Origin of the sequence: Streptomyces sp. NPDC059994, from assembly GCF_042737755.1 — a bacterium.
Taxonomy (GTDB): domain Bacteria; phylum Actinomycetota; class Actinomycetes; order Streptomycetales; family Streptomycetaceae; genus Streptomyces.
The window spans coordinates 1-56890 of the sequence record NZ_JBHWUR010000030.1; the positions used below are offsets into that span (position 1 = coordinate 1).

Sequence of the window (56890 nt, forward strand, 5' to 3'; positions counted from 1 at the left end):
GGGGGACCCTGTGGGAGAGTAGGACACCGCCGAACAAATTTTGAGAAAAGCCCCGTACCGGGATCCGGTACGGGGCTTTTCTGCGTTTACCGGCGCCCCATCAGGCGCCAAATGCCGACGTTCACGCGGGCTGGAGCAGGTCCCAGCGGTTGCCGTAAAGGTCCTGGAAGACCGCGACTGATCCGTACACCTCGTGGCGCGGCTCCTCCAGGAACCGGACGCCGGCCGCGGTCATCCGGGCGTGGTCGGCCGCGAAGTCCTCGGTGTACAGGAAGAAGCCGACGCGGCCGCCGGTCTGGGCGCCGATGCTGGCGCGCTCGGCCTCGTTCTTGGCGCGGGCCAGTAGCAGCGACGCGGTGCCGGTGCCGCGCGGGCGGACCACCACCCAGCGGGAGCCGTCCCCGCGGTCGGTGTCCTCGGCCAGTTCGAAGCCGAGGGCGTCCGTGTAGAAGGCGATGGCCTCGTCGTAGTCGCGGACGACGAGCGTGATCAGGGCGATATGGGACATGGCACGAGGTTATACGTATGACTGTCAGGGCGCCAAGCCGCCACGGGACAATGTCCGGCATGGAGATCGCTGCGGAGAGCGCTGTGCTGAATCGTCTCGTCGAGCGCGCCCGGCTGCTCGCCGCCCCCGGCCGTCGGCGCGTGCTCGGTATCGCCGGGGCGCCCGGCGCCGGGAAGTCCACGCTGGCCGGGAGGCTGGTGGAGCGGCTCGGCGGGCAGGCCGTGCTCGTCCCGATGGACGGCTTCCACCTCGCCCAGGCCGAACTCGTCCGCCTCGGGCGCGCCGACCGCAAGGGCGCCCCCGACACCTTCGACGCCGCCGGATACGCCGCGTTGCTCACCCGGCTGCGGACACCCGAGCCCGGCGCCGTGGTGTACGCGCCGGCCTTCGACCGCTCGATCGAGGAGCCGGTCGCCGGGAGCATCCCGGTCGGTCCCGCCGTCCCGCTCGTCGTCACCGAGGGGAACTACCTCCTGCACGATCAGGACGGCTGGGCACCGGTCAGGTCGCTGCTCGACGAGGCCTGGTTTCTGGAGATCGACGGCGCGGAACGGGTGCGCAGGCTCGTCGCGCGGCACGTGCGGTACGGGAAGGCCCGCCCGTACGCCGAACGGTGGGTCAGGGAGTCCGACGAGGCCAACGCGCGCGTGGTGGCAGGTGGCCGGGACCGTGCGGATCTTGTCGTCAGTCAGATGGGGGCTGGGTAGGCTCGGCCTTCACCGGGCGTGGGAACGGCGTAGGGATCTACCGCGGGGCTACCGTGTGACCCGTGTGACGGAAGGCAGCTGACGTGGGGATATTCCGACGGGGGCCGAAGCGTGACCGGAGCGATGCGCCCCGGGACGCGGAGTTCGGCTATTTCTCCGCCGACGAGGGCTCGCGGTTCCGTGCCCAGGTGCGCGAGGCGTTCGCCGAGCAGGGCCTGGAGGTGACCCTCTACGCGGACTCCGTGAAGGACAGCGGCGACCGCCGGTTCGGCCTCGCGAACCTCGCGGCGGTCTGTCACAACGACCGCCGGGGCCCCCGTGTGTGGCCGGAACTGATTCGTCGCCACGTCGGAATGGTGCTGCGCACCATGGATGGCCCCTCCGCACTCGACACCCTGCCGCCCGAGCAGATCCGCGCCCAGCTCTACCCCCGGGTGATCAGTGAGGCGGGGCTCGACCCGCAGACCTTCAGCTACGCGCGCGGTGTCGCACCGGGCTTGTACGAGATCCTGGCCCTGGATCTGCCGGAGAGCGTCATGATGCTCACCGACGAGGCGCTGGAACCCCTCGGCCGCCTTCCCGAACTGCGCGCCCAGGCCCTGCGCAACCTCAAGCAGCTGCCCGTCGAGTCGCACGAGAGCGTCAAGGGCGAGGACGGCATGCGGTTCGAAGTGGTCGTCGGGGACTCGTTCTACACGGCCAGCCGGGTGCTCGCCCTGGACGCCCTGGTGCCGCAGCTCACCGGGCGCGAACTGACGCCGGACGGCGCCCTGGTCGCCATGCCGTTCCGGCACCAGCTCGCGTTCCATGTGATCCGCGACTCCGGCATGATCCCGGCGCTCAACGCCATGGCGTCCTTCGCCGCGGCCGGCTTCGAGGACACACCGGGCGCCATCAGCCCGTTCGTCTACTGGTGGCGTGACGGCACGCTCACCCAGCTCAGCGACCGCGAGGACGAGGGCGACGGCCTGCGGATCGTCGTCGGCGACGACTTCCAGGAGCTCCTCGAAAGACTGGTGGGCGACAGCCAGGAGGGCGGCTGACGGCGTCCGGGCCGCAGCCCCGTTCGCCGTCCCGATCGCGTGCCAGGCGGCGTACGGGCAGGATGGCGCCCATGCCTATGACATCTGTTCCCGCGCCCTTCACCGCCGACGACTACCGGGCCAGGATGGTCCGCGCCGCCGAGTCCGCCGCCGACGCGGGTCTCGCCGGTGTCCTGGTCGCGCCCGGACCCGACCTGGTCTATCTGACCGGGTATCAGCCGACCGCGACCACCGAGCGGTTGACGTTGCTGGTGCTGGCGGCCGGGCAGGAGCCGGTCCTCGTCGTACCGAAGCTGGAGGCGCCGGACGCCGAGCGCGCCGCCGGGGCCGCGGCTCTCACCCTGCGGGACTGGACCGACGGCACCGACCCGTACGGAGTGACCGCGCCCCTGCTGGACGTGGACGGCCGGTTCGGCGTGAGCGACAACGCCTGGGCGATGCATCTGCTCGGACTGCAGCAGAAGCTCCCCGGAACCACCTACGCGGCCCTCACAGAGGCGCTCCCGATGCTGCGGGCGGTCAAGGACGCGCACGAGCTGGCGCGCCTGGAGGCGGCCGGAGCGGCGGCGGACGAGGCGTACGGAGAGATCCTCAAGGTCCGGTTCGCCGGGCGCAAGGAGACGGACGTGGCGGCCGATCTGGCCGCGCTGCTCATGGAGTTCGGCCATTCGCAGGTGGACTTCACGGTCGTCGGGTCCGGCCCCAACGGCGCCAACCCGCACCATGAGGCGGGCGAGCGGACCATCGGACGCGGCGACATGGTCGTCCTCGACTTCGGCGGCCTCAAGCACGGCTACGGCTCGGACACCACCCGTACCGTCCACGTAGGCGCGCCCGGCGCCGAGGAGCAGCGCGTCCACGACGTCGTACGGGAGGCCCAGCGGGCCGGGTGCGAGGCCGTGAAGCCAGGGGTGGCCTGCCAGGACGTCGACCGGGCCGCGCGCGCGGTGATCGAAGAGGCCGGATACGGCGAGTACTTCATCCACCGCACCGGCCACGGCATCGGCGTCACCACCCATGAGCCGCCCTACATGATCGAGGGTGAGGAGCAGCCGCTGGTGCCCGGCATGTGCTTCTCCGTGGAGCCGGGGATCTATCTGCCGGGCCGGTTCGGCGTGCGGATCGAGGACATCGTGACGGTCACCGAGGACGGCGGGCGCAGCTTCAACAACACCGCGCGCGAGATGGCGCTCGTCGACTAGCCGACGAATCGGTGAGCCGGCCGGTCAGACGCTCGGCGGGCCGAGGACCGCGCACGACTCGGGCGGCAACCTGAACTGGCCGTCCGGGAGCGGTGGTTGCACCGGCTCCCAGGCGGCCAGCACCTGGCAGTTGTTGCGGCCCAGGGGGATCAGCGCGGGCTCCTTCCCGAGGTTGACCACGGTCCTGAGGTCGCCGCGCCGGAAGGTGAGCCAGCGCGCCTCCTCGTCGTGGACGACCTTGACCGCGGCGATGTCCGGGTCGGTGAGGTCGGGGCGGGTGCGGCGGAGCGCGATCAGCAGGCGGTACCAGGCGAGCACGCGCGCGTGGTGCTCCTTTCCCGGCTCGTCCCAGTCCAGACAGGAGCGCGCCCGGGTGGCGGGGTCCTGCGGGTCGGGGATGTCCTCCTCGGCCCATCCGTGCGCCGCGAACTCCCGCCGCCTGCCGACCCGTACGGCCTCGGCGAGCTCGGGATCGGGGTGGTCGGTGAAGTACTGCCAGGGCGTGCGGGCGCCCCACTCCTCGCCCATGAAGAGCATCGGCGTGTACGGGCCGGTCAGTACCAGCGCGGCGGCGCAGGCGGTCAGGCCGGGGGAGAGGGTCGCGGAGAGGCGATCGCCCAGCGCCCTGTTGCCGATCTGGTCATGGGTCTGGGCGTAGCCCAGGAAGCGGTGTGCGGGAGTCTTCGTGCGGTCGACGCGCCGTCCGTGGGTGCGGCCGCGGAAGGTCGAATAGGTGCCGTCGTGGAAGAAGGCCCGGGTGAGGGTCTTGGCCAGGGCGGCGAGCGGGGCGCGCGCGAAGTCGGCGTAGTAGCCCTGGGACTCGCCGGTCAGCGCGGTGTGCAGGGCGTGGTGGAAGTCGTCGTTCCACTGGGCGTGCAGCCCGAGGCCGTTCTGCGCGCGTGGGGCGGTGGTGCGCGGGTCGCACCGGTCGGACTCGGCGACCAGGAAGAGCGGGCGCCCCAGCTGGACGGAGAGCACGTCGACGGCGGTGGAGAGCTCTTCGAGGAACGGCAACGCGCGCGTGTCGAACAGCGTGTGCACGGCGTCCAGGCGCAGCCCGTCGAGCCGGTAGTCGCGCAGCCAGGCGAGTGCGCTCTCCAGGAGGTACGCGCGCACCTCGTCCGACCCCGGGGCGTCCAGGTTGACGGCGGCGCCCCACGGTGTGTGGTGGGTGTCGGTGAAGTACGGGCCGAAGGCGGGGAGGATGTTGCCGGAGGGGCCGAGGTGGTTGTGGACGACGTCGAGGACGACTCCGAGGCCGTGGTCGTGCGCCGCGTCGACAAATCGTTTCAGCCCTTCGGGACCGCCGTACGGCTCGTGCACGGCCCACGGTGCCACGCCGTCGTACCCCCAGCCGTGCCGCCCCGGGAACGGGCACACCGGCATCAGCTCGACATGCGTCACCCCCAGTTCGGCCAAATGGGCGAGGCGGGCGGCCGCGGCGTCGAAGGTGCCCTCTTCGGTGTAGGTGCCGATGTGCAGCTCGTAGAGGACCGCGCCGGACAGCGGGCGGCCCTCCCAGGGGTGCTGCCAGGGGAAGTCGTCGTGGTCGACGACGGCGCTGAGGCCGTCTGGCCCGTCCGGCTGGCGGCGCGAGCGCGGGTCCGGCAGCGGACGGCCCCCGTCCACGACGTACCCGTAGCGGTCGCCGTCCCGGGCCCCGGCCTCGGTCAGCCACCATCCGGTCCGCACAGGGTGCGGTTCCATGTCGTGGGTCGTGCCCTCCAGCTGGAGGGCGACCCGGTCCGCCCGCGGCGCCCACACCTCGAACAACATTCTTGATACCTCCCGTTGCCCGCGTACCGTCAAACCGTGGAAGAGGGCATCCATCGTCCGCGGAAGGCGGGATCAAGGTCTGGAGGTTGTGGTTACTCGCCATTAAGGTCCGGATCCATGACCCTGCCGCCGTTCCCGCACGGCTTCCTCTGGGGAGCCTCCGCCTCAGCCTTCCAGACCGAGGGGGCCGCCGCAGCCGAGGGCAAGGGCCCCTCCGGCTGGGACGCCTTCGCCGCCGAGCCCGGCCGCATCAAGGACGGCGCCGACGCCGCCCGTGGCACCGGCTTCCACGAGCGCTACCGCGAGGACGTCGCCCTGCTCGCCGGGCTCGGCGCCGGAGCCTTCCGCTTCTCCGTCAGCTGGCCGCGTGTCGTCCCGGGCGGCAGTGGCCCGGTCAACATGGCGGGTCTCGACTTCTACGACCGGCTCGTCGACGAGCTGTGCGCTCACGGCATCACCCCGGCGCCGACCCTCTACCACTGGGACACGCCGCTGGAGCTGGAGGAGGCGGGCGGCTGGCTCCAGCGTGACACCGCCTACCGGTTCGCCGACTACGCGCGCGTAGTGGCCGAAAGGCTCGCCGACCGCGTCCCCATGTGGATCACCGTCAACGAGCCGGCCGAGGTGACACTGCTCGGCTACGCGCTCGGTGAGCACGCCCCCGGAAAGAAGCTCCTCTTCGACGCCCTCCCTGCCGCCCACCACCAGCTGCTTGCCCACGGCCTGGCGGTCGGGGCGCTGCGCGCGGCGGGCGCCCGGAACATAGGCCTCGCGGTCTCGCACACCCCCGTATGGTCCGCGGGCGAGAGCGAGGAGGACCGTTTCGGCGCGGACCTCTACGACACCATCAGCAACTGGCTGTTCGCGGACCCCGTCCTCACCGGCCGCTACCCCGACGAGAACTTCGCCGCGCTGATGCCGGGCCCGGTCGCGGACGACCTCGCCGTCATCTCGGCCCCGCTCGACTGGTACGGGGTGAACTACTACAACCCCACGCGCGTGGGCGCGCCCGCGCCCGAGGCCGTAGAGTCCTTCGCCGGGTTCGAGATGCCCGCCGAACTGCCCTTCGGGATCAGGGAGATCGAGGGGTACGAGACCACCGCCTTCGGCTGGCCCGTCGTCCCGGACGGCCTGCGCGAGATGCTCGTCCAGCTGAAGGCACGCTACGGCGACCGGCTGCCGCCCGTGTACATCACCGAGAACGGCTGCTCCTACGACGGCATCGAGGACGCCGGCCGCATCCGCTACCTGGACGGGCATCTGCGCGCCCTGCACCGCGCCATGGCCGAAGGCGTGGACGTACGCGGCTACTTCGTGTGGTCCCTCACCGACAACATCGAGTGGATCGAGGGCGCCGCACAGCGCTTCGGCCTGGTTCACGTCGACTACCCGACGCTGCGGCGCACCCCGAAGGACTCCTACCGGTGGTACCGGGACGTGATCCGGGCCCAGCGCGCCGTCGGCTGAGCCCGGAGAGACGTTTCAGCTGTCGCTCGGCCAGACCATGTTGATCGCGCGCTCGAAGGTCACGTACCCCGCGCGCGCGAAGGCGTTCGCCATCGGCACGTTGGCGAGGTCCGTCGCGGCGCGGATGCGCGGGACGTCCTGCGCGGCCAGGATGCGTGTGCCCTCGGCCAGGATGTCGTCGATGTAACCGTGGCCGCGGTGGGCGGGCAACACGCCGATGTACGCGATGATCGGGTGGTAGTTGTTGCGGGCGGGTATGACGAAGCCCACCGGGCCGCCGCCGTCCGGGAGTTCGGCGATCTGCCACCACTCGCGGGGCGATTTGAAGGTGTCGAACTCCTCCTCGTACATCAGCTCCGCCGACGCGCGCGGCGTCATCGTCAGCATCTCCGTACGGCTGTGCTCGTCGAGCGTGCCCTCCAGGACCAGCGTCATCAGCGAGAGCAGTTCCTCGCGGTCGGTCGCCGGGCGGAACACGAGCCGCGTGGACGCGGCGGGGACCGGAGTCCCCGGACGCCACTCCAGGCGCAGCCGCTCGACCAGGAGCTGCGCACCGGTCTCGGCCAGGATGTTCATCCGGGTGTCGACGACCTCGCGCGCGTGGGGGTCCTCGCGCCAGTCGCCGGGCGTGTAGCGGCCGTACTCCGGGCGGGGGGCGCCGGCCGGGATCACCGCGGCCGTCGCGGTCTCCAGGAGCTTCAGCCCGACGGCATGGCGTTCGGCGGGCGGCAGCGAGTCGTCGACGTCGAAGAAGTCGAGGCTCAGCGGAACTTCGTGGTCCGGCGGCGTCCACCAGGAGAGGCGGGCCAGCACCCGGTCCCCGCGCAGTGCCACCCACATCCATGAGGGCAGACGGCGGCCGGTGGTCAGATCGCCCTCGACCTCGTGGTCGAGTACGTAGGAGAGCTGCTGGAAGAGCCCGAGTTCCTCGGGCCCGGCGAGCGGACGGAAGGTGATGTCCGACGCGGATGTCGTCAAGGAGTTCCCCTCATGGGATGTACACGGTCGCCAGACCCTAACAATCGTGCGCGGCGGCTCGGCAAGGGGCTTTCTGCGCAGGTCAGAGGGGACGGAACGGGGAACTGAGGCAAAGTCCGGCCCTGCTGGACACACCGAGGCCGTCGGCCCGACAATCTCTGTTGTGACGTCGTCCTTCCAGTTCTCCACGTATCCCGCTCCCGCCCGGCTGTCGGACGACGAGCGCGACCGTGTGCTCGACGTGCTCAGAGAGGGCGCCGCGCAGGGAAAGCTGTCACACGACACGTTCATGCGCCGGATGGAACTTGCCCTGTCCGCGCGCCGTTCCGACGAACTGGCCGCGCTCACCGCCGACCTGGACGCGCAGGGCCGCTGGTCGCGGGCGCTGTACGGGGCGGTGAGCCGGGTGTCCGGGTTCAGCGTGGCGATGCGCCGGGCATGGCAGTCCGAGCGGCTGCCGAAGCTGCTGTTCCCCGTGCCCGGCCCCTACCCGCTGCGGATCGGCCGCGATCCGCACAACGGGCTGCGGCTCAGCCACGAGACGGTCTCCCGGGTGCACGCCGAGCTGAGCCACCAGTCCGGCGTGTGGGTACTGCGCGACCTCGGCTCCACGAACGGCACGAGCGTCAACAGGCGCCGGGTGACCGGGGCGGTGGTCGTCAACGACGGCGACCAGGTGAGCTTCGGGCGGATGAGCTTCCGGCTCGCGACGCACTGATGTGCAGGGCACTGACTCACCGGGCAACGCACTGGCTCACACCGCGCTGAGCTGGGCGAACGCCGTCGCCGGGGCCGTTGTCAGTGGTGCCCCTCATCATGGCGGTATGAACGACGACCAGCAGCCCCGTGTGAGGCCCGCCCGCCCCTCCGACCTGCCGCGCCTGGCCGAACTCGCCGCGGAGCACGCGGTGTACGAGAAGGCCGCGCCGCCCGCGCCCGATCTCGCGGAGCGGCTCGGAGCCCTGCTCTTCGGCCAGGACAGGCCCCGGTTGCGCTGCTTCGTCGCCGAGATACCGGGCGGTGAGGTCGTGGGATACGCGAGCTGCGCACCCGAGCTCTCCACCTGGCAGGCCCGCGAGTACCTGCACATGGACTGCCTCTACCTCCGCGACGGCCACCGGGGCCTCGGCCTCGGCGCCCTGCTGGTCGACGCGGTGGCCGCCGAGGCCCGGGAGCTCGGGATGGACCGGGTGCAGTGGCAGACGCCGGTCTGGAACGAAGGGGCGCGGCGGTTCTACGAGCGAATGGGCGCGACCGGCCGCGAGAAGCTGCGCTACTCGCTTCCCGTCGACCGGGACCGGGTCTCCGAGTAGCTCCGCGTACGGCCGTCACTGCTGGTGGAGGCCGCGTCCCGCGAGGGTCAGGAACGTCTCGCCGACCGCTTCCGACAGGGTCGGGTGGGCGTGGATGTGGCGGGCCACATCGGACGGTTCGGCGGCCCAGCCGACGATCAGCTGGGACTCGGCGATCATCTCGGAGACATGGGGGCCCACGAGATGGACGCCGAGGACCTGCCCGTCGCGCTCGGCCACGACCTTCACCACACCGCTCTGGCCGTGCACCATCCCCTTGGCGACGGCCGTCAGGGGCATCGAGTTGACGACGACGTCGTGTCCGCGGTTGCGGGCGTCCGCCTCGGTCAGACCCACCGACGCGGTCTGCGGAGAGGAGTACGTGACACGGGGCACCGCCGCGTAGTCGACCGGCGGTGATGCCAGACCGGCGAGGGTCTCGGCCACCAGCAGGCCCTCGGCGAACGAGGCGTGGGCCAGGCCGAGGGAAGGAGGGGGCAGCAGATCACCGACGACATGGATGCCGGGAACGGCGGTTTCGAGCCGGGTCCAGTCGGCGGGGGCCACGAATCCGCGCTCGTCCGTGGCCAGTCCGGCCGCGGCCAGGCCGAGCCCGTCGGTCACCGGGGCCCGGCCCACGGCGACCAGCAGCCGCTCGGCCTCGACGGTACGGGTCTCGCCGCGCGCGGTGCGCACGGTCGCTCGTACGCCGCTCTCCAGGATCTCCGCGCTCAGGAAGCGGGCGCCGGTCTGGACGTCGATGCCGCGCTTCTTCAGGCCACGGGTCAAGTGGCGGCTCACATCGGCGTCTTCGAGCGGCACGAGCCGGTCGGCGGCCTCGACCAGGGTGACATCGGCGCCCATCGAGCGGTGGAAGGAGGCGTACTCGACACCGATCGCGCCGCCGCCGAGGACCAGGACGGACTGTGGAAGGCCAGGGGCGAAGAGCGCGTCGTCGCTGGTGACCACACGCCGTCCGTCGGCCTCCAGACCGGGCAGCATCCGGGGGCGGCAGCCCGTGGCGAGGACGATGCCGCGCCGGGCGGTGAACTCGCCGTGCCCCTCCATGTGTACGGTCCGGGATCCGGTCAGCCGCGCGCTGCCCCGGACCACCATGACCCGGGCGTGCGAGAGGTGGCCCTCCACGCCCTTGTGGTTGCGGGAGACGATGTCGTCGCGGGTGGCGACCAGGGCGGGCCAGTCCACCGAGTCGAGCGTGGCCTTCACTCCCCATCGCTCGCGGGCCTCGGCGATGCCGTCGACGAGCTCGGCTGCGTGCAGCATCGCCTTGCTCGGGATGCAGCCGCGGTGCAGGCAGGTGCCGCCGACCTTGTCGCGCTCGGCCAGGACGACCGTCAGGCCGAGGGCGGCGGCGCGCAGCGCGGTGGAGTAGCCGCCGGTGCCGCCGCCGATCACGATCACATCGGGCACGCGGTTCACATCTGATGTGTGGTGCACGGGGGTTGCGGAGTTCTGGGTCATGGGTCCAGCCTCCGTCCGGACCTTGCCATGAGTCCAAGGCAATGTTCTTGTGGGGTCGATGCACAATGCTTATGGGAAAACGCTTATGGGAAACGCTTAATGGGAGAAGTGGGGTCGGAGTGAGTCTTCGGCAGATGGAGTACTTCGTCGCGGTCGTCGAGGAGTCCTCCTTCACACGCGCGGCCGAGCTGCTGCACGTCACCCAGCCCGCGCTCTCCCACCAGATCAAGGCGCTGGAGAGGTCCGTCGGCGGCGAACTGCTCGAACGGCTGCCGCGCGGGGTGCGGCTCACCCCCATGGGCCGCGCCTTCCTGCCCCACGCCCAGCTCGCCGTGCGCAGCGCCGCACGCGCCCAGCGGGCGGCTCGCGCCTCGGCCGGGGCACAGGGCGGCGAACTGCACATCGCGGCCGTGCACTCGGTGGCCGTGGGCGTCCTCCCCGACGTCTTCGCCCGCTGGCGCCGTGACCACCCGGGCGTCGGCCTCGTCCTGCACGAGTACGCCTCCACCGAGGCGCTGGAGGAAGAGCTCGAACGCGGCACGGCCGACCTCGCCGTGGGACCCCGGCCGCGCCGCTGGGACGGGCCGGTGGTCGAGGTCGGGGACGAGGAGATCGCCCTCATCGTCCCCTTCGACGACCCGCTTGCCGGGCGGTCGAGCGTGCGGCTGGAAGAGCTGGCGGACCACGACTGGGTGCGGTGTGCGATGGAGCCGTCGGTCGACGGGGTGCCGTTCCTCGACCTGGTCTGCGGCAGAGCGGGCTTCGCGCCCCGCACCGCCCTGCGCACCGAGCACACCTCCACGGCGGTACGGATGGCCGCGGCCGGGGTCGGTGTCGTCGCCGCCCCGTCGCACGTGGTCCGCGGCGGGATCGGTGAGGACTGCGTGGTGCTGCCCGTCGACCCGCCGTGGAAGCGGGCCCTCGCGGTCTTCTCCCGCGTGGAGCTGACCGGTGCGGCGGCCGCCTTCGCCGAGCTGCTGCGCAGGTCCGCGCCGTACGGGGGCAAGGGCGTGTCACCCGTACGGCCGAACGCCGATCGCGACTGCGAGGCGCCGGTGGTCCGCTGAGAACAACCGCGCCCACCCGGGCGCCGACCGGGGAGGACACCTCATGCCGGTCGACCCGGGCGCACCGATACCGCCGATGCCGCGTCCGGCCGCGCCGACGGGCCGTGGCGCCGCGAGTGGGGCTGCGGCGGTTGTGCCGGCGGACCCTGCGTCTGAGGTTCTGGGGGCGGTGGACCTCGTGCGCGACGCGGTCGTGCCGGTGGGCCTCGGGTCTGACGCGGTGCCGGCGGGCTCCGGGCCTGACGCGGTTCGCCCGGTGGACCTCGCGCCGGACGCGGTCGGCCTGCCGGATCCCGTGGCCCGTGCGGCTGCCCTTGGCGGCCCCGGGCCCCACGCGGTTGCCCCAGCGGGCCCTGCGTCCCACGCAGGTGCCCCCGCGCCCGGCGCGCCCGCTGCCCCCTCCCTCCTCGGCCCCGAAGCGGTGAGCGACCGGTACGGCTTCTATCGCACCCTGCGCGAGTCGTACCCCCTCCTGTGGGACGACCGGCTCGGGGCGTGGCTGGTCAGCCGGTACGGGGATGTCGCGGCCGCGCTGGGCGACCCCGGGCTGGTCCGGCCGCGGCGTGGGCCGTGCTGTTGGCCCGGTGAGGTGTGGTGCGAGGGGCCCCGCCGCGAGGTGGACGACGAGGCGTTCGGGGTTCTGCGCGAGGTGTCCGAGCGGACTGCTTTCGTGCTGGCGCGGCGGCTGGCGCAGCGCGAAGTGGCGGACTTGGCCGCGGAGTTCTGCCACTGGCTGCCCGTGGGGACCGCCGCCACCGCACTGGGGCTGTCGTGCGCGGAGCTGGCAGGCGGCAGCCGGGCCGGGGGCCGGCGTGCGGGCCCGGCCGCGTCGCCGGCCGTGCTCTGCGCCGATCGGTCCGCCCTGATCGGCAAGGCGCTTTCCTCCTTTCTCGCCAACCTCCTTGATCGTCCGGATGAGTGGGCAGCCGTGCGGGACGCGCCGGGCGCCCTTACGGCCGCGTGGGGCGAGTCCCTGCGGCGGAACCCGCCCGTCCATGTCGTGCTGAGGCGGGCGGGCGGGGACACCCGCATAGCGGACGGCACCATCCCTGCGTGCGCCGCGGTCGCCCTGCTGGTCGGGGCCGCGGGGCGGGACCCCGATCGGTTCGCCGCCCCGGACCGGTTCGACCCCCGCCGCACCGCTCCGGCCCAGCTCGCTTTCGGTCCCCCGGACTGCCCGTCCGCGCGCGTGGCCGAACTTCAGGCGGAGTGCGCGGTGCGGGCGCTGTGCGAGGCCATGCCGAAGCTCCGGTGGGCCGAGGGCTTCCGGCCCACCGAGACCGGGCTGCTCACCCGGGCCCCGCGGACCCTTCTCGTACGACCCGCCTGAGCAGCGCGACCGGACGGTCGGCGAACAGATCGCGCAGCTTCACCACCCCCCTGAACTCCCGGCCGGATTGGCCGGAGCGGCTGGAGTGGTGGGACTGTCCGGAGCGGTCGGTCCTCAGGACGTCGGCCCACACTCCCTCCGGCAGCGCCAGCTCCGTCGGGCCCCAGCCGCCCGACTCGGCCAGCCGCAGGGAGAGCCGGGTCACCGCTGTCACCGCCTCGCCGGAACGGGAGAACGCGAGGCAGTGGTCGGCGGCCGGCCCGGTGGCGATCAGCGGCTCGTACGTACTCAACTCCCCGAACACCTCCGGAAGTTCCCGCCTCAGCCGAAGAGCCGCCACGGATACCTCGCCCTTCTCGTCCAGGGGCGAGTCCAGGCCGGTCTCCGGGAAGTACACCGGGCGTCGGTTGTCCGGGTCTACCAGCGTCAGGCACTCCGACTCCGAGCCCTGGTACACATCCGGCACGCCCGGCATCGTCAGATGCACCAGCGCGGCCCCCAGCACGTTCGCGCGCGTGGCCGACGCCAGGCCGCGGGAGAACTCCGCGATCCGCGCCGCGAGCACCCCGGCGGGGCCGGACGCGGCGAAGTCGGTCAGCGCCCGCTCGTACACCGGATCCTGTTCGGTCCAGCTCGTACGCAGCCCCGCCTCGCGCGCGGCCTTGAGCAGGGCGCCGCCCAGCCGCTCCTCGGTGAGACCGGTGCCGCCCAGGCCGACCGCCGTCTGCCAGGCCGTCCAGGCCAGCTGCGGATCGGGCGAGGGCGGCCCGGAGAGCTGATCGAGCAGGGCCCTCCACTGCCCCGGGCACTCGGACAGTACGGCGATCCGCGCCCGTACGTCCGCACTGCGCTTGGTGTCGTGCGTGGACAGCACGGTCCCGGTCGTCGGCCAGTCGCGGGCAATGCGGGTGCAGTAGGTGTGGAACTCGTCGGGGGACACGGATGGTTGCCCGGGGTCGCCGCCCACCTCGTTGGCGGACAGGAGGGCCACGTATCGATAAAACGCCGTGTCTTCCAGGGACTTTGCACGCAAAGCCGACGACGTCTGCGCGAAACGTGCCTGGAAGGAGCGCAGTTCGGGGTCGTTGGTGCCGGCCCCGGTCCCGTACTGACCGAGCACCAGATCCCGTACGGTGTCGACCGCCGCGGCCTCCTCCGGTACCGCGAAAGCCTCCCGCGCCTGGCGCGCCATCTCCTGGGTCAGCACCTCCTGCGCGCCGGTCCGGTACGGGCGGTAGACCGGCATCCGGACCAGCAGCTCGCACAGGGCGAGGCGCAGTGCCCACGGCGCGTGGTCGCGCAGCCCCGGGTCGCGGGCGCACAGCCGGGCCGCCGCGCGCGTCAGGCGGTCCACTTCGGCGGCCAGGTCATGCGTGACCACCTCGTACGCGGCACGGCGTGCGGTCGGCTCCCAGTGCCCGCCCCGGTTGTCTTCCTGACCCGTGAACTCCTGGTAGTGGCCCAGAAGTTCCCGATGCCCGGCCGGATCGGTGAAGAGGCCGTCGATCCGGCGGAGCGCGTCGTAGCCGGTCGTCCCGGCGACCGTCCACCCGGACGGCAGCGGCTCGGGGCGGGCGAGGATCTTCTCCACCACCGTCCAGGCACCACCGGTCGCCGTGTTCAGGCGCCGCAGATACGTTTCGGGATCGGCCAGCCCGTCCGGGTGGTCCACCCGCAGCCCGTCCACCACCCCGTCCCGGACCAGCTCCAGCACCTTGGCGTGGGTGGCGGCGAAGACGTCCTCGTCCTCCACCCGGACGCCGATGAGCTCCGAAATGGTGAAGAAGCGACGGTAGTTGAGCTCGGTGCGGGCCAGGCGCCACCAGCCGAGCCGGTACCACTGGGCGTCCAGCAGCTCGGGCAGGGGCAGCTCCTCCGTACCGGCGCGCAAGGGGAACTCGTGCGCCTCCCCGTACGCCAGTACCCCCTTTTCCCGGTCCACCGTCAGCCGGTCCAACTCGCCCCCGACCGGCCCGGCGAGGACCGGCAGCAGCACTTTGCCGCCGCCTGCCGCCCAGTCGATGTCGAACCATGGGGCGTACGGCGAGTCGGGGCCCTCGCGCAGTACCTCCCACAGCTGCCGGTTGTGGCGCGGTGCCGCCGCCATGTGGTTCGGGACGATGTCGAGCACCAGGCCGAGCCCGGCCGCCCGGGCGGTGCGGGCGAGCCGCCGCAGCCCCTCCTCGCCGCCGAGCTCTTCGCGTACGCGCGCGTGGTCGACGACGTCATAGCCGTGCGTCGACCCCGGCACCGACTCCAGGACCGGCGACAGATGCAGATGCGACACCCCGAGCGAGGCCAGATACGGCACGGCACGCTCGGCGGCACGGAAGGGGAAGTCCGGCTGGAGCTGCAGCCGGTAGGTCGCAGTGGGTGTCATGCGAACGTACGTACCCCGATACGCGGCTTCTGTGCCTCCGGCCCATGCGCCCGCACCCGTCTGCCGCGTCAGCTTCGCCTGATGTCCGGAGCCCTGCACACGTATCGCAAGGTCATCGCCCTCACCGGGCCGCTGCTCCCCGTCGTCTCGTTCCTCGGACGGCTGCCGACGGCCATGGGCCGGCTGGGCAGCGTGCTGCTGGTCGCCGAGAGCAGTGGCGGCCTGGCCACGGCCGGGCTCGCGGGCGGCGCGCTCGCCCTCGGCCAGACCGCCGGCGGCCCGCTCGCGGGCCGCGCCGTCGACCGCACGGGCAGCGGGGCGTGGTGCTCGCCGCGGCGCTCGTCAACGCGGCCGCCGTCACCGCCTCGTCCTGGCCGCGCTCGCCCACGCCGGGACCGGCCGGCTGGCGCTGCTGGGGGCGCTCGCCGGGGCCGGCGTGCCGCAGGTCGGCCCGCTGGCCGGAGCCGGACCGTGCCCCTGGCGCGGCGCGCGGGCACCGATGAGCGGACCGTGGTGGCGGCGCTCTCCTTCGAAGGCACCCTCGACGAGGTGTCGTTCGTGTTCGGACCCGCCTTCGTCGGGCTCGCCGCCGCCCTCGCCCACCCGGCGGTCGCGCTACTGGTCGCGGCCGGGTTGCCCGCCGTCTGCGGCACCGCCTTCGCCCTGCAGCCGACCGCCGGGCAGGTGGTGGCCGAGGAGCACGTCAGGGCGCCGCGCACCCGGCTGCCGCGAGCGGTGTAGGCGCTGCGCGTCACCATGGTGCTCCAGGACGCCGTGGTCGGCTCCTCCCAGGCGGCTGTCACCACCCTCACCGAGCGGCTGGACCGAGCGTCGCGGACCGGGCTCGTGTACGCCGCGATGGGTGTGATGAGCGCGGTGGCGGGCCTCGCCATGGTCGCCGTACCGGAAAGGCTCGCGCTACGCGCGCGTTGGCGGATCGCCACCGCCGCCCTAATGGTGCTCTCCGTGCCGCTGCTCTTCGTGGGGTCGCTGGGAACTCTTTACGCGGCGGTGGTCGTTCTCGGCGTGGCGTAAGCCCCGCATCTGACCGCCCTCTTCGCGCTGACCGAACGGCTTGTCCCCGCCGCCCGGTTGGTCCGAGTCCATGGCCTTCCTCACCAGCGGGATCGCCGGCGGGCAGGCGCTCGCCCTCGCGGTGTCGGGGCGGCCGGCCCAGGACCACGGGCCGGTGGCGGCCTTCGCGGTCACGGTGGCCGCGGCGGCCCTGCGCGGTCCTCTCGCGGTCCGTACGGGGCCTGGCGGTCCCCGGCCCGAGGGATCCCCGGGCCCGCAGACGGCCGCTGAGGCCGGCCGGGCCGCTGAAGCCGGCCAGCGGGCCCCGCAGGCGCGAGCCCCGCTCACACCCGCACCGGCCGCCTCCGGCGCCCCCGCCCCGCGCCCGCTCAGGCCGGACGCCGCAGCACCGACAGACTCCGCCCCACGAGGGTGACCCGCTCGCCCGCCGTCACCTTGGCTCCCTCGCCCGGCGGCACCCCCTCGCGGCGGCCCGTGTCGACCACCACCTGCCACTGCCTGCCGTGGTTGACCGGCACCAGGAAGTCGATGGTCTCGGCGCTCGCGTTGAACATCAGCAGGAACGAGTCGTCAGTAATGCGCTCGCCGCGCGGGCCGGGCTCCGAGATCGCGTTGCCGTTGAGGAAGACCGTCAGTGCCTTGGCGCTCGCCGCCTGCCAGTCCTGCTGGGTCATCTCTTCACCCTCAGGGGTGAACCAGGCGATGTCCGACAGTTCGTCGTGGGTGCCCTCCACCGGCCGGCCGTGGAAGAAGCGGCGGCGCCGGAACACCGGGTGGTCGCGCCTGAGCCACACCATCGTCCGGGTGAAGGAGAGCAGCGTCCCCTCCGGGTCGCTGCCCGGGTCGGGCCACTTCACCCAGCTGAGCTCGCTGTCCTGGCAGTAGGCGTTGTTGTTGCCGTGCTGGGTGCGGGCGAACTCGTCGCCGTGGCTGAGCATCGGCACGCCCTGCGACAGCATCAGGGTGGCGATGAAGTTGCGCATCTGGCGCTCGCGCAGCTCCACCACGCCCGCGTCCTCGGTGTCGCCCTCGGCGCCGCAGTTCCAGGACCGGTTGTGGCTCTCGCCGTCCCGGTTGCCCTCCTTGTTGGCCTCGTTGTGCTTCTGGTTGTACGAGACCAGGTCGTGCAGGGTGAACCCGTCGTGGCAGGTGTGGAAGTTGATGGAGGCCAGCGGCCGCCGCCCGTCGTCCTGGTAGAGGTCGGAGGAGCCGGTGAGCCGCCCGGCGAACTCCGCGAGGGTGCGCGGCTCGCCCCGCCACAGGTCCCGTACGGTGTCGCGGTACTTGCCGTTCCACTCCGTCCACATAGGTGGGAAGTTGCCCACCTGGTAGCCGCCCTCGCCGACGTCCCAGGGCTCCGCGATCAGCTTCACCTGGCTCACCACCGGGTCCTGCTGCACCAGGTCGAAGAACGACGACAGACGGTCCACCTCGTGGAACTGCCGGGCCAGCGTCGCCGCGAGGTCGAAGCGGAAACCGTCCACGTGCATCTCGGTCACCCAGTACCGCAGCGAGTCCATGATCAGCTGGAGGACGTGCGGCGAGCGCATCAGGAGCGAGTTCCCGGTGCCGGTGGTGTCCTCGTAGTAGCGCGGATCGTCGGCGAGCCGGTAGTACTGCGCGTTGTCCAGGCCGCGGAAGGAGAGCGTGGGGCCCAGGTGGTTGCCCTCGGCCGTGTGGTTGTAGACCACGTCGAGGATGACCTCGATCCCGGCCTCGTGCAGCGCCCGTACCGCCTGCTTGAACTCCAGGACCTGCTGCCCCCGGTCGCCCCAGGAGGCGTAGGCGTTGTGCGGGGCGAAGAATCCGATGGTGTTGTAACCCCAGTAGTTGGACATCCCCTCGTCCGCGAGCCGGTGGTCGTTGACGAACTGGTGCACCGGCATCAACTCCAGTGCGGTGACCCCCAGTTCCGTCAGATGGCCGATGACCGCGGGGTGCGCCAGGGCCGCGTAGGTGCCGCGCATCTCCGGGGGAAGCTCCGGGTGGAGCATCGTCAGGCCCTTCACATGGGCCTCGTAGAGCACCGTGCGGTGGTACTCGGTGCGCGGTGGCCGGTCGTCGCCCCAGTCGAAGTACGGGTTGACCACGACCGATGTCATGGTGTGCGGGGCCGAGTCCATGTCGTTGCGGGCGTCGGGGCGGTCGAAGTAGTAGCCGTACACCGCCTCGCCCCAGTCGATGCTCCCGCTGACAGCGCGCGCGTAGGGGTCGAGGAGCAGTTTCGCCGAGTTGCAGCGATGCCCCTTCTGCGGCTCGTACGGGCCGTGCACGCGGAAGCCGTAGCGCTGACCCGGCATCACTCCGGGCAGATAGGCGTGGCGCACGAACGCGTCGCTCTCGCGCAGCTCCACCGCCGTCTCCGACCCGTCGTCGTGCAGGAGGCACAACTCGATCCGGCGGGCGGCCTCCGAGAAGACCGCGAAATTGGTCCCGGCGCCGTCGTACGTGGCGCCGAGTGGGTACGCCTGTCCCGGCCACACCTGCATGGGCAAGACTCTTCCACTTCTGATCCGGGTACTGAGGGGCACTTGACGCAGATCCTCCCGGAAAAGAAGTCCGTCCCCTAGGACGCCGGAGTGCTCCGGAGGGTGATCCCCACAGCGGTTACCCCCGTAGGGGGCTGGTACCCGGGGCGATCCGGACGGCCTGCGCGGAACGGATCCGGCCAGCTTCCGGGGCTGCCCGGGGTCCCGGCCCAGGTGGAACCGCTATGAATCAGCTCACTCCCTCCGAACGCGCCGCGCGGAACGGATCACGTCGACACGGGAGTTGAGAAACAGCCTTTCCATCCGGCTGCACCGCCTCCTGCTCGCGGAGTACTCTTCCTTGATCGTTGGAGGGGGACCGGAAGGCGGTGCGCGGGTGAGCTCGGGAGGGCTGGAGCTGCCCCCTGGTGACACGGGTCACGAGGGTGAGTCCGGCGACATCCCGCCCGGCGCGGTGTCCGTGGCGCGTCCGGTGGAGATCGGGGCGGAACTGGACTGGGGCACGGACGACTGGAGTGAGGTACGTACGCGCGCGCAGCGGGCCGGCCGGGCGTACATCTGGCTGAACCTGGTGGAGCAGCGGCTGCGGGCCGTGGTGGCCGCCGTGCTGCGCCCCATCTACGAGCCGGTCCACGGCGACGACTGGGTGGTCGCGGCGGCGGGTCCGGCCGGGCAGGAGTGGGTGCAGCGGGCCGTCGCCGTACGGGAGGTCTCGCGCCGCAAGGGCTATCTGCTCGACCCCGCCGACGACAACGTCCTGAGCTTCCTCACCCTGCCGCAGCTGCGCGAGCTGATGGTGCAGCACTGGCCGTGCTTCGAGCCGTACGTGGACGACCGGCGCGATGTCGAACTCGCCCTGGACGAGCTGGAGGTCGCGCGGAACGTGGTCTCGCGCAACCGCGCGCTCAACGAGGCGGTCCTGGCCCAGGCCGAGCGGGCCTCGGCCCGGCTGCTCGACGTGCTGGGCGGCGGCGCGGGCGCGCCCGCCGCGCACCGGCTGCCCATCGACGCGGTCGAGGACCTGGTGGGGGACCGGTACGCGGACGTGGTCTCGGTCCACTCCGACCGGGTGCGGCTGCAGCGCCAGCTCCCCGCCGAGGACTTGTTCAGCCAGGCCCGCCGGCTCGACGCGATAGGCATCGGCCTCAATCTGCTGGTCCAGAACTACTCGGGGCGCCGGCTCGTGCGGCTCGCCGAGTCGGGCTGTCGCGTCCGGCTGCTCTTCCTCAACCCGGCGAGCAGCGCGGTCAAGCGGCGCGAGCGCGAACTGGGGCTGAAGAAGGGCGAGCTGAGCCGCTCGGTCGAGATGAACATCCTCCACATGCGGCGGGTGCGGGCCCGGCTGCGCGACCCCGGGGCCTTCGAGATCCAGGTGTTCGACGAGACCCCGCGCTTCACGGCGTACCTGGTCGACGGGGACGGCACCGACGGCCTCGCGGTCGTCCAGTCGTATCTGCGCCGGGCGCGCGGGATGGAGGCGCCGGTGCTGGTGCTGCGCGGGGGAGCGCGGCGGGACGTCGTGCGCCCCGACCAGGATACGGAACACGGGCTTTTCGAGACATACCGGGAGGAATTCGAGTCGGTGTGGGCCGACTCGCGGCCCGTCTCCTGACCGGCCGCCGGGCGGCCCGGGACCCGTTGTCAGTGGTGCGTGCGAGGCTGGTCGTCACTGGGGGAGAGCACCAAAAGGGAGGGCCAAGATGGGGTGGCACCGCGAACCGCTGGTCGGATTCGACCTGGAGACGACCGGTACGGACCCGCTGGAGGCGCGGATCGTGACGGCCGCGATCGTCGGCGTCCAGGGCGGTGAGCCGGTCCGGCAGCGGAACTGGCTGGCGGACCCGGGGATCCGGATCCCGGCGCAGGCCTCGGCGATCCACGGCATCAGCAACGAGCGGGCGGCGTCGGAAGGCCGCCCGGTGCGCGAGGTCGCCGACGAGATAGCGGAGACGATCACGGGCTACTGGGCGCAGGGCGTGCCGGTCGTGGCCTACAACGCGGCCTTCGACCTGACGCTCCTTGCGGCCGAACTCCGTCGGCACGGACTGCCGTCGCTCACCGACCGGCTGGGCGGCGCGGCCATGGGCCCGGTCGTCGACCCGTACACGATCGACCGTGCGGTCGACCGCTACCGCAAGGGCAAGCGGACACTGGAGGCGGTGTGTGTGGAGTACGGAGTGGTGCTCGACGGCGCCCATGAGGCGGGCGCGGACGCGCTGGCGGCGGTCCGGGTGGCCGTGGCGATAGCCGAGCGCCATCCGCAGGTCGCCCGGCTGCTTCCGGCGGATCTGCACGAGCAGCAGATCGAGTGGTACGCGGCGTGGGCCGCCGACTTCCAGCGGTTCCTGCGCAGGAAGGGCACGCTGGACGCGATAGTCGACCCGGTGTGGCCGGTACGGGAACTGGCTCCGGCCCAGGGCTGAGACACGCGACCGGCGCGGGCGGGGCGGGGGTGCGCCGGAGGGCGGTGCCGCGGCTCACATCGAGGTGCATCGGCTCACAACGAGGCGTGGCGGTTCGCGACGAGGCGCCCTTGCTTACGACGAGGCGCCCTTGCTTACGACGAGGCGCCCTTGCTTACGACGAGGCGCCCTTGCTCACGACGAGGCGCCCTTGCTCACGACGAGGCGCCCTTGCTCACGACGAGGCGCCCTTGCTCACGGCGTGCCGGTTCAGAACGGGTACCAGCGGACCTCGGGATCCCCGTCCCGCAGTGAGGCGACCCGGCGGCGGAACTCGTCGAGCGCCTTGGGGTTGGCCGGTGCGTGCTGGGCGACCCAGGCGCAGCTGGCCGTCTCCCGGGCGCCGCGCAGTACCGCGCACCCGTCCCACTCCCGAACGTCCCACCCGTACGCCTCGGTGAACGCGTCGTACTGCTCGTCCGGCAGCCCGTACCGGTCCCGGGAGAGAGCCATGACCACCAGGTCGTGCTCCCGGAAGTCGGCGGAGAACGTCTCCAGGTCGACCAGGACCGGGCCGTCGGGGCCGACATGGACGTTGCGCGGCAACGCGTCGCCGTGGATGGGGCCCGGCGGGAGGTGGGGGGTGAGGGCGGCGGCCGCGTCGGCGAAGCCGTCCCGGCGGGCGCGGAGGTAGGCCGCGTCGGCGGGGTCGATCGCGTCGCCGGCCAGTCGCAGCCAGCGCTCCACCCCGCCGAGCAGTTCGCGGCGGGGCAGGGCGAAGGACGGGGCGGGCAGGGCGTGGACGAGCCGCAGCAGTTCGGCGAGGTCGCGCGGGCCCGTGGGGCGGACGGCGGCGGGCAGCCGGTGCCAGAGCGTCACCGGGTGGCCGTCCACCAGCCGGGGCGCGGGCTCGGCGGCCCGCACCGCCGGGACGCCGCACTCCGCGAGCCAGCCCGCGATGGCGACCTCGCGCTCGGCCCGCGCCAGGAGTTCGGGGTGGCGGGTCGCGTCGCGGCCGACCTTGATCACCAGGTCGCCGGTCGCGAAGACGGCGTTCTCACCGAGGGCGATCAACTCGGCGGGGGCTTCGGCGGGGTTGTTCCCGTCCGCCGTGCCCGCTGTGCCGGACGCACCTGCCGTGGCCGCCGCGCCTGCCTTCGGCGTGCCCGTCCGTGCCGCGTCGAGTCCCGCCACGGCCAGTACCTCGCGCGCCCGTGCCTCGTCCACTGTTCGCTCCCGGTGATCGTTCCGTACCGGCCAAGTCTCGCATTCACGCAGGTCGTCTCGGAGAGGAGGCAGGTCGTCTTGACGAACCGACGGACCGTCAGCACGATGACGGGGGTCATTCGGCAATCCCGGCAAAGGGGTCGAACAATGACATGGGTCACCGCAACGGCGCGGTCGGGCAGGCGCTCCGGCAGACGCTCCGGCAGGCGCTCCGGCAAACCCCCGGACCACGGGGCCTGGTTCCTGGTCCTGCCCGCGCTGATCCCGATCCTCGTACTGAGCGTCGGACCACTGCTCTACGGCATCGCCCTGGCCTTCACCGATTCCCAGGCGGGCCGTACCACGCCCACCCAGTGGACCGGGCTGCTCAACTTCAGGGACCTGCTGCACGACACCCTGTTCTGGGAGTCGTTCAGGATCGGCCTGCTCTGGGCGGTCGGGGTCACCGTGCCCCAGTTCCTGCTCGCCCTCGGGCTCGCCCTGCTGCTCGACCAGAACCTCCGCTTCCGATGGCTGGCGAGGGCGCTCGCGATCATCCCCTGGGCGATGCCGGAGGTCGTCGTCGGCATCATGTGGCGGCTCGTCTACAACCCGGACGCGGGAATCCTCAACGAGACGATCGGCGACCTCGGGCTCGGTGACGGCCGGGACTGGCTGACCGGACTCGGCACCGCGCTGCCCGCCGTCATCGTCGTCGGCGTCTGGGCGGGTCTGCCGCAGACGACGGTGGCCCTGCTCGCCGGGCTCCAGAACACCCCGCACGAGCTGCACGAGGCGGCCGCGATGGACGGCGCGGGCGCCTGGCGCCGGTTCCGTACGGTGACCTGGCCCGCGCTCAGACCCGTGGCGCTGGCGATCACCGCGCTCAACTTCATCTGGAACTTCAACTCGTTCGCCCTGGTCTATGTGCTGACCAACGGCGGCCCGGGCGGCAAGACCCGGCTGCCCATGCTCTTCGCCTACGAAGAGGCCTTCCGGTACGGCCAGTTCGGGTACGCGGCGGCGATGGGCTGTGTGATGGTCGCGGTGATCTCGGTGTTCCTCGCCTTCCACCTGGTGGCGCGGCTCAGCGGAGGTGAGGACGGATGACGTTCCGTACCGGTTCCACCGGTTCCACCGGTTCGACCGGCTCATGGGGGCGCGCCGGGCAGTATCTGGCGCTCCTGGGCTATCTCGTCTTCCTGGCGTTCCCGTTCCTGTGGCTGATCTCCACGGCCTTCAAGCCCGCACGCGAACTGGGCTCGCTGCACCCGACGTGGATCCCCAGGCACCCCACCCTCGACAACTTCCGGCAGGCCTTCGACGAACAGCCGCTGCTGCGCGCGGGGCTCAACAGCCTGGCGGCGGCGGTCTCGGCCGCGCTGATCGCCGTGGTCGTGGCGACCCCGATGGCGTACGTGATGGCGCGCAGACGGGGCAGGCTGGCGACGGCGGCGACCGGCTGGGTGGTGGTCAGCCAGGCGTTCCCCTTCGTCCTGCTGATCATTCCGCTCTTCCTGGTCCTGAAGAACCTCCACCTCATCAACTCGTTGGCGGGGCTGGTCATGGTGTACGTGGTGTGGTCGCTGCCGTTCGCGCTGTGGATGCTCGTCGGGTACGTCCGGGCCGTTCCCCTGGAGCTGGAGGAGGCGGCGGCCGTGGACGGGGCGGGGCGGCTGCGCACGCTGGTCTCGGTCACCGCGCCGCTGCTCGCGCCCGGCATCGTGGCCACCGGGCTCTTCGCCTTCATCACCGCGTGGAACGAATTCTTCTTCGCGCTCGTTCTCCTCAAGACACCGGAGAAGCAGACCCTGCCGGTCGTCCTCACCCACTTCCTCGGCGCGGAGGGGGCAGCCGACCTGGGTCCGCTCGCGGCGGCCGCCTTCCTCGCCACCCTGCCGTCGCTGGCCGTCTTCGCCGTCATCCAGCGGCGGATCACCAGCGGAATGCTCGCCGGGGCGGTGAAGAGCTGATGCGCGCACGCCTGTTGATCCTGGCCGGGGTTGTGCTCGCCCTCCTGCTCTCCACCCTCACCGGCTGCTCGGACAGCGGCTCGGGCGCCGGCGGGAAGGTCAGGCTCCGCTTCCAGTCGCTGGCCTGGCAGAAGGAGTCGGTGGCGGCCACCGAGGCGCTGGTGGGGGAGTGGAACGCGGCACACCCCGAGGTCCAGGTCCAGTATGTACAGGGCAGTTGGGACACCGTCCACGACCAGCTGCTCACCGCGTTCGAGGGCGGCGAGGCGCCGGACGTCATCCATGACGCGTCCGACGACCTCGCGGACTTCGCCTACGGCGGCTACCTCGCCGATCTGCGCACCCTGCTTCCCTCCGGACTCAAGGCGGACATCCCCGCACGGAGCTGGGAGACGGCGACGTTCGGGAAGGGGGTGTACGGAGTGCCGTTCCTACAGGAGCCGAGGGTCCTGATCGCCAACACCAAGATCCTCAAGTCTTCCGGGGTGCGGATCCCCACTGCCGAACAGCCCTGGACCTGGGAGGAGTTCCGGGAGGTCGCGAAGAATCTGAGCGGCAAGGGGCGGTACGGGATCGCCTGGCCGCTCAAGGAGCCCGTGTCGATCACGCTGAACCTGGGGCTCTCCACCGGCGGCCGGCTGTTCCACCGGGCGGCCGACGGCAAGGTGAAGGTGGCGTTCGGGGAGGCCGACGCGGCCGTCCCCTCGGTCGTCCACGATCAGGTCAACGTGGACGGGAGCGCCGCGCGGACCACGCTCGGCATGGGCGGGTCCGACACCCTGCCGGGCTTCTTCGGCGGCAGGTACGCGATGGCCGCGCTGGGCTTCTCGTACCGTCAGCAGATCGTCCAGCAGGCGCCCAAGGGTTTCGAGTGGACCGTTCTCCCCGCCCCGGCCGGAAGCGAAGGCCTCGCGCAGGGGGTCAGCCCGCAGACCCTCTCGGTGGCCGAGGACAGCCCGCACAAGAAGGAGGCGGCCGAGTTCATCGGCTTCCTGCTGCAGCCGCGCAACATGGTCCGGCTCGCGCAGGGCGACTGGATGCTGCCGACGGGGACCGCCGCGCTGAAGGACCCGGCCCTGCACACCGCGCGGTACGGCTGGGCGACCGGCGCCGCGCTCGCGGGGGCACTGCGCTCGGCCCCCGCGCAGTCGGTGCGGGGATACCCGGAATGGAAGGACAAGGTCGCGACCCCCGCGCTCCAGGAGTACTACAGCGGTGCGATCGACCTCGGCCAACTACGAAAACGCCTGGTCAAGGACGGGAACCTGGTGCTGGCCCGCTATCAGCGCTGATCCAGGGCCAAAGGGCCGTTCCGGGCCTTTCGAAGGGGGCGACAGTAAATGGAGTGCACCTGATCGCGGTGGCCCTCACGGGCTGATGTCCGGCGCCGGTCCCCGGGCCTCACCAGGGGGAGCCGCCCCGACCCGCGAGGGCCCCAACAGGCAGGGGCCCGAGGAGCATTGCTCCCCGGGCCCCTGCTCGTAACGCCTCACGCGCCTCGCCCGTGACGACCGCGAGGGGTCAGACCCGGACCACCCGGTCCCGGTCCTCGTCGCCGTGGTGGGCGGTGACCGGCGGCGCGGCGGCCGACTCGTCGTGGGTGAGGTCCGGAAGCCAGCGCAGCCACTTCGGCAGGTACCAGTTGCGCTCGCCCAGCAGGGCCATGACCGCCGGGAGCAGTACGCCCCGGATGACCGTGGCGTCGATCAGTACGGCGGTGGCGAGCCCGACGCCCATCTGCTTCATCGACTGCATCGACAGCGTGCCGAAGATCGCGAACACCGCCACCATGATGACCGCCGCGCTCGTCACCACACCGGCTGTCGTCACCACGCCGTGCTGGATGGCGTCGCGGGTCGTCCGGCCCGCGAGCCGGGCCTCCCGGATCCGGGAGACCACGAACACGTGGTAGTCCATCGACAGACCGAACAGGATCACGAACAGGAACAGCGGCAGCCAGGAGACGATCGCGCCGACGCCCTCGGCGCCGACCAGCGAGGCGCCCCAGCCGTGCTGGAAGACGGCGGTCAGGATGCCGTAGGCCGCGCCCACCGAGAGGAGGTTGAGCACGATCGCGGTGATGGCGATCGTCAGCGAGCGGAAGCAGAGCAGCATCAGCAGGAAGGCGAAGACCACGACGAAGGCGAAGACCGGGGTGACCGCGCCGACGATCCGGGCGTTGAAGTCCTTGGACCCGGCGACCTGACCGGTGATCGGCGCTTCCAGACCGCGCACCTTGCCCAGGGTGTCGGGCCGTACGTGGTCGCGGAGCAGGTCGAGGCTCTTCTCCGCCTTCTTCTGGTCGGAGCCGCCGATCAGCGGGACGTCGACGAACGCCATGTTCTCCGCGCTGTGCAGAGTGATCTTGATGGGGCCGTCCGAGGCGCCCCGGCTGACCGCCTGCGTACGGAAGTCCGCGATGGCCTGCTTGACCTCCGGCGTGTTGATGTCGGCGGCCTTGATGACGACGTTGGCCGGGCTGGCGCCGCCGGGGAAGGTCTCGTTGACGCGGTCGTAGGTGCCGACGATGGGCAGCGAGTCACCGAACTCCTGGTCAAGGGTCAGGTTCTGGGTGTGCATGCCGACCGCCGGCAGGGTTATCGCGATCAGCGCGCCCGCCGCCATCACCAGGGCGGCCTTCGGGCGGCGCAGCACCGCGCCGAGGACGGCGCGCCAGAAGCGGCTCTCGCCGTTGTTGTTCCGCTTGCCGCGCTTGATGCGGTTCAGGAACGGCAGCCGGCCCTTCTCGACGCGCTCGCCGAGCAGCGAGAGGAGCGCGGGCAGCACGGTCACCGAGCCGACCATGGCCACCGCGACCACCATCAGCGAGGCCAGACCCATCGCCTCGAACTCCGCGAGCCCGGTGAAGAGCATGCCTGCCATCGCGACGCAGACGGTGACACCGGAGACGATGATGGCCCGGCCGCTGGTCGCGGCGGCGATGCGCAGGGCCGTCTGGGCATCGCGCCCGGCCTCCCGCTCCTCGCGCTCGCGGCGCAGATAGAAGAGACAGTAGTCGACGCCGACGGCCAGACCGACCAGGAGCATCACGGAGTTGGCGGTGTCGCTCATCGCCTGGAGGTGGCTGACGATGGCCATCAGGCCCATGGTGGCGATGATCGCCGTGAGCGCGAGGGCCACCGGCAGCAGGGCGGCGACAAGGGCGCCGAAGGCGATGAGCAGAATGCCGAGGGCGACGGGCACCGCCGAGTACTCGGCCTTCTTGAAGTCGTCACCGAAGGCGTCCTTGAACGTCTTGCCCATGCTGGCGCTGCCGATCTCCTCGATCCGCAGCTCCTTGTGCTCGCCCTGCACCTTCTTCACCGCGTCGAGCACCGGTGTGATGCGGTCGGGCGCCGTGTCGGCGTCGCCGAGCACGTCGAACTGGATCAGCGCGCTGCGGCCGTCCTTGGAGAGGGTCTTCGCGGCGTACGGAGAGGTCACCTTGGTGACCTGGCCGGTGGCGTCGACCGCCTTGATCACGGCGTCCACGGCGGCGTGGAACGCGGGGTCGGTCGCCTTCGTCGAGCCGTCGACGGCCTGGATGAAGACGGTCTCGCCGGCCGGTTCCTTCAGCCCCGCGTCTTCGATGATCTTCTGCGCCTGGCCGACCTCGCCGGGCAACTGGTTGTCCTTGACGTTGACGCGCCCGGCCGCCGAGCCGATGCCCATGGCCAGAACCACGAAGAGCACCCAGATCACCACCGCCGCCCAGCGGTGACGGGCGCTCCACCCGCCGGCTCGCGCGGCTACGCCGCGCACTCTTGTGACCCCGTTGACCATGGTGTGACGCCCCCTGATGAGTGGTGGCAGCCCGGCGCCGCCATCCGAGTACGACGCTAGGGGCAGGATTCAGCCGTCTCGTCGTGCTCCCTGGTGAACCGGCCCTCCGGTGTCTACTCCCAGCGATGTGGGGGCATCCCCTACAAGTTGGATGCAAGCCCCTTACACGTAAAGCGGATTGAGGGGGAAGTTCCGCTCGCGTGTCGCCACGGAGTGTCCACCAACCCTGCACAACACCCGAGTTGACCTGCGCTGGCCTGTTTTTTATTACGAAACCTTGTTGTGTAAGTCACAGCTGCGTGGAGCCCTTGATCTGCGCTCGTCAATCGGCAAGGGTTTCGAACCAGCCCCGGAAGGTTTCCATCCGGTAGGCCAACCCCCCACAGAATCTGACGAGGAGACCCCTCTTCATGGCAACTCACAAGCGCAAAAGCCGCCTCAAGCTCACAGCCGGGATAACCGCCGTGGCGGCTGCGGCCGGAGTCACCGTCATGACCACCCAGATGGCCGGCGCAGCCGCGCCGGCCGAGGGCACGGTCTACGGGCTCGACGCCAAGGGCGCGATCGACGGCAGCTACATCGTCCTCCTGGACGAGAAGGCCTCCCAGGACGCCAAGCGCAAGCTCGCCGACGAGTACGGCGGCACGCTCCAGCGCGACTACGCCTCTACGGTCAACGGGTTCTCGGCGAGCGGGCTTTCGCAGTCCGAGGCCAAGCGGCTCGCCGCCGACCCGGCGGTCGGCAAGGTCGTCCAGAACAAGAAGTTCCACATCACCGCCGGCCAGGCCAACCCGCCGTCGTGGGGGCTCGACCGGATCGACCAGGCCGAGACCGCCGGGGACGGCAAGTACACCTACCCGGACAGCGCGGGTGAGGGTGTCACCGCGTACGTCATCGACACCGGCGTCCGCATCAGCCACAAGGACCTCGGCGGCCGGGCCTCCTACGGCTTCGACGCGGTCGACAACGACAACACCGCCGACGACGGCAACGGCCACGGCACGCACGTCGCCGGCACCATCGCCGGAACCGCGCACGGTGTCGCCAAGAAGGCGAAGATCGTCGCCGTCCGCGTCCTCGACAACCAGGGCTCGGGCACCACCGAGCAGGTCGTCGCGGGCATCGACTGGGTCACCAAGAACCACCAGGGCCCGTCGGTGGCCAACATGAGCCTGGGCGGCGGCGCCGACCCCGCGCTCGACACGGCCGTGCAGAAGGCGATCGCCGCCGGTGTGACCTTCGGTGTGGCGGCGGGCAACGAGTCCACCGACGCGGGCCAGGGCTCGCCCTCCCGGGTCAAGGAGGCGATCACCGTGGCCTCCTCCACCAAGGACGACAAGCAGTCGGACTTCTCCAACTTCGGTTCGGTGGTGGACCTCTACGCCCCCGGCTCGGACATCACCTCCGACTGGAACACGGACGACAACGCCACCAAGACGATCTCGGGTACGTCCATGGCGACCCCGCACGTCGTCGGCGCCGCCGCCGTCTACCTCGCGGGCCACAAGGACGCCACCCCGGCCCAGGTCTCGGACGCGCTGACCGGCGGAGCCACCGCCGACAAGATCTCCAACCCCGGCGCGGGCACCCCGAACAAGCTGCTCAAGGTCGTCGAGTAACCGTCCCCAGGCAGTCGTGAACGACGGCTTCCGTGCCATCCCCCACGAGGCACGGGGGCCGTCCTATTGTGTGGACATGACGACGATGTACGCCGCCCTGCTGCGCGGGATCAATGTGGGCGGCAACAAGAAGGTCCCGATGGCCGAGCTCAGAGCACTGCTCACCGAGCTCGGCCACGGCTCCGTACGCACTTATCTCAACAGCGGCAACGCGGTCTTCAGCAGTGACTCCCACGACCCGGACGCGCTCGCCGCCGACCTGGAGCGGGCCATCGAGAAGCACTTCGGCTTCCGTGTCGCCTGCATGGTGCGCACCGGCGCCTATCTGAAGGCCGTCGTGGACGCCTGCCCCTTCCCGGCCGACGAGCTGGAGGGCAAGCAGCTGCACGCCACGTTCTTCTCCGGCCCGGCCGACCCCGAGCGCTTCGCGGGCATCGACATCAAGGCGTTCCTGCCCGACACGTTCCGCCTCGGCGACCGGGTCCTCTATCTGTACGCACCCGACGGCATCGGCCGCTCCAAGCTCGCCGAAGCGCTCGCGAAGCCCGCCCTGCTCAAGGGCATCGACGCGACGGCCCGCAACTGGAACACGGTCAAGGCGCTCGTGGAGATGACCGGCGCCTGACCCCGGAGCCCGAGTGTGCTCCCAAGTGGCCCAGCCGGACGATGTGTGAATGGCCCGGACCCCGGTGCCAATCCACCGCTACCTTCGTCCCATGAACACCATCGAGCACACCGGCACCACCGCCGTCGACTTCTACTTCGACCCCGCCTGCCCGTTCGCCTGGATCACCTCGCGCTGGATGCTGGAGGTCGAGCGGCACCGGAGCATCGACCTGCGGTTCCGGGTGATGAGCCTGTATCTGCACAACACCGGCAATGAACTGCCGCAGTGGTACCGGGAGTTGGTCGACAAGTCGATCCGCCCGGTACGGGTGGCCGTCGCGGCCGCGCAGGACCACGGGGACGGGGTGCTGCGCGACCTCTACACCGCGTACGGCACCCGGATACACCAGCAGAAGAACGAGGACTTCGACGAGGTCATCGCCCAGGCGCTGGCCGAGCTCGGCCTTCCGGCGGCGCTCGCGGACGCCGCGCACGACCCCGCGTACGACGATGCGGTGCGGCGCAGCCACGACGCGGGCAAGGACCCGGAGGCGGACGCCTATGTCGGCACGCCGACGATGCACCTCGACGGGACCGTCTACTTCGGCCCGGTGCTCAGATCCATCCCGCGCGGCGAGGAGGCGGCCCGCCTCTTCGACAGCGTGCGCGTGATCGCCTCGAACCCCGACTTCTTCGAGCTGAAGCGGACCCGGACCGGCGGTCTCGACTTCGACTGAGCCGCCCCAAGTGATCCGATGACTGGCGGGAGTTGAGTGCCAGCGTGCAGAAAAATCGGCTCATGCGTTGACCGTTCCATGGCAGTGCTCCTATGTTTCCCTGGGCTTACCAGGCCGATCCCGGCGCATCCCCGCCGCTCTCGGCCGGCCCCCAGAGGAGGCAGCATGCCCGCGCTCCGGAGCACGCCCGTACGAGCCGTACTGACCGGTGTGCTCGCCGCCCTGGTCCTGAGCGGCCCCGGTCTGGTGCCGTCGGCCGGGGCCGGGTCCCGCGCGGCGCCGCGCACCGCCGACGTCTACGTCTCCCCCTCCGGCCGGGACGCCGCCGACGGCACGGCCGGCCACCCCGTGCGCACCCTGACCCGCGCCCGCGACCTGGCGCGCGGGAAGGCCGCGCGCTACGGCGCCGCCCACTACTCCGGCGACATCACCGTGCACCTCGCCTCCGGTACGTACCGGACGGCCGGGCCGCTCGTCCTCGACGGGCGCGACTCCGGCCCGGCCGGGCACCGGATCGTCTGGCAGGGCGCCGGCGCCGGCTCGACCCTGATCAGCGGCGGGCGCAAGGTCGAGGGCTGGCAGCCGGTCGCCGGGCGCCCCGGGCTCTGGTCCGCCCCGGCGCCCCAAGGGCTCACCGACACACGGCAGCTGTACGTGGACGGGGTGCGCGCCCAGCGCGCCCGTGGCGAGGTCCCGGTCGGCCTGACGGTGACGGCGACCGGCTACACCGCCACCGCCGACACCCTCGCGCGCTGGCGCCATCCCTCCGACGCCGAGTTCGTCTACACCAGCGGCGAGTCGCTGTGGAACGTCGAACGCAACGGCCTCGGCCAGTGGACCGAGCCGCGCTGCCGTATCGCCTCGGCGCGAGGCACCGCGATCACCATGGCCCAGCCCTGCTGGGACAACTCCAACAAACGCGTGGAGTTCCCCGACCGGCCCGGCCGCACCGTGAGCATGGTGGGCCCGGGCCGTCTCACCAACAGCGGCCGGGCCTCGTACGTGGAGAACGCCTATGAACTCCTCGACCGGCCCGGCGAGTGGTACCTCGACCGCTCCGCGCAGACCGTGTACTACCTGCCGCGCACGGGCGAGGACCTGAGCCGCGCCGATGTGGAGGCGGCCGCCGCCGAGAAGCTCGTCGACGGACGCGGCACCCGGGCCGCGCCCCTGCACGACATCGCCTTCCAGGGCCTCCAGTTCGGCTACGCCACCTGGCTGACGCCGTCCGGGCCAGAGGGGTTCTCGGAGATCCAGGCCGGTTACACCATCACCGGCCCGAAGGGCTGGGCGACGCAGGGCCTCTGCGGCTTCGTCGACGGTGGCACCTGCCCCTTCGCCTCCTGGACGAAGATGCCGGGCAACGTGTCCTTCACGTACGGGCAGCGCATCGGCATCAGCGACAGCGTCTTCGCGCACCTGGGCGCGGCCGGGCTCGACCTCGGTGCCGGGACCACGGACTCCTCCGTGCGCGGCAGCGTCTTCACCGACATCTCCGGCAACGGACTGGAGATCGGAGGCGTGGACGGCCAGCAACCCTCCTCCGGCGTGGAGGTGACGAACAATCACCTCTACGCGCTGCCGCGCGAGTACCACGGCGGCGTCGGCATCCTCGACGGCTACACCCAGCACACCACCATCGCCCACAACCAGCTCGACCACCTCGGCTACAGCGCGATCTCCCTGGGCTGGGGCGGCTGGCCCGACAAGATCGGCTCACCCGCGACCCCCAATCCGAGCCATGACAACACCGTGCGCGACAACCTGGTCTTCGACTACATGCAGCTGCTCGACGACGGCGGCGGCATCTACACCCAGGGCCTGACCGGCACCTCGATGGCCGACGGCGAGAAGGTCACCGGCAACGTCATCCACGACCAGTGGGGCCTGGGCAAGAGCGTCTACACCGACAACGGCTGTACGTACGAGACCGTGCGGGGCAACGTCCTCTACGGGGCGGCGTACGCGAACGTCGCCAGCCGCCACACCGACTACCGCGACACGCTCGGCAACAACGACCCGACGCTCATCACGGGCAACTGGTGGGAGGAGGGCGCCGCCGACAGCTCCAACAAGGGCCTGGTGACCAGCGGGAACCACCTCATGGCCGGACTGTCCGACGTCCCCCCGGAGATCGTCGACAACGCCGGGATCGAACCCGCGTACCGGAGCGTGCTCACCCGTACGACGGGAGCGGTCTCCGTGCCGGAGGCTCCCGCCCGCGTCGGGACGAGCACGGCGGGGAGCGACGGCTTGTACGTCACGTTCAACCCCGGCTACGCCGACGGCGGTTCACCGGTCACCGGGTACACGGCGCACGCCCTGCGCGCCGACGGTACGGAAGCGGCTCGGGCGAGTGTCGACGCTGCGGACTTCAAGCGCCTCGCCGTGGCGCGGATCGGGCAACTCAGGGCGGCGGAGGGGCCGTTCCGGGTGGTCGTGACCGCGCGGAACGCGTACGGGGAGAGCGCGCCCTCGCTCGCGTCGGCGCCGCTCGCGCCGACGGCGGCGTCCGTACTGCCCGCCGCGCCCACCGGCGCGAAGCTGCGCACCGCCGCCCACGCGGCCACGGTCGTCTGGACGCCGCCCACGGCCACGGGCGATGCCGAGGTGATCGGATATCAGATCACCGTTTCCGGCGGCCGGGTGGTGCCGGTCGGCGGGCGGGACGTGCTGGTGACCCGGCCCTCGGGCAAGGGGATGTTCCGGGTGGTGGGCTCTCTGAAGCCCGGGACCCCGTACACCTTCACGATCGCCGCCGTCACGGCGGCGGGCACCGGCCCGGCGGTCACGGTGACCGGCACGACAGCGGCGGGGTAGGAGGGGCGGCGTTCGTCTGCGGGCCGCTGGGGGCTGGTCGCTCCCTCCCCCAGGTTCTCGGATTCACTCGAACAGGGGGTCCCCCATCGCGGCGGAGCCGCACAATGACACAGCCCCGCGCCCCCAGGTCGTACGGGGCTCGGTCAGTGTTCGCCGCGCCACGCGCCGTCCCGCTGGGCCCAGTGAACCGCCGGGGGCGCACGGCGAGTCCGGCCACCGCGAACAGCCCGGCCAGGACGGCCCAGCCCGCGAACGACGGGGAGGAGGCCGGCTCTGGTGGCGGGTGGGGTGGGGGCCTGCACGGTGGCGGTCATGCGGTCACTCAACCCGGTGTGTACACGCCAAGGGCAATGATTTAGTGTCCGGCTGAAGCATGGGGGACACGGGGGCCGGCGACGTTCGCGCGCGGAGCCATCTCCACCGTCGACCCGGGCCTGCCGCCGGTCCTCAACTACCCGGCGCACGGCAGGGGAACGCTCAGCGAGATGCCGCCACCGGTCAACGACCGCGCCCTGGTCCGCCTCCTCGGCCCGGCCCGCGCCCGTCTGCTGACCCTGCTCGCGGAACCCGCCACCACCACCGAGCTCGCCCGGCGTCTGGAGATCACCCGGGCGCGGTGAGCCGGCACCTGTCGGTGCTCTACGACGCGGGGCTGCTGTACCGGTCCCGGCGGGGCCGAAGCGTCCAGTACGCCCGCACCTCGCTCGCCGAGGACCTGCTCAGGCGGTGAGCGCGGCCGGGCCGGCCGCCCGTGCCCGCGCCTCCTCGTACCGTACGAGCAGCAGCCGGGCCAGCTCCGGGGCCGCGCCCAGTACACCGGCCAGCACGTCCGCGTCGTGCGCGCCCCGGGCGATCCGGTCGGGCAGGAAGCCGGGGGCGATGACGTACGGGGCTACGGCGACGCGCCGCACCCCGGATTCCCGCAACTCCCGTACCGCGTCCTCGGTGCGGGGCAGAGCAGCGGAGGCGAACGCAGGTCGCACGGCGCACCAACCGGTGTGCCGCAGCTCCCGCGCTACATCTGCGATCACTGCGATCGCCTCCGGGTCCGTGGAGCCCGCCGAGGCCAGGACGACCCCGGTCGAGCGCTTGTCGGCGGGGGCGAGCCCCGCCTCGTGCAGGGCCTCCTGGAGCCGTCGCTCCACCGTCGAGAGCAACAGCGGCGACGGGCCGAGGACGTCCGCGATGTGGATGTCCAGCTGCGGCGGGGCCTGGGCGAGCACCGCCGGGATGTCGGCCTTGGCATGGAAGGCCCGGGTCAGCAGCAGCGGCAGCGCCACGACCTCCCGTACCCCTTCGAAGGCGAGACGCTCAAGGACCTGCGGCACGGCCGGGGCGTTGAAGTCCAGGAAGCCGGTCTCCACGCGCAGCCCCGGCCGCAGCCACCGCACGCGCCGCACCAGGGCGTGCACGGTCGCCGCGTGCCGCGGATCGCGGCTGCCGTGGGCGATGACGAGGAGGACCGGTCCGTACATCGTGGCTCAGCTCTTCACCAGCAGACCGCGGCTGCGCAGCACATAGCGCTCCAGCGGGCTGAAGATGAGCAGGTCGATCGCGATGCCGACGATCAGGATCAGGAAGATGGCGAGGAAGACGCCCGGCATGTCGGAGTTGTTGCGGCCGTTCTCCAGCAACTGGCCGAGCCCCAGGCCCAGATCGGGGGAGGACGCGATGATCTCGGCGGCCATCAGCGAGCGCCAGGAGAACGCCCAGCCCTGCTTCAGACCCGCCAGATAGCCGGGCAGGGCGGCGGGCATCACGATGTGCCAGGTGCCGCGCAGGCCGGTGGCGCCCAGGGTGCGGCCCGCGCGCAGGAACAGCGGCGGGACCTGGTCGACGCCGGAGACGAGGCCGTTGGCGATCGAGGGCACCGCGCCCAGCAGGATCACCGCGTACATCATCGAGTTGTTCAGGCCGAGCCAGATCACCGCCGGAGGCACCCACGCCACCGACGGCAGCGACTGGAGGCCGGACAGGATCGGCCCGATGGCGGCGCGGATGAACTTCACCCGGGCCACGATCAGCCCCAGCGGCGTCCCGATCGCCAGCGCGAGCAGGAAGCCGAGCAGCCCGCGCGAGACGCTGGTCCAGACGATGTCGAGCAGGGTGCCCTGGAGCCAGAGCTCCTTGAGGCCCGACCAGACCGAGGACGGCGAGGGCAGCTTGGTGTCGTCGGCGGCCTTCGCCCACACCAGGCCCTGCCAGACCACCAGGACCAGCGCGACCGCCGACAGGGGCGGCAGGATCTTCTGGACCAGGGTCTCGCGGAACGGGGTGCGCCCGCTCTGCACCGTCTCAAGCGCGTCGAGGCCCGCCTCCAGACCGGCCAGATCGTGGGTGTCCTTGTCGGCCTTGACGGTCTTGGCGGCCTCGTCGGCCGCCGACGTCTCAGTGCTGGCCATGGCGGCGGATCTCCCCACGCAGTTGTTCGGTGATCTCTACGGAGAGCTCCGCGACGGCGGAGTCCTCGATGCGGCGCGGCTGCGGGATGTCCACGGTCCACTGGTGCGCCACCCGGCCCGGCCGGGACGAAAGCAGCACCACGCGCTGGGCGAGCCGGACGGCCTCGCGCACGTTGTGCGTGACGAACAGGACGGACAGGTTCGTCTCGCGCCAGATGCGGGTCAGCTCGTCGTGCAGGACGTCCCGGGTGATGGCGTCGAGCGCCGCGAACGGCTCGTCCATCAGCAGCAGTTGGCTGTCCTGGGCGATCGCGCGGGCCATCGCCACGCGCTGGCGCATACCGCCGGACAGCTCGTGCACCCGCTTGCCGTACGCGCCGGTCAGCCGTACCAGTTCGAGCAGCTCCTCGGCGCGTTCGCGGCGCTCGGCCTTGGGTACGCCGCGCAGCCGCAGCGCGAGCTCGATGTTCTTGCCCGCGGTCAGCCACGGGAACAGCGCGTGCTCCTGGAACATCAGCGCGGGCCGCCCGCCGGGCGTCTCGATGGTCCCGGCGGTCGGCCTGTCGAGCCCCGCCACCAGGTTCAGGAGCGTCGACTTGCCGCACCCGGAGGCTCCCAGGAGGGTGACGAACTCGCCCGGCGCGACATCGAGGGTGATGTCGTCGAGCACGAGCTGGGGGCCGGCGGGACCCGCGAACGACTTCGACACGTGCCCGATCCGGGCGGCGTACTCCACCGTCGTACGGTCCGCGGCCTCGGCGACTGCAAGGGCCATGGTCGTCACCTCCTGGGAACTGGTACGGGTACGGGGTTACTTGACGCCGTAGCCGGCGTCGGCGACCGCGGGCTTGCCCAGGGCCTTGAGGACCTTGTTGAGCGGGGCCAGGTCGTAGATGCCGTCCAGGTCGGGCTTCTTCAGCAGACCGGCCTTGACCGCGTGGTCGGCCTCGATGCCGAGGGTGGCGGCCAGCGGGTCGTCGGTGGTCTTGATCGACTGCCACGCCGGGTCCAGGACGTTCGCGGGCAGCGCCTTGCCGCTGAGCGACTTCAGCGCGGCGTTCGCGGACGCCTTGGCCTTGTCCGGGTTGGCCTTGATCCAGTCGTTGGTCTTCACCGAGCCGCGCAGCACCGCCTCGACGACATCGGGGTGCGCCTTGAGGAACTTCTGCGACACGATGATGTTCGTGATCACGAACTCCTTGTCGGCCCACAGGTCGGCCTCGTCGAGGAGGACCTTCGCGCCCTGCGCGACCAGCTTGGACGCGGTCGGCTCCGGCACCCAGGCGCCGTCGACGGAGCCGGACTTGTAGGCGTCCGGGGTGATCTTGTTGTCCGTACGGACCACGGAGACGTCGCCCTTGCCGCTCTGGGCGTCGACCTTCCAGCCCTTCTCGGCGATCCAGTTGAGGAAGGCCACGTCCTGGGTGTTGCCGAGCTGCGGGGTGGCGATCTTCTTGCCCTTGACGTCGTCCAGGGACTTGATCTTGTCCGGGTTGACCACCAGCTTCACGCCGCCCGACGCGGAGCCGCCGATGATGCGCAGGTTCTGGCCCTTGGACTTGGTGTAGCCGTTGATCGAGGGGGAGGGGCCGATCCAGCCGATGTCGATCGACCCGGCGTTGAGCGCCTCGATCTCGGAGGGGCCCGCGTTGAAGGTGGAGGTCTTCACCTCGGTGCCGCCCAGTTCCTTCTGGAACAGGCCCTCCTGGACGCCGACCAGCGCGGTGGCGTGGGTGAGGTTCGGGAAGTAGCCGATCTTCACGCTGTCGGCCGACAGCTTCTTGGCGTCGGAGGCGACACCGGCCTTCTGGCTGTCGTCGGATTTCTTGTCGGAGCCGTAGCTGCACGCGGCCAGGACGAGCAGGGGGAGGGACGCGGCGACGGCGAGGCCGCGGCGGAGAGCGGTGCGGTTGGCAGGCACGGGAGGGGTTCCTCTCGTTGGCCCGGCGGTCAACTCCCCCTGGGGGCAGGGCAGATGGCCGGGAAGTCGGCAGGTCTTCGTCTGTGCGGATGGAGCGGGTCGTGCGGGTCGGGCCGCGGGGCGCGCGAGCGGTGCGCGTACGTCATCGCGCACATCGGCCCACTCCGCCCTGCCCGCTGCCGAGGGCGCCGCTGCCGACGCGGCCGCCCTCCTTCGCGAACGTGGAGTAGAAGTCGTGGATGGTCATGGTCAGAAGTCCCATCCGTCGTAGTCGACATCGGCCTTGACCGGCTCGGGCGACGCGAACGACTCGCCGACCATGCCCGCGGTGAGCGTGGTGCCGTCGGCCGGGTCGATCAGGATGAAGGCACCGGTGCGGCGGGAGTCGGCGTACGAGTCGAGCGGCAGCGGCTCGGCGGTACGGATCTTGACGCGGCCGATGTCGTTGGCGACCAGCTGCCCCGGGTGCGGGTGCAGCGACAGGTCGTCGAGGGTCAGCCGGGACGGGATGTCCTTGACGACCGCCTTGACCGTACGGGTGCCGTGCTTGAGCAGCACACGGTGGCCCACGGCGAGCGGCTGGTCGGCCACATGGCAGACCGTCGCCTCCACGTCCTGCGTGGTCGCGGGCGCGTCCCCGCTCGGCACGATCAGATCGCCGCGCGAGATGTCGACGTCGTCGTCGAGGAGCAGCGTCACGGACTGCGGGGTCCAGGCCACGTTCACCGACTCGCCGAGCAGGTCGATCCCGGAGATCTTCGAGGTGCGGCCCGAGGGCAGCACGGTCACGTTCTCGCCGACGCGGAAGGTGCCCGCGGCGATCTGGCCCGCGTAGCCCCGGTAGTCGGGGTGCTCGGCGGTCTGCGGGCGGATCACGTACTGCACGGGCAGCCGGGCGTGGCAGCCGGTGAGGTCGTGGCTGACCGGGACCGTCTCCAGGTGCTCCAGGACGGTCGGGCCGCCGTACCAGTCCATGTGGGCGGACGGCTCCACCACGTTGTCGCCGGCCAGCGCCGAGATCGGGATCGCGGTGATCTCCGGCACGCCCAGTTCGCCGGCGTACGTGGTGAACTCCTCGGCGATCGTCGCGAAGACCTTCTCCTCGTACCCGACCAGGTCCATCTTGTTGACCGCGAGCACCACGTGCGGCACCCGCAGCAGGGCGGCGACCGCGGCGTGCCGGCGGGTCTGCTCGACCACGCCGTTGCGGGCGTCGACCAGGACCAGGGCGAGGTCGGCGGTGGACGCGCCGGTCACCATGTTCCGGGTGTACTGCACGTGCCCGGGGGTGTCGGCCAGGATGAACCGGCGCCGGGGGGTGGCGAAGTAGCGGTAGGCGACGTCGATGGTGATGCCCTGCTCGCGCTCGGCCCGCAGGCCGTCGGTGAGCAGCGCCAGGTCCGGGGCGTCCTGGCCGCGCTTGGCGGAGGCGGCCTCGACGGCCTCCAGCTGGTCGGTGAGGACCGACTTGGAGTCGTGGAGGAGGCGGCCCACCAGGGTGGACTTGCCGTCGTCGACGGACCCGGCGGTCGCGAAGCGCAGCAGGGTGGTCGCGGAGAGGTCCGCGAACTGCACAGCATTGTCAACGGGTGTGGACATTCTAGAAGTACCCCTCGCGCTTGCGGTCTTCCATCGCGGCCTCGGACATCTTGTCGTCGGCGCGCGTCGCGCCCCGCTCGGTGAGCCGGGAGGCGGCGATCTCGGCGATCACGGCGTCCAGCGTCGTCGCGTCGGAGTCGACGGCGCCGGTGCAGGACATGTCGCCGACCGTGCGGTAGCGGATCAGCCGTCTCTCGACGCTCTCGTCCTGCTTGGGGCCGCCCCAGTCGCCCGCGGTCAGCCACATGCCGGCCCGCCGGAACACCTCGCGCTCGTGCGCGAAGTAGATCTGCGGCAGCTCGATCTCCTCGCGGGCGATGTACTGCCACACGTCCAGCTCGGTCCAGTTGGAGAGCGGGAAGACCCGGACGTGCTCGCCCGGCGCGTGCCGGCCGTTGTAGAGCTGCCACAGCTCGGGGCGCTGGCGGCGCGGGTCCCACTGCGAGAACTCGTCGCGCAGCGAGAACACCCGCTCCTTGGCCCGGGCCTTCTCCTCGTCGCGCCGCCCGCCGCCGAACACGGCGTCGAAGCGGTGCTGCTGGATGGCCTCGGTCAGCGGCACGGTCTGCAGCGGGTTGCGGGTGCCGTCCGGGCGCTCCTTGAGGACACCGCGGTCGATGTACTCCTGCACGGAGGCGACGTGCAGCCGCAGCCCGTGCTCGGCGACGGCGCGGTCCCGGTACTCAAGCACCTCGGGGAAGTTGTGCCCGGTGTCGACGTGCAGCAGCGTGAAGGGGACCGCCGCGGGGGCGAACGCCTTCAGCGCCAGGTGCAGCATGACGATCGAGTCCTTGCCGCCGGAGAAGAGGATCACCGGCCGCTCGAACTCGCCCGCCACCTCGCGGAAGATGTGCACCGCCTCGGACTCCAGGGCGTCGAGGTGGGTCAGCGCGTACGGGCTGTCGGTGCCCTCGGTCAGGGCGGCAGCGGTCGTCGTCATGCGAGACCCCTCTCGGTGAGCAGTGCGTGGAGGGCGGACGCGGACTCCCGCACGGTCTGCTGGTGCGACTCGATCCGCAGGTCGGGCGATTCGGGGGCCTCGTAGGGGTCGTCGACCCCGGTGAGCCCGCTGATCTCGCCGGCCGCCTGCTTGGCGTACAGGCCCTTCACATCGCGTTCGGAGCAGACCTCCACGGGAGTGGCGACGTGCACCTCCAGATAGGCGGTGCCCTCGGACTGGTGGCGCTTCCGGACCGCGTCACGGCTGTCGGCGTACGGGGCGATCACCGGCACCAGCGCCTTGACGCCGTTGGAGGCGAGCAGTTCGGCGACGAAGCCGATCCGCTGCACATTGGTGTGCCGGTCCTCGCGGCTGAAGCCGAGCCCGGCCGAGAGGAACTCGCGGATCTCGTCGCCGTCGAGCACCTCGGCCCGGTGGCCCTCCCCGCGCAGCCGGTCCGCCAGCTCGTACGCGATGGTGGTCTTGCCCGCGCTGGGCAGCCCGGTGAGCCAGATGGTGGCTCCGGTGGTGGCCCCGCTCACTTGGTTCTCCTGGATGTTGGTCATCAGCCGTGCAGCCCGCACTCGGTCTTGTCGCGCCCGGCCCAGCGGCCGGCCCGCGCGTCCTCGCCCTCCGCCACGCGGCGGGTGCAGGGCGCGCAGCCGATGGACGGATAGCCGTCCATGAGCAGCAGGTTGGTGATCACGCCGTGCTCCGCGACGTACGCGTCCACGTCGTCCTGCGTCCAGCGGGCGATCGGGGAGACCTTGACCTTCTGCCGCTTCTCGTCCCAGCCGACCACCGGGGTGTTCGCCCGGGTCGGGGACTCGTCGCGGCGCAGGCCGGTCGCCCACGCGGAGTACGCGGTCAGGCCCTCCTGGAGCGGCCTGACCTTGCGCAGCGCGCAGCACAGGTCCGGGTCGCGGTCGTGCAGCTTCGGGCCGTACTGGGCGTCCTGCTCGGCCACGGTCTGACGCGGTGTCAGTGTGATGACGTTGACGTCCAGCACGGCGGCGACCGCGTCCCGGGTGCCGATGGTCTCCGGGAAGTGGTAGCCGGTGTCGAGGAACACCACGTCCACGCCGGGCAGCGCGCGCGAGGCGAGATGGGCGACCACCGCGTCCTCCATCGAGGAGGTCACGCAGAACCGCTTGCCGAAGGTGTCGGCCGCCCAGCGGAGTATGCCGAGGGGCTCGGCCTCTTCGAGTTCGCGCCCGGCCGCCTCGGCCAGTGCCCTGAGCTCGTCGGCCGAGTGTGCCTGAAGGGTCGTCATGAGGTCTCCTCCCGCGGGTGTCCGGTCCGCGGCCCGCGGGCCAGCAGTCCGAGGAACGAGAGCCGGAACGCGCGGTTGCAGCTCGCGCATTCCCAGGCCGTGTGGCCCTCCTCGGACGGACGGAGGTCCTCGTCCCCGCAGTACGGGCAGTAGAAGGGCGCCGCTCGCTCGCTCACGACAGGGCCTCCTCGTCGGCGCGCGCGGTCCAGGAGGCGAACCGCTCGCCGGTCTCGCGCTCGGCCTCGAAGCGCTTGAGGACCCGCTCCACGTAGTCGGGCAGTTCGGCCGAAGTGACCTTCAGACCGCGGACCTTGCGGCCGAAGCCCGCCTCCAGGCCGAGCGCGCCGCCCAGGTGCACCTGGTAGCCCTCGACCTGCTCGCCCTCGTCGTTCAGGACCAGCTGCCCCTTGAGACCGATGTCCGCGACCTGGATACGGGCGCAGGCGTTCGGGCAGCCGTTGATGTTGATGGTGAGCGGCTCGTCGAAGTCCGGGATGCGGCGCTCCAGTTCGTCGATGAGCGCGGCGCCGCGCGCCTTCGTCTCGACGATCGCCAGCTTGCAGTACTCGATGCCGGTGCAGGCCATCGTGCCGCGGCGGAACGGGGACGGCGCGACCTTCAGGTCCAGCGCCTCCAACCCCGCCACCAGCGACTCGACCTGCTCCTCCGCCACATCGAGCACGATCATCTTCTGCTCTGCGGTGGTGCGCAGCCGGCCGGAGCCGTGCGCCTCGGCGAGCTCCGCGATCTTGGTGAGGACGGTGCCGTCGACGCGGCCGACGCGGGGCGCGAAGCCGACGTAGAAGCGGCCGTCCTGCTGCTTGTGGACGCCGAGGTGGTCGCGCCAGACGGCGGGCGGCTGCTGGGGCGCCGGTCCGTCGGTCAGCTCGCGCTTCAGGTACTCGTCCTCCAGGACCTGGCGGAACTTCTCCGGGCCCCAGTCGGCCACCAGGAACTTCAGCCGGGCGCGGGTGCGCAGTCGCCGGTAGCCGTAGTCGCGGAAGATGCCGATGACACCGCCGAACACGTCCGGCACCTCCTCCAGCGGCACCCAGGCACCCAGGCGCACCCCCAGCTTGGGGTTGGTGGAGAGCCCGCCGCCGACCCACAGGTCGAAGCCGGGGCCGTGCTCGGGGTGTTCGACGCCGACGAACGCGATGTCGTTGATCTCGTGCGCCACGTCGAGCAGCGGCGAGCCGGAGACCGCGGACTTGAACTTGCGCGGCAGGTTGGAGAATTCGGGGTTGCCGATGAACCGGCGCTGGATCTCGTCGATCGCGGACGAGCCGTCGATGATCTCGTTCTCGGCGATGCCGGCGACCGGCGAGCCGAGGATGACCCGCGGGGTGTCGCCGCACGCCTCGGTGGTCGACAGGCCGACGGCTTCGAGCCGCCGCCAGATCTCCGGCACGTCCTCGATGCGGATCCAGTGGTACTGGATGTTCTGCCGGTCGGTGAGGTCGGCTGTCCCGCGCGCGAACTCCTGCGAGATCTCACCGATCACCCGCAGCTGTTCGGTGGTCAGCCGCCCGCCGTCGATCCGTACGCGCAGCATGAAGTACGAGTCGTCGAGCTCCTCCGGCTCCAGGATCGCGGTCTTGCCGCCGTCGATCCCGGGCTTGCGCTGGGTGTACAGACCCCACCAGCGCATGCGTCCGCGCAGGTCGTTGGGGTCGATGGAGTCGAATCCGCGCTTGGAGTAAATCGTCTCAATACGTGTCCGCACATTGAGACCGTCGTCGTCCTTCTTGAACTGCTCGTTCCCGTTGAGCGGCGTGAAGTGACCGACGGCCCACTGACCTTCACCACGGTGGCGCCCCGGCTTGCGGCGGGGGGCGGTGGAGGCGGGCTTGTCTGGGGTGGCGGCCATGGAGATACGTCCTTCGGGACTGCAGGAGGGCGGCTCTGACCTGCACACTCGCGCTGAGGGCGCGGCGGTGCGCAAGTACGGTGAAGAAGCTGGGGGCGGCGGTGCTGGGGTCTCTCAGCGGGCCGGACAGATGGCGCTGGACATACGGCCCAGGTCGACGTGTCGTCGACTCACCAAGGCAATTCCAGTTCCGGACATGACGGAAGCGTGTCACGGGCATCTCGGGCCAGTCCACCACTATCCAAAATGTGGACAACAATGTCCCGAATCGTGAGACGGTGTGTTGTGGGTCACCTCGGTCGTCCACCGGACGCGGGACCGGCGCCGCTCCTATCCTGCCTTGTGCCGGGAGGCGCCGGGGGTGAGGGGGCATGCTCGTGTGGAGTCAGGTGCAGTCATGGGTGCCGGCTTGGGTACAGGCCGCCGCGGCCTTCGCCGCGGGGGTCCTGGTCCTCAAGCTGAAGGACTGGTTCAAGTCACTCGTCGACAAGGCCGCAGCCCTGCTCTACGACCGGCTCGCGGGCAGCGCACTGCTCACCCGCACGGCACTGCGCCGCTATGTCGTCCGTGTCCACGAGCGCCACGAGCGCTTCTCCGTCTCCTTCCAGTTCGAGGATCCGCAGGCCATGGACATGTCGCAGGTGTACGTGCCGCTGCGCACCGCGTCCGGCTTCGGCGCGGGCGCGGAGCAGGGCGAGGCGGCGGCGTCGCTCCACAAGGCCCGCCGGGCCGTGGTCCTCGGCGTACCCGGCGCGGGCAAGACGATGCTCCTGCGCCACACCGTCCTCGCCTGGTGCCGCGAGCGCTACCGCCCGGACGGCCCGCCGCGCCGCGCCTGGTACGGACGCCGCCGCCCGCCCAAGGCGGAACCGGGGGAGCTCGTCGACGTACCGGTCCTGCTGAAGCTGCACGAGGTGAACCTGGAGAAGGGGGATCTGAGGGACCACATCGTGAAACACTTCGCGGACCATGACTTCCCGGGCGCGGGGAAGTGGGCCGACCGGGCGCTCGCCAAGGGCCGCCTCGCCGTGTACTTCGACGGCCTGGACGAGGTCCCGACGGCCCAGCGGAAAGAGGTCGCGGACGCGATCAGGCAGTTCATGCGGACCCACGCGAAGTGCCGAGCGGTGGTCACCTGCCGGATCGCGGTCTACCGGGGCGAGTTCAACGAGGACGCCGACCGCACGCTGCGGGTCCAGGAGTTCGACGAACGCCTCGTCCGCCGCTTCCTGTACGGCTGGCCCTGGCCGGAACGCCTGGCGCCCGACACGGTGGAGCAGCTGCTCGGCGCCCTGCGCGACACCCCGCAGCTGATGCCGCTCGCCCGCAATCCGCTGCTCCTGACGATGATCGCGTACCTGTACTGCAATGTGTACGCGGGCACGGACCAGGTGCTCCCGCACACCCGCGCCGACTTCTACAAGCAGGTCACGGGCAGCCTGCTCGGCGACCGCCAGCGCGACGCGCGCTTCCCGCCCACGGCGAAGAAGGCGGTCCTGCAGGCCCTCGCCCTCGCGGCGCAGGACGTTCCCTCGAACGTCCACGACCGCCTGGCCCTGCCGGAGCGGGAGGTCCTTTCGTGTGTACGGGCCGCCCTGGAGGAACAGGGGCGTCCGGCGGCTCAGGCGCAGAAAATACTGGAGGAGATCGTCGAGCGCAGCGGGCTGCTGCTCGCGGTGGACAGCGGCGAGCGCTACCAGTTCGCCCACCTCACGCTCCAGGAGTACCTGGCCGCGACCCGCCTCGCGGCCGACCCGACGGGCCTGCTCGACCGCTACCGCCGCGACCCCGCCACCTGGCGGGAGACGGTACGGCTGTGGTGCGGGGCGGAGACGCGGGACTGTACGGAGGTGGTGCGGGCGGTGCTGGCCTTGGACCCGGTGCTGGCGTTTCAGTGTCTGGCGGATGCGCAGGTGGTGGACGAGGGCCTCGCCGACGAGATCGTGGGGAGGTTCCGGGAACGGCTGGGGCGGGAGACCGGTGCGGACCTCCAGGCGGTGATCGCCGCGTTCGGCCTGGTGGCGGCGGATCGGCGACCGCGAGGGGCGGCGGTGTTCCGCATGCTGTCGACGTTCGCCGCCGATGGGCGGCGCTCCGTGCGCCAGGAGGCGGCGCTGGCCGCGCTCGCCGCCACCAATCTGCCGAGGGCGGCGGAGCGGCTCGCGGAACTGCTGCCCACGGTCCCGGGGGCCGGACCGGCCCTCGTGCGGATGGGCGACCTGGCGGTGCCGGCACTGAGGGAGGCTGCGCGGTGGGGGGAAGGGGCCGTGGCACGGCTGCTGTGGGAGATACGGACCCCACGTGCGGCCGTCGCATTGGCCACGCCCCCTGCGGACGAGACCGGTTACGGGTGGTTGTGGGCGGCGGACCAGGCGTTCTTCCTCGCGGACCTGCTGCGGGACCTGGAGATCGAGAGTGCGCTGCGGGAGCTCCCGCAGAGTGCCTTCGACGGAGACTTCCTCTGGGTGTGGCAGCCGTTCGCCAAGGGAGAGGGGGACCCTCTCGTCAAGCGCGTGAGCCTGATCGCGGCGGCGATCTGGGCTGCGGCGGAGTCCCCCCCGGAGGGCGTGCAGGCCGATCCGCGCATCCTCGCCGCGCTGGCCCTGGTGGGGCGGGAACCGGTCGACCGTCTCGCTCTGGAGGTGACCGATGAGCCGCTGGCCAGAGGGCTGGGACTTGAGGCGGGCGCCACGATCTCACAGAGCCGCATGGCAGGGGCTCGGGAAAGCCCGAGCGCCCCGGCGCTGCGGGAGCGGTTCCTGTCACTGGCTGGCGTCCCGATGCCTCAAGTGTGCATCCTCGCCCTGCTTCCGGCCCGTATGCGGAGGTCGGCCGGGGTGCTCCTCTGCCAGCACGGAGTGGTCCACCGGGCCGCCTGGGCACGGGCCGGCACCGCGGTCGAGCACCCTGACTACCGCTTCCGGGACAGCGGGCACTTCTGGGGGCTGGCGGCGATCTTCCTGATGGTCTCCGGCGTCGCGGCGGTGCGCGCGGCCGATGCGGCGGTCGGCTGGCACCCGTGGGGACCGGAGTGGTTCGGCTGGGTGGTGCTGTTCCTCATAGTCGGAGAGTGGGGGCTGCTTCTCGCCGGCGCCGAGCTGACCGCTGCGGTACCGGCCCTGGGCCTGGTCGGGATGGTGGCCGCCGTCTGCGTGTACGCCCCCGTGGCGGCGGCCGAGTGGTGGGGGACGGCCACCGCCTTGTGGGTGGGGGCGGCCGTGCTGGGCGCCTGTGAGGCGCTCGCGGTTCGCGCCCTTGTCCTCACCCGCCGCGCCCGCGCCTCCCGCATCCCCGTGCGCCGCTTCGTCCAGGCCCACCTGAACCCGTAACTCACGCCCCCGGCCAAGCCCCCGGCGCCGCCACCTCCGCCTGCTCCTCCACCTTCGTGTCGAACAGCCGGAACCCCCGCCGCAAGTAGTTGTCCATCGCGTGCTCCCCGTCCAGCGAGCACGTGTGCAGCCACACCCGCTTGGTCGGAGCGCGGTCCGGCCACCGCTCCGCCAGGTCCCAGGCGCGGGCGATGCCGTACGACAGGAGGTGGCCGCCGATGCGGCGGCCCCGGAACGCGGGGATCAGGCCGAAGTAGACGATTTCCACCGCGCCCTCGTCCTGCGCGTCGAGCTCGGCGTAACCGGCCGGGGTGCCGTTCTCGTACGCCACCCACGTCTCCACGCCCGGCTTGGCCAGGAACTCCTGCCACTGCGCGTACGACCACGACAGACGGTCGATCCAGCGGATGTCGCCGCCCACCGCCGTGTAGAGGAAGCGGCTGAACTCGGGCGAGGGCACCGCCGCCCGGACGATCCGGACGTCCCCGGCGGGCTCGGCCGCGGGGCGGAGGTCGCCCGGAGAGGTCTGTTCCAGCGACCACGTGGTGACGTCGATGTTCATGCCGCTCAGAGAATCACGGCCGCCGCCCCGCCCCCAAGCCGGGGCCGGAAGCCCCGCTCAGTGCGGGTGGTGGCGGGCGCCGAGGACCGCCGGGGCCGTCGAGTGGGGGAGCAGGTCCGCCGGGTGGGCGGGCCGGATCACCTCCACCTCCACGTCCTCCGCGAACCGGTACGGCCGGTGGGCGAGCACCTCGGCGAGATGGCGCCGCAACCGGGACATCTCCGCCCGTACCGTCACCGTACGCGTAGGGTCCTCGAAGATGTCGTGGGCCAGCTGCGCGGCCGTACGCCCGGCGCGGTGCAGGGCCAGTACGTAGAGGAGCTCGGCATGGCGCGGGCTCAGCTCCTGCGCCCAGCTGCCCGCGTCCCCCGAGACCGTCACCGACGAGCGGCGCGGGCGGCTCAGATCCAGCACCACCCGCCGCGGTAGCGCGTCCGCCCGCCGTACGTCGTCCACCGTCTGCACCAGCCAGCCGCCCGGCAGCGGCTCGACCGCGCACATGCCGAGCGAGGGCAGCCAGACGCGGCCCGCCCGGAACGACTTCGGCAGCGGCAGCCGGTCCACCGGCGGCATCCCCGTCACCGCGGCCGTCCAGCCGTTGGTGTCGACGGCGAGCGCCCGGCCGCCGACCCGGCACAGCACGGGAGCCGCCACCGTCCGCAGCCGTTCCACGGCGGCGAGATGGCGGGTGCGCAGCTCGGCCTCGGCGAGGCGCGCGACGGAGATGACGAACGCGAGGGTCGCCGGGTGCATCGTCGACAGCGGGCCGCTCACGTCCACCACGCCGAGCAGCCGCCCGTCGCGCGGGTCGACGACCGGCGCGCCCGCACACGTCCAGGTGTGGTGGGCGGAGACGAAGTGCTCGGCCGAGTACACCTGCATCGGGCGGCCGGTGATCAGCGGGGTGCCCACCCCGTTGGTCCCCACCACGCCCTCGCTCCAGTCGGCCCCGACCTCGAACCCCAGCGCGTCGGCGTTCCTGAGGACGGAGGCGTGGCCCTCGCGCCACAGCAGCTTTCCGTCGGCGTCGGAGACGACCATGATGTGCTGCGCGGCGTCCGCGACCGACACCAGCGCCTCCCGCAGCACCGCCAGCACCTCCTTGAGGGGGGAGGACTGACGGCGCCGCTCCACCTCCTCCAGCGGCAGCAGCCCCCCGTGGTTGTCGCCGTCCGGGTTCACCCCGTGGTCGAGCACCCGGCGCCAGGACGCGTCGATCTCCGCGCGCGGGGTGACCTTGGAGGGCCGGCCGGCGAGTGCGGCCGCCCGCATGCCCTTCAGCAGCCGGGTGGCTTCCCGCACGTCCATCGCGGCCAGCCGGGCCGGGTCGAGGGGGGTGGTGTCCTGCATGGGTCCTCCTGCCGACACCGGCGATCCGAGGGGGAGTTGAACGCGGGTGCCATGAATTCATCGTGCCCGCCCGGGCGTTCGCGCGCGGCGATATGCCGCACATGGGTTGCAACCCTTTGCAACTCTCGCGAACGGCCGTGTGTGTGTACGAAGGTGGTGGAACACCGGACGTCCGGTCGTCATGGCCCGCAAGGGCGCATGAGAGTGCGGGGGTGGTGCCGTGTCGGCGCAGCGCCACCCCCGCCGGACGTTCCGGTCCCAGCGCCGACCGCCCCACGGACGGCCGTGGCCGACTCGGACGCACCGACCAGAACTGTCCGGACGCACCGGCCAGAACTGTCCGGACGGACCGGCCAGGACTGTCCGGACGGACCGGCCAGAACTGTCCGGACGGACCGGCCAGGACCGTCCGGGCGTACAGGCCGGAACCGCCCGGCTCAGATCTGAGCCCGCGCCCGCTCCACGACCGTGCCCAGGTCAAGCGTGTGCGGCAGCGTCCCGAAGGCCGTGCCCCAGTCGCCGCCGAGCCGGGACGCGCAGAACGCGTCCGCGACCTCCGACGGCGCCCAGCGCACCAGCAGCGCCCCCTGGAGCACCAGCGCCATCCGCTCCACCAGCCGGCGCGCCCGGGCCTCGATGCCGTCCAGGTCGGCCAGCTCCGTCAGCAGGTTCTTGATCGCCCCGTCCAGGCGGTGGTCCGCGCCTCGCGCGCGGCCGACCTCCTGGAGGAAAGCGTCCAGGGCGTGCGGCTCGCGTTGCAGCGCCCGCAGTACGTCCAGCGCCTGGACGTTGCCCGAGCCCTCCCAGATCGAGTTCAGGGGCGACTCGCGCAACAGCCGGGGCAGCCCGGACTCCTCCACGTACCCGTTGCCGCCCAGACATTCGAGGGCCTCGGCGACGACCGGCGTACAGCGCTTGGTCACCCAGTACTTGGCGGCCGGCACCGCGAGCCGCAGCAGCGCCCGCTCCTCCTCGCTGTCTGCGCTCTGGGCGGCGTCCTGCGCCGCCGCGAGCCGCAGCGCCAGCGTGGTCGCCGCCTCCGACTCCAGGGCCAGATCCGCCAGCACGTTCTTCATCAGCGGCTTCTCGATCAGCACCCCGCCGAACGCGCTGCGGTACGCCGCGTGGTGGATCGCCTGCGCCACGCCCTGCCGCATCAGCGCCGCCGAGCCGACCACGCAGTCGAGCCGGGTCGCCGCCACCATCTCGATGATGGTGCGCACCCCGCGGCCCTCCTCCCCGACCCGGCGCGCCCACGTCTCGTCGAACTCGACCTCGCTGGACGCGTTCGACTTGTTGCCCAGCTTGTCCTTGAGCCGCTGGATCCGGAACGTGTTACGGGTCTCGTCCTCCAGGACCCGGGGCACCAGGAAGCAGGTCAGCCCGCCCGGCGCCTGCGCGAGCACCAGGAACCCGTCGCACATCGGCGCCGAGCAGAACCACTTGTGCCCGGTCAGCAGATATTCACCGGCGTCCCCGAGCGGCCTCGCCTGGGTGGTGTTGGCCCGGACGTCACTGCCGCCCTGCTTCTCCGTCATGCCCATCCCGAAGAGCACCCCGGCCTTCGCGGCGGCCGGCCGAAGCCCCTCCTCGTACACATGCGAGGTGAGCCGGGGCTCCCACTGGGCGGCCAGCGCCGGATCGGTCCGCAGCGCGGGCACGGCCGCGTGCGTCATCGACAGCGGGCACCCGTGGCCCGCCTCGGCCTGCGTCCACACCAGGAACCCGGCGGCGCGCCGCACATGGCCGCCCGGCCGCCCCCAGGCGTCCGTGAGTCCCGCCCCGACGGCGTGGCCGAGCAGTCGGTGCCAGCTCGGGTGGAAGTCGACCTCGTCGATGCGGTTGCCGTAGCGGTCGTGGGTGCGGAGCTTGGGCGGGTTCTCGTTCGCCAGCACGCCCCACTCCTGCGCCTGGGCGGAACCGGCGGTGCGCCCGAGGGCGCTCAGCTCGTCCCGCGCCTCCTCGACGAGATCGGGCGCCAGATGCCGTTCCACCCCCTCGGCAAGAGCGCGGTCGGACGAGAATACGTCGTATCCCACCAGGGGCGGAGCCTGGTTGGTCACTGTGTGGGTGGTGGCTGCCATGCCGATACGGTAAGGAGGTGCAGCCAGCAAATGAAACACCCGAGCGGCCATCGGGCCGACTCCACCGGGCCCCCAGCAGACTCCACCGGGCCCGCGTCCTCTACCGCAACGTATCGAAGCGGAAGACGGTCTGGCTGCTCCTGAAGGACACCGTCAACTCGTGCATCGAGTACCGCATCCTCGGGCTCGCGGCCGAAGCGGCCTTCTTCACCCTGCTCTCGCTGCCTCCGCTGCTGCTCAGCCTGGTCGCGCTGCTCGGCTACGTGGACGGCTGGACCAACACGCACACCGTCGCCAGCATCAACAAGAACATCCTCACCGCCGCCCAGTCGGTCCTCTCCGACCGGGGCGTCCACGATTTCGCCGAGCCGCTCCTGGCGGACGTCACCAAGGGGAAACGGCCGGAAATCGTCTCCATCGGCTTCGCCTTCGCGCTCTGGTCGGGCTCCCGGGCCGTCAACGTCTTCATCGACACCATCACCGTGATGTACGGGCTCGACGGCCACCGGGGCATCGTGCGCACCCGGATGCTCTCGCTGCTGCTCTACATCGTGGCCCTGCTGATCGGCGCGGTGGTGCTGCCGCTCGCGGTGGTCGGCCCGGACCGGGTGGTCGAGCTGATCCCATGGGGAACGGATCTGATCAGCGTTCTGTACTGGCCCGTGATGATCCTCCTTTCGGTGGCATTTCTGACCACCCTCTTCCACGTCTCGGTGCCGGTCCGCTCCCCGTGGATCGAGGACGTGCCGGGCGCGCTGGTCGCCCTCGCCATGTGGGTGCTCGGATCGTTCCTGCTGCGGATCTACCTCACCAACACGGTCGAGGGCCCCACGATCTACGGCTCGCTGGCCGCGCCCGTCGCCGTGCTGCTCTGGATCGGCGTCTCGGCCTTCGCGGTCCTGGTCGGCGCGGCCGTCAACGCGGCGATCGACCGGGTCTGGCCGTCGGTCGCCACGGCCGCCGCCCGCGCCGCCAACGAGCGGGTCAAGGCGGCCCAGGCCGCCGAGATCGTGGCCCGCGCCGCCCAGGCCCGGGCCGCCTACCAGCCCGACCCGGACGACCCCGACCCCGCCGACCCCGGGATGCCGTCGGAGTACCCGGAGCGGTGGTCGCGCTTCCTGCCGCCGGACGACGTGAAGTCCCGACTGCACGGGACGCGGGACCCGCATGGCAAGGACAGGCCCTAGCCGTTCCGCAGCGCGTCGGTGATCGCGCCGAGCGACGTGGTCACCAGCGTCGCCCCGGCCGCCCTCAGGTCCGCCGCGGAGCCCGCCCCGTCGGCGATTCCGACGTACGGGACGCCGAGCCGGGCGGCGGCCGCGGCGGCACCGGGCATGCGCCCGACGACGAGCGCGCTCGCGACGGTCCCGACGGCCTGGAGGATGGCGTCCTCGCCCATCCGGGTCCTGGCCCGGATGTCCACGGCCACGTCCCCGAGGGCCCGCTGCACCACCTCCTCCGTACCACCGGTCACGACGACGACCCGCCGCCCGGAGTCGGCGAGCGCGCGGACCGCCTCGCGGGCGTGGGGGCGGGAGAGGGTGCCGTCGTGGTCGACGAGGACGGTGCGGACCGGGGTGAGGAGGGTGCGGAGGGGGGTGAGGGAGGGGTGGAGGGTTACGCGGGCGAGGAAGCGCATTCCCTCTCCGAGCGGCACCGGCTCGTTCAGACGGGCGTCCACCCGGACCTGGGCGAGGTCGACCTGGGCGAGTCCGTGATCGCGCACCAAGGGGCCGAGCTCACTGCTCAGCCAGTGCCGGACCTCGTCCACCAAGGAGCCCAGCTCCCCTGACCAGGCGACATGCGCCTCGGCTGTGAAAGCCAGCCCGTCTACGGCGCTGGGGAGAGGGAGCTGGAAAACGGCGTTGCCCTCCGGTGGTGCCGCGATCCGCCGGAACCAGACGATGTGTCCGGCCTCCTCGAACCGCTCGTACTCCTCGGCGTTGCGGGCATCGAGCATCTGGTGGAGTGCGTCCGGTACACACACGTCGACGCTGCCGGCGCGAGCGGTGTCCGCCGGAGTCGGCGGAATGCCGATGACGGATCTGGCCCGGCTGTACTCGCTGTCCAGATGCACCAGGACGCGCAGCCGTACGGATTCGAGCTCGGCGCGCGGCACGACCTGGATCAGTTCCTTGGGCAACTCCTTGACGACCTGCCGCAGTACGGCGAGCGGTGTGGCGTCGGGGCGTATCAGAAGGCGAGTGGCGGTGCCGTAGGGCTCCGATACCTCCGGTGCGACGCCGAACGCCGCCGCGACGGCGTCGAGCAGCAAGGCGGGTACCGGTTGCAGAGCGCTGTCCGGCAGGACCTCGACGACCACCATCGGGTGCGGCACCGCGCTCCGCAGGATGTCCCGCCGCTCCGTCACCGTCCGCAGCAGCTCCGCCAGCTCACTCCGATGCCGCGCGGCCCAGTAGCCGGGCATCCCCTCCAGCGGCTCGCCCGCCCAGAGCCCGAGCGCGGTCTCGTACCGCTCCAGGGCCAGGGCACGGTCGCCGGAGGACTCGGCCGTCTCCGCCTGGAAGAAGAGCTGTTCGACGCTGAGGAGGTCGACGTCGGCGCCCTTGAGGGTCAGCCGGTACGTCTCGTCGGCCGTGCCCTCGACCGGGTGGCCCATGCGCCTGAGGCGGCCCGCGACGCCGTGGACGTCGTCCCGCCACTCCGGCTCCCACAGCTCCGTGCCCGCGACCCGCTCCCCGCGCGCGAGCACCAGCGCGCACAGCATGCGCAGTTCGGGGCCGTCGGACTCGGGGGCCGGGATGCCGTCCACCCACGCCTCGGGCGGGCCGAGGAGGCGGTAGACGCGGCGGGTGGTGGAGGGGGAGGCGAGCAGGTCGGCGGCGGCACGGCGCCGGGTTCTGGGCCACTCGTCCAGGAGCCCGCCGATCGCCGAGGCGAGGGCAGGGGACAAGGGGGCCCGGGCCTCGCGCAGAGCGGCCGGGGCCGTGGCAAGGCCCGCTTTCGTCAGCCGCTTGCCGACGGCCATCTCGAAGAGCAGCTCTCCGACCGCCAGCAGGTCGTCCTCCAGCTTCGGCCCCGGATCGTGCCGGACGCCCGGGTCGCACAGCAGCGCCCCCCGCTCGGCCGACAGCAGAACGTTCTCGGCCCGTACGTCGCCGTGGACGATGCCCTCCTCGTGCAGGGCGTCGAGCCCGGAGACCAGTTCCCGCGCGGTACGCAGGATGTCGTCCACCGGCCGGCCGTTCAGGTGGCGAGCCATCGCCTCGCGCAGCGTCGGCGCGTCCACCAGCTCGGTCACCAGGCACCACGCGTCCTCGGCCGCGAACGCGTCGAAGTTCAGGAGCAGGTTCGGATGGTGGATGGCGGCGACCTGGCGGGCATCGGCGAGGAAGGAAGACGTGGGGGCGGGCCCCCGGTCCGCCGGGAAGCGGTACACGGTCACCGCCACCTTCCGCCCCGACGGCAGCTCGGCCGCCCGCCACACCTCGCCGGGTGGACGCAGCCCCATCCGCTCCACCAGCTCATACCGCCCCGCCAGCACCCTCCCCGCCCCCACCCCCTCCGGCCCGCGCAGCAACCGCACGCTCTCCCGGCTGACCAGCGCGAACGGATCCCCCGGCACCGCCCCCACCGGTCCACCCCGTGCCGCCACCAGCGCGCGGAACTCGCCCGGGACCGCGCCCGCCAGCGCCTCGATGCGGGCGTTCACCCGGCTCAGCAGGCCGCTCGTGCGGACGTGGGCCGTGTGCGGCAGGGTGCCGAGCAGGACCTCGCGCACCCCGGGCCGGAAGTCGTACGCGCCGGGCGGGCCCGGCACCGCCGTGAGCATGCCGCTCAGGACGACCTCGGCCAGGTGCTGCGGCTGCGGGTGCGGCTCCACGGCGGCGTGCACGAGCCGCATCACCGGCAGGTGCGCGCACCCGACCGCCAGATGCGCCGCCAGCCGGAACGCGGCAGGGGACGCCACCGACCGGAACCGCAGGACGAGTTCGTCGGCGGGCAGGTCGGGGAGAGGTGTCGCCGCCGCCTCCCCGGAAGGCGGCCAGGGAGCCAGCACCGCCGCCGCGCCCGGCACCTGCGTCCCGCCGCGCGCCCCCACCAGCTCCGCCCAGTTCCGCAGCCAGCGCGCCGACGGCTCCAGGACCGGCACCGGGATGCCGCCCGGTACCTCCGCCGCCGCGTCGCGCTCGTACGGGAGGAACGCCAGGGACGTCCCGGCCGCGCCCGGGCCCGGCGCTCTCAGCAGCCCGGCGGCGGGCGCGAACGCCGTGTACTGCCACAGCCGTTCCGGCAGCGGCTGGACCACGGCGACCGGCAGGGTGCGGGCCCAGCCGCGCAGCGTGCGGTACCAGCGGCGCCCGGCCGGGCCGTTCCGCCACTGCGGGCCCATGCAGTCGCTGAGGACGAGCACGGCCGTACGGCTGGTCGCGGCCGGGCGGGCCGGGAGCCCGCCGTCGGCGGCCAGCGGCAGCACCTCCACCGTGCGGAACGCGCCGGTCTGGGCCAGCGCCCGGTGCAGATCGCGCAGCAGCGGCCGCCACATCGCCATGGTCGGGCCCGCGTCGAAGACGATCCGCAGATGCAGCCAGCGCTCCGGGCGAGGGCGCAGCACCGGGAACCACCACTCGGGGCGGGCGCCGGCCAGCGCGCCCCGGTGGGCGGTCGCCGTCTCGTCGAACTCCCGCTCGTACGCCGACGGCACCCGCCGCTTCAGCGGGCGTACGGCACGCTGGAGCGCCAGGGGATGCGCGAGCATCGCGGGCGCGGGAGCCAGAAGGGGCGCGTGCTCGCCGCCGCGCTCCGGCGCGGGCGCGGGGCGGCCCGGCGGCGGGGTGCGCAGGGGTACGCGCTCGGACGCGTCCGGCCGCTCGGCGGGGGCCGCCCCGGCGGGCTCCTCGGGGGCGCGGGCCTCCCGCTCCGGTACGTCGTCGGGGAGCGGGGGCAGCGGCAGCCGCGCGTCCGCGCCGCTGCGGACCTCCGGCTCCTGGCGCATGTGCCCCGCCAGCCACAGCGCTTCGACGAGCTCCCGCCCGGTCGGCGCACGGCCGCCCGCTGCGGCGAGCACCTGCCGCAGCCGTTCCACGAGAGGCGGCTCCCGAGCGGGCTCAGAACTCATCGGGCCGCGGCCCCTCCGTCTCCAGCGCCTGGCTCAGATACGGCATCAGATGCTCAGCCAGCTGCTCGCGCGACGGGCCCTGAAGTCCCGAAGTGCGGGTCAGATAGACCGCGTTGAGGAGCTGGTCGGTGGCCAGCTCGCCGCCGGACGCGCGGTGCAGGAACGTGTCGACCAGCTCCAGCGCGTCCTGGTCCAGCGCGCCCAGGTGCGCCTCCACGATCGCCTTGAGCTGCCGCTGGTCCGGCTGCTTGAGCTCCAGCGTCACACAGCGGCGCAGGAACGCGGGCGGGAACTCGCGCTCTCCGTTGCTGGTGAGGACGACGAACGGGAAGGCGTGGCAGCGGATGCGGCCCCGGTGCAGCGTGACCCGCTCGTCCGTGCCCGCCACCATGACGTCGGCGCGGGGCTCGCGGTGCGCCGTCCGTACCAGCTCCGGAATCTCGAACTGGCCCTCCTCCAGGACGTTGAGGAGGTCGTTCGGCAGGTCCAGGTCGCCCTTGTCGATCTCGTCGATCAGCAGGACCCGGGGGCGCTGGTGGGGGAGGAGCGCGGTGCCGAGCGGGCCGAGCCGGAGATGA

At 71.9% G+C, this 56890-nt stretch carries 46 protein-coding genes (1 of these 46 cut by a window edge); 22 read left to right on the forward strand and 24 right to left on the reverse strand.

What is annotated here, in order from left to right; genetic code table 11:
* Positions 1 to 121: 121 nt before the first annotated feature.
* Positions 122 to 508 (reverse strand): VOC family protein, encoded by a 387-nt coding sequence (locus ACFWA7_RS17330; RefSeq protein ID WP_385538649.1) that lies wholly within the window; start codon positions 506 to 508, stop codon positions 122 to 124.
* A 59-nt stretch (positions 509 to 567) separates the two neighbouring features.
* On the opposite strand from ACFWA7_RS17330, the gene ACFWA7_RS17335 reads away from it, so the two are divergent.
* The 3 genes from ACFWA7_RS17335 to ACFWA7_RS17345 all read left to right on the forward strand — a co-directional run bounded on the left by ACFWA7_RS17335 (position 568) and on the right by ACFWA7_RS17345 (position 3460).
* Positions 568 to 1215, forward strand: coding sequence for a nucleoside/nucleotide kinase family protein (locus ACFWA7_RS17335; protein WP_385538651.1), 648 nt, complete (start codon positions 568 to 570; stop codon positions 1213 to 1215).
* Between the two features lie 83 nt (positions 1216 to 1298).
* A complete protein-coding gene (locus tag ACFWA7_RS17340) occupies positions 1299 to 2258 on the forward strand; it encodes a hypothetical protein (protein ID WP_385538653.1) in 960 nt (319 codons plus the stop codon).
* A gap of 71 nt (positions 2259 to 2329) precedes the next feature.
* A complete protein-coding gene (locus tag ACFWA7_RS17345; protein WP_385538655.1) occupies positions 2330 to 3460 on the forward strand; it encodes an aminopeptidase P family protein in 1131 nt (376 codons plus the stop codon).
* A 24-nt stretch (positions 3461 to 3484) separates the two neighbouring features.
* On the opposite strand, the gene treZ is transcribed toward ACFWA7_RS17345, so the two are convergent.
* Complete coding sequence (treZ, locus tag ACFWA7_RS17350) at positions 3485 to 5236, reverse strand: malto-oligosyltrehalose trehalohydrolase (protein ID WP_385823699.1); 1752 nt, start codon at positions 5234 to 5236, stop codon at positions 3485 to 3487.
* 117 nt (positions 5237 to 5353) lie between these two features.
* Here treZ and ACFWA7_RS17355 point away from each other — a divergent pair, with 117 nt between their 5' ends.
* Positions 5354 to 6703: a GH1 family beta-glucosidase gene (locus ACFWA7_RS17355; protein WP_385538658.1), complete on the forward strand. Its 1350-nt coding sequence runs from the start codon at positions 5354 to 5356 to the stop codon at positions 6701 to 6703.
* Positions 6704 to 6718: 15 nt separating this feature from the next.
* On the opposite strand, the gene ACFWA7_RS17360 is transcribed toward ACFWA7_RS17355, so the two are convergent.
* Positions 6719 to 7681, reverse strand: coding sequence for a GNAT family N-acetyltransferase (locus tag ACFWA7_RS17360; RefSeq protein ID WP_385538660.1), 963 nt, complete (start codon positions 7679 to 7681; stop codon positions 6719 to 6721).
* Between the two features lie 163 nt (positions 7682 to 7844).
* On the opposite strand from ACFWA7_RS17360, the gene ACFWA7_RS17365 reads away from it, so the two are divergent.
* The gene (locus ACFWA7_RS17365; protein WP_385823701.1) at positions 7845 to 8399 is read left to right on the forward strand and encodes an FHA domain-containing protein; all 555 of its coding nucleotides are present in this window, start codon (positions 7845 to 7847) and stop codon (positions 8397 to 8399) included.
* 106 nt (positions 8400 to 8505) lie between these two features.
* Positions 8506 to 8994: a GNAT family N-acetyltransferase gene (locus ACFWA7_RS17370; protein WP_385538663.1), complete on the forward strand. Its 489-nt coding sequence runs from the start codon at positions 8506 to 8508 to the stop codon at positions 8992 to 8994.
* Between the two features lie 15 nt (positions 8995 to 9009).
* Here ACFWA7_RS17370 and lpdA read toward each other — a convergent pair whose 3' ends face one another.
* Positions 9010 to 10455, reverse strand: a complete 1446-nt coding sequence (lpdA, locus tag ACFWA7_RS17375; RefSeq protein WP_385823703.1) for a dihydrolipoyl dehydrogenase — start codon at positions 10453 to 10455, stop codon at positions 9010 to 9012.
* A 134-nt stretch (positions 10456 to 10589) separates the two neighbouring features.
* Between lpdA and ACFWA7_RS17380 the strand changes: the two genes are divergently transcribed.
* Positions 10590 to 11522: a LysR substrate-binding domain-containing protein gene (locus ACFWA7_RS17380; RefSeq protein WP_385538666.1), complete on the forward strand. Its 933-nt coding sequence runs from the start codon at positions 10590 to 10592 to the stop codon at positions 11520 to 11522.
* Positions 11523 to 11943: 421 nt separating this feature from the next.
* Positions 11944 to 12852 carry a cytochrome P450 gene (locus ACFWA7_RS17385; protein ID WP_385538668.1) on the forward strand — a complete coding sequence of 303 codons (909 nt, stop codon included), beginning with the start codon at positions 11944 to 11946 and terminating at the stop codon, positions 12850 to 12852.
* Here the strand turns inward: ACFWA7_RS17385 and treY are convergent.
* Positions 12812 to 15232: a malto-oligosyltrehalose synthase gene (treY, locus tag ACFWA7_RS17390; RefSeq protein WP_385823705.1), complete on the reverse strand. Its 2421-nt coding sequence runs from the start codon at positions 15230 to 15232 to the stop codon at positions 12812 to 12814. The two genes, ACFWA7_RS17385 and treY, sit on opposite strands and share 41 nt — an antisense overlap.
* A gap of 81 nt (positions 15233 to 15313) precedes the next feature.
* Between treY and ACFWA7_RS17395 the strand changes: the two genes are divergently transcribed.
* Together ACFWA7_RS17395 and ACFWA7_RS17400 are read left to right on the forward strand one after the other, a co-directional pair.
* Positions 15314 to 15973, forward strand: coding sequence for a hypothetical protein (locus ACFWA7_RS17395; protein WP_385823707.1), 660 nt, complete (start codon positions 15314 to 15316; stop codon positions 15971 to 15973).
* Between the two features lie 15 nt (positions 15974 to 15988).
* Positions 15989 to 16267, forward strand: a complete 279-nt coding sequence (locus tag ACFWA7_RS17400; protein ID WP_385823709.1) for a hypothetical protein — start codon at positions 15989 to 15991, stop codon at positions 16265 to 16267.
* 368 nt (positions 16268 to 16635) lie between these two features.
* Here the strand turns inward: ACFWA7_RS17400 and glgX are convergent, their stop codons facing one another.
* Complete coding sequence (gene glgX / locus ACFWA7_RS17405; RefSeq protein ID WP_385823711.1) at positions 16636 to 18756, reverse strand: glycogen debranching protein GlgX; 2121 nt, start codon at positions 18754 to 18756, stop codon at positions 16636 to 16638.
* A gap of 376 nt (positions 18757 to 19132) precedes the next feature.
* Here glgX and ACFWA7_RS17410 point away from each other — a divergent pair, with 376 nt between their 5' ends.
* Both ACFWA7_RS17410 and ACFWA7_RS17415 read left to right on the forward strand, forming a co-directional pair.
* On the forward strand, positions 19133 to 20368 hold the full coding sequence (locus tag ACFWA7_RS17410) for an SAV2148 family HEPN domain-containing protein (protein ID WP_385538677.1): 1236 nt from the start codon (positions 19133 to 19135) through the stop codon (positions 20366 to 20368).
* A gap of 88 nt (positions 20369 to 20456) precedes the next feature.
* Entirely contained in the window at positions 20457 to 21179 is a 723-nt protein-coding gene (locus ACFWA7_RS17415) for a 3'-5' exonuclease (protein WP_385823713.1), read from the forward strand.
* Between the two features lie 249 nt (positions 21180 to 21428).
* Here the strand turns inward: ACFWA7_RS17415 and ACFWA7_RS17420 are convergent, their stop codons facing one another.
* On the reverse strand, positions 21429 to 22385 hold the full coding sequence (locus tag ACFWA7_RS17420) for a phosphotransferase enzyme family protein (RefSeq protein ID WP_385823715.1): 957 nt from the start codon (positions 22383 to 22385) through the stop codon (positions 21429 to 21431).
* Between the two features lie 147 nt (positions 22386 to 22532).
* Between ACFWA7_RS17420 and ACFWA7_RS17425 the strand changes: the two genes are divergently transcribed.
* From ACFWA7_RS17425 to ACFWA7_RS17435, 3 genes are read left to right on the forward strand one after another with little or no spacing between them, the layout of a single operon-like run.
* Positions 22533 to 23474, forward strand: a complete 942-nt coding sequence (locus ACFWA7_RS17425; protein WP_385823717.1) for a carbohydrate ABC transporter permease — start codon at positions 22533 to 22535, stop codon at positions 23472 to 23474.
* Positions 23471 to 24337: a carbohydrate ABC transporter permease gene (locus ACFWA7_RS17430; RefSeq protein WP_385823719.1), complete on the forward strand. Its 867-nt coding sequence runs from the start codon at positions 23471 to 23473 to the stop codon at positions 24335 to 24337. Before ACFWA7_RS17425 ends, ACFWA7_RS17430 begins: the two co-directional genes overlap by 4 nt.
* A complete protein-coding gene (locus tag ACFWA7_RS17435) occupies positions 24337 to 25629 on the forward strand; it encodes an ABC transporter substrate-binding protein (protein WP_385823721.1) in 1293 nt (430 codons plus the stop codon). The genes ACFWA7_RS17430 and ACFWA7_RS17435 overlap by 1 nt, the downstream gene beginning before the upstream one ends.
* Before the next feature lie 229 nt (positions 25630 to 25858).
* Here ACFWA7_RS17435 and ACFWA7_RS17440 read toward each other — a convergent pair whose 3' ends face one another.
* Positions 25859 to 28120, reverse strand: coding sequence for an MMPL family transporter (locus tag ACFWA7_RS17440; RefSeq protein WP_385823723.1), 2262 nt, complete (start codon positions 28118 to 28120; stop codon positions 25859 to 25861).
* A gap of 410 nt (positions 28121 to 28530) precedes the next feature.
* Between ACFWA7_RS17440 and ACFWA7_RS17445 the strand changes: the two genes are divergently transcribed.
* From ACFWA7_RS17445 to ACFWA7_RS17465, 5 genes are all read left to right on the forward strand, one after another.
* Positions 28531 to 29739: a S8 family peptidase gene (locus ACFWA7_RS17445; protein WP_385538690.1), complete on the forward strand. Its 1209-nt coding sequence runs from the start codon at positions 28531 to 28533 to the stop codon at positions 29737 to 29739.
* Between the two features lie 76 nt (positions 29740 to 29815).
* A complete protein-coding gene (locus ACFWA7_RS17450) occupies positions 29816 to 30364 on the forward strand; it encodes a DUF1697 domain-containing protein (RefSeq protein WP_385538691.1) in 549 nt (182 codons plus the stop codon).
* A 91-nt stretch (positions 30365 to 30455) separates the two neighbouring features.
* The gene (locus tag ACFWA7_RS17455) at positions 30456 to 31082 is read left to right on the forward strand and encodes a DsbA family protein (RefSeq protein ID WP_385823725.1); all 627 of its coding nucleotides are present in this window, start codon (positions 30456 to 30458) and stop codon (positions 31080 to 31082) included.
* Positions 31083 to 31247: 165 nt separating this feature from the next.
* Positions 31248 to 33902 carry a fibronectin type III domain-containing protein gene (locus tag ACFWA7_RS17460; RefSeq protein WP_385823727.1) on the forward strand — a complete coding sequence of 885 codons (2655 nt, stop codon included), beginning with the start codon at positions 31248 to 31250 and terminating at the stop codon, positions 33900 to 33902.
* Between the two features lie 485 nt (positions 33903 to 34387).
* The gene (locus ACFWA7_RS17465; RefSeq protein WP_385823729.1) at positions 34388 to 34522 is read left to right on the forward strand and encodes a hypothetical protein; all 135 of its coding nucleotides are present in this window, start codon (positions 34388 to 34390) and stop codon (positions 34520 to 34522) included.
* 99 nt (positions 34523 to 34621) lie between these two features.
* Here the strand turns inward: ACFWA7_RS17465 and ACFWA7_RS17470 are convergent, their stop codons facing one another.
* The 11 genes from ACFWA7_RS17470 to ACFWA7_RS17520 all read right to left on the reverse strand — a co-directional run bounded on the left by ACFWA7_RS17470 (position 34622) and on the right by ACFWA7_RS17520 (position 44105).
* The gene (locus ACFWA7_RS17470) at positions 34622 to 35377 is read right to left on the reverse strand and encodes a sirohydrochlorin chelatase (protein WP_385823730.1); all 756 of its coding nucleotides are present in this window, start codon (positions 35375 to 35377) and stop codon (positions 34622 to 34624) included.
* A gap of 6 nt (positions 35378 to 35383) precedes the next feature.
* Positions 35384 to 36304, reverse strand: coding sequence for an ABC transporter permease (locus ACFWA7_RS17475; protein WP_385823732.1), 921 nt, complete (start codon positions 36302 to 36304; stop codon positions 35384 to 35386).
* Positions 36291 to 37079 (reverse strand): ABC transporter ATP-binding protein, encoded by a 789-nt coding sequence (locus ACFWA7_RS17480; RefSeq protein ID WP_385538703.1) that lies wholly within the window; start codon positions 37077 to 37079, stop codon positions 36291 to 36293. Before ACFWA7_RS17480 ends, ACFWA7_RS17475 begins: the two co-directional genes overlap by 14 nt.
* Before the next feature lie 36 nt (positions 37080 to 37115).
* Positions 37116 to 38225, reverse strand: a complete 1110-nt coding sequence (locus ACFWA7_RS17485; protein ID WP_385823734.1) for an aliphatic sulfonate ABC transporter substrate-binding protein — start codon at positions 38223 to 38225, stop codon at positions 37116 to 37118.
* Positions 38226 to 38474: 249 nt separating this feature from the next.
* Positions 38475 to 39824 carry a sulfate adenylyltransferase subunit 1 gene (locus ACFWA7_RS17490; RefSeq protein WP_385823736.1) on the reverse strand — a complete coding sequence of 450 codons (1350 nt, stop codon included), beginning with the start codon at positions 39822 to 39824 and terminating at the stop codon, positions 38475 to 38477.
* Between the two features lies 1 nt (position 39825).
* Positions 39826 to 40764 carry a sulfate adenylyltransferase subunit CysD gene (gene cysD, locus ACFWA7_RS17495; protein ID WP_385538709.1) on the reverse strand — a complete coding sequence of 313 codons (939 nt, stop codon included), beginning with the start codon at positions 40762 to 40764 and terminating at the stop codon, positions 39826 to 39828.
* Positions 40761 to 41330 carry an adenylyl-sulfate kinase gene (gene cysC / locus ACFWA7_RS17500; protein WP_385538711.1) on the reverse strand — a complete coding sequence of 190 codons (570 nt, stop codon included), beginning with the start codon at positions 41328 to 41330 and terminating at the stop codon, positions 40761 to 40763. Before cysC ends, cysD begins: the two co-directional genes overlap by 4 nt.
* A complete protein-coding gene (locus tag ACFWA7_RS17505; protein ID WP_385823738.1) occupies positions 41330 to 42037 on the reverse strand; it encodes a phosphoadenylyl-sulfate reductase in 708 nt (235 codons plus the stop codon). Before ACFWA7_RS17505 ends, cysC begins: the two co-directional genes overlap by 1 nt.
* Positions 42034 to 42213, reverse strand: a complete 180-nt coding sequence (locus tag ACFWA7_RS17510) for a hypothetical protein (RefSeq protein ID WP_385538713.1) — start codon at positions 42211 to 42213, stop codon at positions 42034 to 42036. The genes ACFWA7_RS17505 and ACFWA7_RS17510 overlap by 4 nt, the downstream gene beginning before the upstream one ends.
* Positions 42210 to 43907: a nitrite/sulfite reductase gene (locus ACFWA7_RS17515; protein WP_385823740.1), complete on the reverse strand. Its 1698-nt coding sequence runs from the start codon at positions 43905 to 43907 to the stop codon at positions 42210 to 42212. Before ACFWA7_RS17515 ends, ACFWA7_RS17510 begins: the two co-directional genes overlap by 4 nt.
* 114 nt (positions 43908 to 44021) lie before the next feature.
* Positions 44022 to 44105: a putative leader peptide gene (locus tag ACFWA7_RS17520; protein ID WP_310591794.1), complete on the reverse strand. Its 84-nt coding sequence runs from the start codon at positions 44103 to 44105 to the stop codon at positions 44022 to 44024.
* 203 nt (positions 44106 to 44308) lie between these two features.
* Between ACFWA7_RS17520 and ACFWA7_RS17525 the strand changes: the two genes are divergently transcribed.
* A complete protein-coding gene (locus tag ACFWA7_RS17525; RefSeq protein WP_385823742.1) occupies positions 44309 to 47236 on the forward strand; it encodes an NACHT domain-containing protein in 2928 nt (975 codons plus the stop codon).
* 1 nt (position 47237) lies between these two features.
* Here ACFWA7_RS17525 and ACFWA7_RS17530 read toward each other — a convergent pair whose 3' ends face one another.
* From ACFWA7_RS17530 to ACFWA7_RS17540, 3 genes are all read right to left on the reverse strand, one after another.
* Positions 47238 to 47798 (reverse strand): GNAT family N-acetyltransferase, encoded by a 561-nt coding sequence (locus ACFWA7_RS17530; protein WP_385538717.1) that lies wholly within the window; start codon positions 47796 to 47798, stop codon positions 47238 to 47240.
* 57 nt (positions 47799 to 47855) lie between these two features.
* On the reverse strand, positions 47856 to 49148 hold the full coding sequence (locus ACFWA7_RS17535) for a GAF domain-containing protein (protein WP_385823744.1): 1293 nt from the start codon (positions 49146 to 49148) through the stop codon (positions 47856 to 47858).
* Positions 49149 to 49585: 437 nt separating this feature from the next.
* Complete coding sequence (locus ACFWA7_RS17540; protein ID WP_385538721.1) at positions 49586 to 51232, reverse strand: acyl-CoA dehydrogenase family protein; 1647 nt, start codon at positions 51230 to 51232, stop codon at positions 49586 to 49588.
* A gap of 17 nt (positions 51233 to 51249) precedes the next feature.
* On the opposite strand from ACFWA7_RS17540, the gene ACFWA7_RS17545 reads away from it, so the two are divergent.
* Positions 51250 to 52419 (forward strand): YihY/virulence factor BrkB family protein, encoded by a 1170-nt coding sequence (locus ACFWA7_RS17545; RefSeq protein WP_385538723.1) that lies wholly within the window; start codon positions 51250 to 51252, stop codon positions 52417 to 52419.
* On the opposite strand, the gene ACFWA7_RS17550 is transcribed toward ACFWA7_RS17545, so the two are convergent.
* Positions 52416 to 56312, reverse strand: coding sequence for an SAV_2336 N-terminal domain-related protein (locus ACFWA7_RS17550; RefSeq protein WP_385823745.1), 3897 nt, complete (start codon positions 56310 to 56312; stop codon positions 52416 to 52418). The genes ACFWA7_RS17545 and ACFWA7_RS17550 overlap by 4 nt on opposite strands.
* Positions 56302 to 56890, reverse strand: the 3' portion of a protein-coding gene (locus tag ACFWA7_RS17555) for an AAA family ATPase (protein WP_385538726.1). It continues 467 nt past the right edge of the window; only the last 589 of its 1056 coding nucleotides appear in the window; the start codon falls outside the window, past its right edge — the gene reads right to left on this strand; the stop codon is at positions 56302 to 56304. The genes ACFWA7_RS17550 and ACFWA7_RS17555 overlap by 11 nt, the downstream gene beginning before the upstream one ends.

Excerpts from the sequence above, each read along its gene's own strand:
- cysD (WP_385538709.1), bottom strand. The coding sequence starts at position 40,764 with ATGACGACGACCGCTGCCGCCCTGACCGAGGGCACCGACAGCCCGTAC.
- ACFWA7_RS17445 (WP_385538690.1), top strand. The coding sequence starts at position 28,531 with ATGGCAACTCACAAGCGCAAAAGCCGCCTCAAGCTCACAGCCGGGATA.
- ACFWA7_RS17435 (WP_385823721.1), top strand. The coding sequence starts at position 24,337 with ATGCGCGCACGCCTGTTGATCCTGGCCGGGGTTGTGCTCGCCCTCCTG.
- ACFWA7_RS17460 (WP_385823727.1), top strand. The coding sequence starts at position 31,248 with ATGCCCGCGCTCCGGAGCACGCCCGTACGAGCCGTACTGACCGGTGTG.
- ACFWA7_RS17345 (WP_385538655.1), top strand. The coding sequence starts at position 2,330 with ATGCCTATGACATCTGTTCCCGCGCCCTTCACCGCCGACGACTACCGG.
- ACFWA7_RS17465 (WP_385823729.1), top strand. The coding sequence starts at position 34,388 with ATGCCGCCACCGGTCAACGACCGCGCCCTGGTCCGCCTCCTCGGCCCG.
- ACFWA7_RS17430 (WP_385823719.1), top strand. The coding sequence starts at position 23,471 with ATGACGTTCCGTACCGGTTCCACCGGTTCCACCGGTTCGACCGGCTCA.
- ACFWA7_RS17470 (WP_385823730.1), bottom strand. The coding sequence starts at position 35,377 with ATGTACGGACCGGTCCTCCTCGTCATCGCCCACGGCAGCCGCGATCCG.
- ACFWA7_RS17505 (WP_385823738.1), bottom strand. The coding sequence starts at position 42,037 with ATGACGACCCTTCAGGCACACTCGGCCGACGAGCTCAGGGCACTGGCC.
- lpdA (WP_385823703.1), bottom strand. The coding sequence starts at position 10,455 with ATGACCCAGAACTCCGCAACCCCCGTGCACCACACATCAGATGTGAAC.
- ACFWA7_RS17540 (WP_385538721.1), bottom strand. The coding sequence starts at position 51,232 with ATGGCAGCCACCACCCACACAGTGACCAACCAGGCTCCGCCCCTGGTG.
- ACFWA7_RS17450 (WP_385538691.1), top strand. The coding sequence starts at position 29,816 with ATGACGACGATGTACGCCGCCCTGCTGCGCGGGATCAATGTGGGCGGC.
- ACFWA7_RS17530 (WP_385538717.1), bottom strand. The coding sequence starts at position 47,798 with ATGAACATCGACGTCACCACGTGGTCGCTGGAACAGACCTCTCCGGGC.
- ACFWA7_RS17330 (WP_385538649.1), bottom strand. The coding sequence starts at position 508 with ATGTCCCATATCGCCCTGATCACGCTCGTCGTCCGCGACTACGACGAG.
- ACFWA7_RS17440 (WP_385823723.1), bottom strand. The coding sequence starts at position 28,120 with ATGGTCAACGGGGTCACAAGAGTGCGCGGCGTAGCCGCGCGAGCCGGC.
- ACFWA7_RS17380 (WP_385538666.1), top strand. The coding sequence starts at position 10,590 with ATGGAGTACTTCGTCGCGGTCGTCGAGGAGTCCTCCTTCACACGCGCG.
- ACFWA7_RS17395 (WP_385823707.1), top strand. The coding sequence starts at position 15,314 with ATGTCCGGAGCCCTGCACACGTATCGCAAGGTCATCGCCCTCACCGGG.
- ACFWA7_RS17550 (WP_385823745.1), bottom strand. The coding sequence starts at position 56,312 with ATGAGTTCTGAGCCCGCTCGGGAGCCGCCTCTCGTGGAACGGCTGCGG.
- ACFWA7_RS17515 (WP_385823740.1), bottom strand. The coding sequence starts at position 43,907 with ATGGCCGCCACCCCAGACAAGCCCGCCTCCACCGCCCCCCGCCGCAAG.
- ACFWA7_RS17425 (WP_385823717.1), top strand. The coding sequence starts at position 22,533 with ATGACATGGGTCACCGCAACGGCGCGGTCGGGCAGGCGCTCCGGCAGA.
- ACFWA7_RS17490 (WP_385823736.1), bottom strand. The coding sequence starts at position 39,824 with ATGTCCACACCCGTTGACAATGCTGTGCAGTTCGCGGACCTCTCCGCG.
- ACFWA7_RS17475 (WP_385823732.1), bottom strand. The coding sequence starts at position 36,304 with ATGGCCAGCACTGAGACGTCGGCGGCCGACGAGGCCGCCAAGACCGTC.
- ACFWA7_RS17370 (WP_385538663.1), top strand. The coding sequence starts at position 8,506 with ATGAACGACGACCAGCAGCCCCGTGTGAGGCCCGCCCGCCCCTCCGAC.
- ACFWA7_RS17355 (WP_385538658.1), top strand. The coding sequence starts at position 5,354 with ATGACCCTGCCGCCGTTCCCGCACGGCTTCCTCTGGGGAGCCTCCGCC.
- ACFWA7_RS17400 (WP_385823709.1), top strand. The coding sequence starts at position 15,989 with ATGGTGCTCCAGGACGCCGTGGTCGGCTCCTCCCAGGCGGCTGTCACC.
- ACFWA7_RS17480 (WP_385538703.1), bottom strand. The coding sequence starts at position 37,079 with ATGGCCCTTGCAGTCGCCGAGGCCGCGGACCGTACGACGGTGGAGTAC.
- cysC (WP_385538711.1), bottom strand. The coding sequence starts at position 41,330 with ATGACCAACATCCAGGAGAACCAAGTGAGCGGGGCCACCACCGGAGCC.
- ACFWA7_RS17520 (WP_310591794.1), bottom strand. The coding sequence starts at position 44,105 with ATGTCCGGAACTGGAATTGCCTTGGTGAGTCGACGACACGTCGACCTG.
- glgX (WP_385823711.1), bottom strand. The coding sequence starts at position 18,756 with ATGCAGGTGTGGCCGGGACAGGCGTACCCACTCGGCGCCACGTACGAC.
- ACFWA7_RS17455 (WP_385823725.1), top strand. The coding sequence starts at position 30,456 with ATGAACACCATCGAGCACACCGGCACCACCGCCGTCGACTTCTACTTC.
- treY (WP_385823705.1), bottom strand. The coding sequence starts at position 15,232 with ATGACACCCACTGCGACCTACCGGCTGCAGCTCCAGCCGGACTTCCCC.
- ACFWA7_RS17535 (WP_385823744.1), bottom strand. The coding sequence starts at position 49,148 with ATGCAGGACACCACCCCCCTCGACCCGGCCCGGCTGGCCGCGATGGAC.
- ACFWA7_RS17415 (WP_385823713.1), top strand. The coding sequence starts at position 20,457 with ATGGGGTGGCACCGCGAACCGCTGGTCGGATTCGACCTGGAGACGACC.
- ACFWA7_RS17335 (WP_385538651.1), top strand. The coding sequence starts at position 568 with ATGGAGATCGCTGCGGAGAGCGCTGTGCTGAATCGTCTCGTCGAGCGC.
- treZ (WP_385823699.1), bottom strand. The coding sequence starts at position 5,236 with ATGTTGTTCGAGGTGTGGGCGCCGCGGGCGGACCGGGTCGCCCTCCAG.